The sequence below is a fragment of the Novosphingobium aquiterrae genome (assembly GCF_042434435.1).
Lineage (GTDB): Bacteria > Pseudomonadota > Alphaproteobacteria > Sphingomonadales > Sphingomonadaceae > Novosphingobium > Novosphingobium aquiterrae.
Map to the genome: position 1 here is coordinate 1 of NZ_JBHLTL010000001.1, position 55,427 is coordinate 55,427.

A 55,427-nucleotide genomic window follows, 5' to 3' on the forward strand; every position below is an offset into this window, starting at 1 on the left:
AACCGCGGCGGCGGCGACGGCGACGTCGACAACGTGGCCACCGCCGACAGCGACCAGACCGGTCCCGACACCGACGATGCCACCGCACCGCTGGTCTACAACCCGCGCATCGATCTTGAGAAATACGTCCAGGTCGATGCCGGTGCGGGCTATGGTGCGTGGGAAGATGCCGACGTGCCAAGCGGCCCGGAAACCAGCGTGGACACTGCGGTCAATTTCAAGGTGGTGCTGACCAATACCGGCAACATCACCCTGACCGCGATCCACATCAATGACCTTCTGCATGACTATGCCAGCAACACTAACTCGGCAATCAACTACACCACCGCCAACGCTTGGGTCGATCTCGACGGCGATAACTTCCGCGATGCCAATGAATCGTGGTCGACGCTTGATGCCAACAATGACGGGACGCTGGACAATACGTCGCTGGCCGTCGGCGGATCGCTGTCGATCTACTACTCGCTGGCTTTCGCCGAGGGTCAGCACACCAACACGGCGACAGTCACTACCACGCAGGGCGCGACCGACACCGATGCGGCCAACTATTACGGCCTCCACGTCGATACCGGTCCGGGGGTGCGCACCCCGGGCTTCTGGAACCGCTGGACAACGCTGTGGGACGGCACGGCGGTGGGCGATCCCAAGCAGATGGGCACCCCCGGCTTCCCGGCGCAGGACGTGCTCTACAAGGTCGACAGCAACGGCGACGGCGTGATCAACGGTCAGGACAAGGCCGGGCTGCTGATCGGTGACTGGGACAAGGACGGGATCCGCGATGCCGGCGAAGACGTGATCTTCATCAGCCTGGCGGATGCCCGCAGCCTGGTCGGTGCGGCGAACAAGACCGTGGGCAGCGACGGGGTGCAGATCATCGGACGCGACCTGATCGCAACCTGGCTCAACTACCTTGAAGGCAATGCCATCGACAAGGCCGGAACCGCCGACAACAGCCACAATCCGCAGCACTTCATCCAGGATGCGGTAAACTATCTGCAGGCCTTTGCCGGGATCAATGGGCCCAACGAGAGCAACAGCGGGGCCAGCGATACCTTCGACGTGTTCGACCTGGCGACGCACAAGGAAACCCGGACCAACAGCACCTATTGGCAGACCGCACATCCCGAGCTGGGCTATGACCACAGCGGTGCGGCGATGCATACGGCGCTGGATACCTATAACAATACCGGCACGATCGACGGCATCTGGTATGCTGGCAGCGCCGACAGCGCGGCATTCCTGGCAGCCTTGGTCCAGGTCCAGGGACCGTAATGCAAAGGCACGGTTAAAGTCGTTGACTGTACGGGTACGAGGCAGGAAGAAGCCTTCCGCCATTTGGGGAATTTGAACTTGCTCTCGTACTCGGACGTTGAAGTTCCCAAGGGCCGGATCGCTCCATGGCTGTCCGGCCCACTGCGCAAGAACCGCGCGATCTATACCCGCGTCGCCCTGGCAGCGGTGATGATCAACGTCTTCTCGCTGATCACCTCGCTGTTCACGATGACGGTCTATGACCGGGTGGTGCCGAACAATGCGACGGATTCGCTGATTGGGCTGACGCTGGGCCTGGCGCTGATCCTGTGCTTCGACTTTGCGCTCAAGCTGCTCCGTGCCTACTTCGTCGATGTTGCGGGGGCGCGGATCGATCGCGACATCGGCAAGTCGATTTTCCAGCAGATCCTCGACATGCGGCTCGATCTCGGCCGCAGCTCGACCGGCGGTCTTGCCGGGCTGGTCCGCGAGATCGAGACGCTGCGCGATTTTTTCGCCTCGGCCACGCTGACCGCGCTGGTCGATCTTCCGTTCATCTTCATAACCCTGGCGGTGATTGCGATGATCGGCGGCAATATCGTCTGGGTCCCGCTGCTGCTCATCCCCGTGGTGATCATCACGGCCTTGGTGGCTCAGCCTGTGATGCAAAAGCTTTCCGCCGAAACGCTCGGCGAAGCGCTGGGTAAGCAGGCCGTGCTGGTCGAAACGATCGGCAGCCTGGAGACGGTCAAGTCAGCCAATGCCGGCGACATGCTGGCCGAACGCTGGGACAAGGCGGTAATGGGCCACGCCGGAGTTTCGCTGCGCCAGCGGCTGGTCTCGACCATTTCGATCAATATGGCCGGAACCATGCAGACCGTGGCCTATACCGGGGTGGTGATCTTCGGGGTCTATGCGATCCAGGCACGGACGCTGACCATGGGCGGGCTGATTGCCTGTTCTATCCTGTCGAGCCGTGCGGTTGCCCCGCTGGCGACGATCGCCCAACTGCTGACCCGGATCAATTCAGCGCGTACCGCCTATCGCCAGATCGACAAGATGATGGCGCAGCCGCCCGAGGGTCCTGCCGGCGAAGGCATCCGGCTGCAGAACCTGGCCGGCGCGATCGAGTTTCGCGACGTCGATTTCCGCTATCCGGGCGCGCCCGAACTGGCGCTGACCAAGGTTTCGTTCCGGATCAACCCGGGCGAACACGTCGCCCTGATCGGGCCGATCGGATCGGGCAAGTCAACCATAGCGCGGCTCATCATCGGGCTCTATCCGCCCGCCAGCGGACTGGTGTTGATCGACAACACCGACATCCGCCAGTTCACCCCGCCCTCTCTGCGGGCCAAGGTCGGGGCATTGTTCCAGGACAACGTGCTGCTGACCGGGACAATACGCGACAACATCATGCTTGGCCGCGACGATGTCGACGATGCCGAGATGCTGCGCGCCGCGCAGGTCAGCGGAGCGCACGATTTCATTTCGCAGATCCCCAACGGCTATGATTTGCGCTTGCACGACCGCGGCGAAGGCCTGTCCGGCGGGCAGCGCCAGGCGATCGCCATGGCCCGTGCACTGGTCGGCAAGCCGCCGATCCTGGTGCTGGACGAGCCGACATCATCGGTCGACACCGAGACCGAGGCGCGGCTGATGCAGCGCCTGAAGGGCGAATTTGCCGGACGGACGCTGATCCTGATCACCCATCGGCCCTCGCTGCTCAGCCTGGCCGACCGGGTTATCGTCATGGCCCGGGGCCGGGTCGCGATGGACGGACCAACCGCCGACGTACTGCGTCAGGTCTCGCGCCCGCGCACCGTCAATGCGCCCCAGATTGCAAAGGGCTGAGCCATGGCCAACATGCTCGATTATCTCAAAGGCGACGAAGCCGACCTCGACGAGCAGGAGTTCAAGGCCCGCAAATCGGCCAATGTGCTGCTCTACATCATCGGCGGTTTCTTCATCATCTTCCTGCTCTGGGCGACCTTCACCAAGCTTGACCGTACGGTCCATTCGATGGGGCGGGTGGTACCGAGTTCGAAACTGCAGGTGGTGTCGAACCTGGAAGGCGGCGTGATCGACGAAATCCTGATCAAGCCCGGCCAGACGGTGAAGCGCGGTGACGTGCTGGTGCGCCTGTCACCGACGCTGAGCAGTGCCCAGTTCGGCAGCTCTTCCGCCTCAGTCGACGCGCTGCGGGCACGCATTGCCCGGCTAAGCGCCGAAGTGCGCGGCGGGACGCCCGACTACAACGGCGTCGCCAGCAGCCAGGTCTCGGTCGAGCGATCGCTTCATTCGGCGCGCGCCGCGGAACTGCAGGGCATGATGGCCGCAGGCCAGGCCCGCGCGGTTCAGGCCGAGCGCGCCGTGGCCGAAGCCGAAGCCATGCTGGCAGCCAAACGCTCCAATCTCGACGCTGCGAGCAACGAGCTCAAGATGATGGAGCCGCTCGCCGCACAAGGGATCGTGAGCAGGCTGGATCTGATCAAGGCCCAGAACGCTGTCACTGTCGCCCGCAACGATGTCGCTGCAGCCGATGCCGGGGTGGCCCGGGCACGCTCCGCCGTGGCCGAGGCGCGCTCCGCCGCTGCCCAGGCCCGCAGCGACTGGATGGGCCGGGCCGGGCTGGAACTGTCGCAAGCCCAGGCCGAACTCTCGGCGCAGCAGCAAACCCTCCCTGCCCTGTCCGACAAGGTCGATCGCACCACGATCCGCGCGCCGATGACCGGACGGGTCAACCGCGTGCTGGTCTCGACCGTCGGTGGCAGTGTCGCGCCGGGATCGCCGGTTGCCGAAATCGTCCCGACTGGCGACACCTTGTTCATCGAAGCGATGGTGCGCCCGGCGGACATTGCCAACGTCCGCATCGGGCAGACCGCCAGCGTCGAAATCACCGCCTACAATTCGGCGATTTTCGGCAAGCTGGACGGCAAGGTCATGTCGATTTCGCCCGATGCCCTGGTCAACGACAAGACCGGCGAAAGCTTTTATACGGTCGAAGTCGAAACGACCGGGCCGCTGCTTGACGGCGAAGGCAAGAAATTGCCGATCGGCCCTGGCATGATTGCCAACGTAAATCTGCTCGGCGAAAAGCGTTCGGTGCTGTCCTACATCTTCTCGCCGATCACCCGTCTGGCCGAGAACGCTTTCCGCGAATAGGCAGAGCACGGCCTATTGCGCGCAAGCCACGGATTCAGGCTGGTATCTCGCGACAATGGCGCTAGTTTCGCGATCCGAGCATGGAGACAGCCGCCTGGCCTGATCCCTGCGGGTCGCTTTTGGAGGGACTGAAGATGGCAACCGACTGGGCTGCAGACGTCAAGAAATACGCGCCGAACGCCGACGAAGGCGTGATTGCGGCCATTGTCCGTTACTGCGGGATCGCGCTGCGCAATCGCGATTCCGCACTGGTCTCGTTCAGCGACCCGACCGAACTGGCCCGGGTACGGACCAATTACCTGCAGAAGAAGCTGGGCCTGACCCAGGCCGATAGCGTGCTCGACGCCGCGATCGCCAAGGTTGGCAATGCGATGAAGGCGGATCGCACGAAGAACCGCGTGACGGTCTATTACCTGCTCGCCGCCGAATTCGGCAAGCTGGGGCTCTTTGCTCCCAAGGGCAAGGTTGCCGCGGCGGCCGCACCGGCGGCCAAACCGGCGGCAAAGGCACCTGCGGCCAAGGCGACTGCCCCTGTGAAGGCTGCAACGACGCCCAAGGCCGCCGCGCCGGCCAAGGTGCCTGCTGCGAAGAAGGCGCCGGGTAAGGCTGCCGCTCCGGTCGCCAAGCCCGCCAAGGCCCCGGTGGCCAAGGCTGCTGCCCCGGCTGCCAAGCCCGCCAGGGTCGCTGCTGCGCCCTCAGCCACGGCAAAGCCTGCCACCAAGACCGCGAAGGCCGCCGGCTCCGTTGCCGCTGGCGCCGCCGGCGTCGCTGCCCTGGCGAGCGTGAATGGAGCCAAATCGGCCAAGCCTGCTGCCAAGAAACCTACTGCCAAGGCCACGACGACCAAGACTGCGGCCACCAAGGCATCGGTCAAGCCGGTCGTGGCTGCGGCTCCGGTCGTAGCACCGGCACCTGCCCCTGCACCGGCCCCGGCACCTGCGCCAGCTCCTGTCGCCAAGGCTGCAGAAATTCCGGCAGCCAGCACCGCTGCGGCCAGCACGCCGCCAACGCGTCCCGCAGCTGCCGTGCAAGGCGCTGCTGGCGAAGCCGGCCGCGATGAAGGCGGCATGGGCTGGCTGTGGTGGTTGCTCGGTGCTGCCCTGCTTGCCTTCTTCGCCTGGTGGCTGTTCGGGCGCGGCCCGGCGGAAGATACCGCAGCGACAGCCACGCCGAGCGAAGCCGTGACCAGCACGGACACGGCCGTCCCTGCCGACGCGGCAGCGGGCGCGGCGGTAACCACCGATCTCGCCGCTGCTCCAGCGGAAGGCACCGTGACCATCCCGGCTGGCGCGGGGGTTACCTCTGAAACCCGTGACAGCAAGCCGGTGGTCAAGGTTTACTTTGACAGCGGCAAGACCGCCGTTGCTCCGGCGTTCGCCGACGCTGCAGGTGGACTGAAGGCCTGGCTCGAAGCCCATCCAGGCACCAGCCTGCAGGTTTCGGGCTATAACGACCCGTCTGGCAACGCCGCGCAGAATGCCGAACTTTCCAAGCAGCGCGCCCAGGCCGTTGCGACGGATCTGGTCAAGGCCGGCATTCCGGATGGTTCGGTTGCATTGGTAAAGCCCGAAGCAACCACCGACACTAGCGTCGCCAAGGACGCGGCGCGCCGAGTTGAAGTGACGGTCAAATAGTCAGCAGCCTGACGCAGAGACAGAAAGGGGCGGCATCCACCAGGATGCCGCCCCTTTTGCTTGCCTGATTAACGCTCAGCGCAGCGAAACGACCCAAGGCTCAGCGCAGCGAAACAACGTTATCGCTGCTGCGCGGGTCCTTGCGGTTGCCAAGGTATTGGCTGGCCATCGGCTCGTCGCTGACGGTCACCGCCGCAGCCTGGCCGAAACCGTTGAACGCGGTCTTCATCGCCGCGCCATAGGCGCCCAGCATGCCGATCTCGATATAGTCACCGGCCTTGATGTCCGCCGGCAGCAGGAACGGGCCTTCCATGTAGTCGGCGTCGTCGCAGGTCGGGCCATAAAAGGCGAAGCCGGTCTTGGCCTCAGCGCGATCCTCGCTGAGGCACTGCACCGGGAAGCGCCAGCCGACATGCGCGGCATCGTAAAGCGCGCCATAGGCGCCGTCGTTGATGTACAGCTCATCACCACGGGTCTTCTCGACCTTGACGATCAGCGAGTTGTATTCGGCGCACAGAGCGCGGCCGGGCTCGCACCACAGTTCCGACGAGTACGAAACTGGCAGCGATTCCGCAGCGCGGTGAATCGCGGCAAAGAAGTCCTCAAGCGGCGGCGGCTCCATCCCCGGATAGATCGACGGGAAGCCCCCGCCGACATCGACGATGTCGACCGTGACCGACGCATCGACCACGGCGGCGCGGACGCGTTCCAGCGCCTGGACATAGGCAAACGGGGTCATCGCCTGCGACCCGACGTGGAAGCAGATCCCCAGCGCGTCGGCGACCTGGCGGGTCGCCTGGAGCAGCGGCGCGGCATCGGCCAGGTCAATCCCGAACTTGCTTGCCAGGCTCAGCTCCGAAAACTCGGACGAAACGCGCAGCCGCACGCACAGCGACAGGTCGTCGGCGCCGTTGGTGGCCTCGACAATCTTCGCCAGCTCGTCATGGCTGTCGAGGCTGAAAGTGCGCACGCCGTGCTGGTTATAGGCTTCGGCAATCGCGGCGCGGCCCTTCACCGGGTGCATGAAGCACAGAACCGCTTCGGGCAGCACGCTGCGAACCAGCCGCACTTCGGCGATCGAGGCGACGTCGTAGTGCGTCACCCCGGCCTGCCACAGCACCTGCAGCAGGTCAGGCGACGGGTTGGCCTTCACCGCATAGAGCGACTTGCCCGGAAACGTCTCGGTGAAGAAACGGGCTGCGCGTGCCGCGGCGTGCGGACGGTTGAGGATAACGGGTTCGTCGGGCGAAAGGGCGCGAACTACAGCCGATGCATCGTTGAAATGGTGCAACTCAAGGGACCCCCAATAGGCCTTTCGGCCAGGTAACACGAAGACGAGGCTGCCTTGCGGTTATTGGAAGTCCCCTTGGGGCAGCGGAGGGCGGATATAGGGGTCCCATGATTAAGCGCAACTGAATTTTTGCGACCGTATTGCGACGGGACGGATTGTTGCGATTAACCGTGCAATATCAGATGCTCAGCCACGGCATTGTAGGCCGGAAGCGAGGTCGGATCGAACGCGGTATTGGCCGCGACCGGATGCGAGCCGAATCGGACGATGACCATCTCGGCGGCGGGATCGATGTAGATCGCCTGACCGTGGATCCCCCGCGCCGAATAGGCGCCATGGTTGCCGCCGACGAACCACCACTGGCTGCGATAGGATCCGCCCGGCAGCCAGGCATAGCCGGCGGGATCGAAAGCGGCGGTGCTGCCGCCTGCCGTGATCGAGGCGAGCGCCGCAGCGTGGATCGGCTGCCCGCCCCCGGGCAGCGCCCCGCCCAGCCGCATGACCTCGCCAAAACGGGCCATGTCGCGCAGCACCGGGTTGAGCCCACCGCCGGCAAAGGGCATGCCGCTGGTATCGGTAAGGAAATCGGCGTCCTGCTCCATCCCCAGCGGCTGCCAGATCCGCCGCGAAAGGACCTGGTCCAGCCGCTCGCCCTCGGTCCGCGCGACGATCCAGCCAAGCACCTCGGTGTTGCAGGTGCGATAGGTGAAGCGCTGGCCGTGTTCGCCCTCCTTGGCGATGGTCGGCAGGAACGCGAAGACGTCGTCCGCCCCGGCATAGCCCGATGGCCGCGGGGTCAGGCCCAGGGCATTGCTCATCGCGCCGATGCCGGATGCGGGATCGGTGTATTCCTCGCTGAAATCGAGCGCGGTGGTCATGTCCATGACCTGGCGGAGCGTGGCGTCGGCAAAGCCGCTGCGGGCCAATTCGGGCACAAGATCGCCAACGAGCGCTGCGGGATCGAGCCGGCCTTCGGCAATCAGCATCTCGGCCAGGGTGCCGACAAAGCTCTTGGTCACCGAAAAGGCGATATGCGGCGTGTCCTGGCGGGTGACGCCGAAATAGCGCTCATAGACGATGGTCCCGCGGTGCAGGACCAGCACGGCATCGGTGAAATTGACCGCGTGGACATCGCCCCAGGTCAGGCTGCGGCCGTCGTCGGGCCGCGTAAAGGCAACCGCGTCCAGATCGTCGCGCAGCGCCACCGGAAGCTGCCACACCGGCCCCTGCCCCCGCCCAACCCGCGCCGTCGGCAGGAATTCGCGCATGTGCGAGAAGGCGTGGCGATGAGTGGGAAAGCGCATGTGATCGGCCCGCGCCCAGGCCAGCCGCTTGTCCGGCGCGGGCGGCAGGCCCTGCATCCAGCCCATGCTGACGGGATCGCTGGTAACGGCGTCTAGGATCTTGTCGGGCACGGCGCTCTCCACAGGTGACTGGCGCCGACCATGCCCTAGGAAAGCCGGTCGCGAAAGTCCTCGTAGCCGAACTTGCGCACCTGCTCGAGGCTGTCGCTGGCGCTGTCCCACAGCCAGATCGAGGGCAGCGGCACGCCGTTGAAGGTGGTGGTCTTGACCATCGAATAATGCGCCTGGTCGAGGAAGGCGAAGCGCTGGCCGACCTGCGGCCCCTGGGCAAAGCGGTAGTCGCCGATAACGTCCCCGGCCAGACACGACGGCCCGCCCAGCCGTACGGCACCGCCGGCAGTCTCGTCGACCTCGGTGTCCAGCTGGGGCAATTCACCCAGCATCGCCGGACGATATGGCGCTTCGATGACGTCGGGCATATGGCAGGTCGCGGAAATGTCGGTGATCGCCACCGGCATTCCGTTCTCGCCAATATCGAGTACGGTGCCGACCAGGATCCCGGCATCGAGCGCCACGGCCTCGCCGGGTTCGAGGTAGATCTCGGCCCCGGTATCGTCCTTCATGTCGAGCAGGAACTGGACCAGATCGTCACGCTGATAGTCGGCCCGGGTGATGTGATGCCCGCCGCCCAGGTTGAGCCATTTGAACTGGCCGAAGTACGGCTCGAGATAGTCGAAAGCGACATCCCAGGTGCGCTGCAGCGGTTCGAAATCCTGCTCGCACAGGGTGTGCATATGGATCCCGTCGACCATGGCCATGTGCTCTTCGGTCAGCTGGTCGATTGGGAAGCCCAGCCGCGAATGCGGTGCGCAGGGATCATAACGCGGCACTTCACCTTCGGGGTGCAAGGGATTGATCCTGAGGCCAATATCGAAGCTTTCGCCGCGTGCCTTGGCGGCGTCGATGATCGCGCTACAGCGCAGGATCTGCTGCGGCGAATTGAAGATCACGTGGTCCGACAGGCGCAGGATTTCATCGAGGTCTTCAGGCTTGTAGGCCGCGCAATAGGTCGCGATCTCGCCATCGTAGAACTCGCTGGCCAGCCGCGCTTCCCACAGACCGGACGTACACACTCCGTCGAGGTACTCCCCGATGATCGGCGCGGTCGACCACATCGAAAAGGCCTTGAGCGCCGAGAGCAGCTTGATCCCCGCCCGGTCGCGGACATCGGCGAGGATCGACAGATTCTCCCGCAGCCGCGCGGCATCGACCACAAAGCTGGGGCTGTCGACGCGGCTGAGGTCGAAGCGGGCAAAAGCCCCCGGATCGCCGGCTCTGGTTTCCATTAGAAATCGACAGGCCCGGCCAGTTCCTTGACCTGCCACGGCAAGCCCTGCTCGTTTAGCATGTCCATGAACGGATCGGGGTCCATCTGCTCCATGTTGAACACGCCGTCACCCTGCCACGCCCCGGTCAGCATCATCGCCGCACCGATCATTGCGGGGACGCCGGTGGTGTAGCTGATCGCCTGGTTGCCGGTTTCGGCATAGGCCTCTTCGTGGTCGCAGATGTTGTAGATGTAGAAGGTCTTCTCGCCGCCGCCATCCAGCGCTTCGCCGGTGGCGATGTCGCCGATGTTGGTCTTGCCCTTGGTGGTGGCGCCCAGCGTTTCGGGCTTGGGCAGGACCGAGGCAAGGAACTGCAGCGGAACGATTTCGCGGCCCTGGTACATCACCGGTTCGATCCCGATCATGCCGACATTCTTCAGCACCGTCAGGTGGTTGATATAGGCATCGCCAAAGGTCATCCAGAACCGGGCGCGTTCCAGTTCGGGGATGAACCTGGCGAGGCTTTCCAGTTCCTCGTGGTACATCATGTACATGTTCTTGGCGCCGACCGCCTCGAACTCGAATTCGACCTTCTTCGAAAGCGCCGGGGTTTCGACGAACTGGCCGTTCTCCCAGTGCCGCGCCGCCGCGGTCACTTCGCGGATGTTGATTTCCGGGTTGAAATTGGTGGCGAAGGCCTGGCCGTGATCGCCGCCGTTGCAATCGAGGATATCGAGCTGGCGGATGGTCTTGAGCTTGTGCTTCTTGAGCCACATCGCAAAGACGCTGGTCACCCCCGGATCGAAACCCGATCCGAGCAGCGCCATCAGCCCGGCGTCCTTGAAACGGTCGTGGTAATCCCACTGCCACGAATATTCGAACTTGGCCTGATCCTTGGGTTCGTAGTTGGCAGTGTCGAGGTAATCGACCCCGGCGGCGAGGCACGCGTCCATGATCGGCAGGTCCTGGTAGGGCAGCGCCAGGTTGACCACCAGCCTGGGCTCGATCTGCTGGATCAGCCGGGTCAGCGCGGGCACTTCCTCGGCGTCGATCTCATAGGTCTGCACGGTCTGGCCGGTGCGTTCCTTGACCGAAGCGGCGATCGCATCGCATTTCGCGCGGGTCCGGCTGGCGAGGTGAATCTCGCTGAAAATCCCGGCATTCATCGCCATCTTGTGGACGCACACCGAACTGACGCCGCCTGCGCCGATCACCAGAACCTTGCTCATGCCGCGAATCTCCTTGCCGTCATTGGCCGCGCATATAGGATTGTTTCATGACCGCACAACAAACACGCAGCCCGACTCCGGAGGGGGTGGCGCGCGCCGCCGGCAAGATAGCCGAACTGCTGCCGAAAACACCCCTGCTCGAAGCCGAGATCAATGGCGTCCAAGTGTGGCTCAAGGCGGAGAGCCTCCAGCCGATCGGATCGTTCAAGATCCGCGGCGCCTGGCACCGGCTGAGCGACTTATCGGCCGAGGAACGCGCGCGCGGCGTCGTCGGCGTGTCAAGCGGCAACCATGCCCAGGGCGTGGCCTGGGCGGCGCAGCGGCTGGGGATCGATGCGACCATCGTCATGCCCGCCGATGCCCCGCAGGTGAAGATCGCCGCGACCCAGGGCTATGGCGCGCGCACCGTGCTTTACGACCGGCCCGGCGGCGAAGACCGCGACGCGGTGGCGCAGCGCCTGATCGACCAGAGCGGGGCAACGCTGGTCCATGCCTTTGCCGACGCCTGGGTGATCGAGGGCCAGGGCAGCATGGGGCTGGAAATCGCTGCGCAGTTGGCTGCGCGCGGGCAAACGGGACCGACCCGGATCGTTTGCCCCTGCGGCGGCGGCGGGATGACCGCGGGGCTGGCGCTGGCCTGCCCCGATGCAGAGATCGTTCCGGTCGAACCGGAAGGCTGGGACGACGTAAAGCGCAGCCTGGCCGCCGGAGCAATCGTCCCCGTCGCCAAGGATGCGCCGCCCACCGCCTGCGACGCCCTGCAGACCCCGGCGACGCGGCCGATCAACTTTGCCGTGCTGCAACGGCGGGTCACGGCAGGCCTTGATGTTTCCCCCGCCGAAGTCCGCGCGGCGCAGCGCTGGGCCTTCGGCACCCTGCACCTGGTGATCGAACCCGGCGGCGCGGCGGCGCTGGCTGCAGCTCTGGCCGGCAAAGTCACGCTGGACGGGGGCACGGTGATCGTCCTGTCGGGCGGAAACACCGATGCCGCGGCCTTTGCCAGGGTCATCGCTGGCAGCGACTAGTTGCAATTGACAAGCGAGTCAGCCCCGCGCACCTTCGCCGCCATCGGCTAGAACCGAGGGGGAGAAACAATGCAGGCTCAAATTCTGGCGCCTGGCGCCGCGCTGGTACTGTGGTCGATCGTCATGCTGATGTGGACCGCCGGAACCCGGCTTCCCGCGATGTCCAAGCTGGGAACCGATCTCAAGACCGCCCCGCCCGGCGGCCGCGGTGCGAACCTTGAAGGGGTTCTGCCTGATTCCGTGCAGTGGAAATCGCACAACTACGCCCACCTGATGGAGCAGCCGACGATCTTCTATCCGACGCTGGTGATCCTGGCGCTGATGGGGACGACCGCGATGGATGTTACGCTGGCCTGGGCCTATGTCGCGCTGCGCGTGGTTCATTCGATCGGGCAGGCAACGGTCAACACGATCCCGGTGCGCTTCACGCTGTTCCTGCTGTCGACCGCGTGCCTGCTGGTGCTGGCGCTGCACGCCGCCAAGCTTACCATGTTCGCTGCCTGAGGGGGAAAGACGATGATTGGAATGGAAATACTCAAGCCGCTGGCGGTGCTTGCCGGCTGGACGATGATCATGTGGATCTGGATGTACGCCACCCGCATCCCCGCGATCAACAAGCTGCCCAAGCCGACCGAACCCGGCGCCGACCAGGGCTGGACCGGGTCGATGCTGGAAGGGCTGCTGCCGCGCGAAGTGCAATGGAAGGCGCACAATTACAACCACCTCCACGAAGCGCCGACGGTGTTCTATGCCGTGGCGCTGGCACTGGCGATGATCGGTGGCGGTGACGGCCTGAATGCCAAGATCGCCTGGGCCTATGTCGCGCTGCGCATTGCCCACTCGATTTTCCAGGCGACGGTCAACAAGGTCGCGCCGCGCTTCATCCTGTTCGCACTGTCGTCGTTGTGCCTGATGGCGCTGACGCTGCACCTGATCATCGCGCTGTTCCACGCCTGATCCCTGACTAGATACCCGGCCGGAGGCGATCCGGCCGGGCCGTCTAGAACAGTTTGCGGAAGCTGAGCGAGACCACGCGGCCGCGCGGATCGAGGTAATCGGGCTGATAGCTCAGCGGCACTACGCCGTTCGCATCCGTGACCTTTTGCCGCGCATCGAACACGTTATCGATCCCCAGGCTGAGCCGCGCGCCCTTGAAGAACGGTACGGCCTTGGTCAGCTTGGGCATCCGCCCGAGATCGGCGAAAAGGTTGACGTTGACCTTGGCCAGCGCGCCGAAGCGCAGGTCGCTGGTCCCCGGCGCACCGCTGGCACGGACCGCGGTCGGCGCCGCCCAGGTGCCCTGGATGAAGGTGCCGAAGCCCTTGTAGAACGCGCCGCCGTTGAACTCCAGGCTGTGGCGCGGGGTACCGCCGCCGCTCAGCGCGTCACCATCGAGCAGGTTGAGCGCCGGCACACCGGGCGCAATCAGTACGGTGCTGTCGAACTGGATCGTATGATAGAGCCCCAGGTTCCAGCGGCCCTGCCCGCCGAACATCGCGCCCATCATGCCGCCGCCGCCTGGACCGCGCCCACCGCCACCAGCACCGGGGGGACGACCACCACCGCCGCGCCCGCCTCCGCCGCCACCGAACATGCCGCCCATCATCCCGCCGCCTTCGCTGGGCTTGCCGATCGGGCCGCCAAGGTTGAGGCCCCAGCGCAGGCGCGAGCCCTTCTGCTCGGCAAGGGTGACCGGGCGCTGATCGACCGACAGGATATTGCCCGCCCCGTCGCGCACCACGCGCCCCGGAAAGGCTGCTTCAATCGCCGGGGTCAGCAGCGGGAAGCTGGCCGACACTTCGGTCGAATTGTTGCGGAAGTATTCGACGAGCAGGCTGGAGTTGTTCAGCCCTGGGATCTGCCAGTTGGCCGACAGCTTCAGGTCGCGCTGGCGCTCCTTGACCAGATCGGGATTGCCGCCGCCGATAACCGTGGCCAGCACCGTCTGCCCGGTGGTGAAGTCATAGACCGGGACGTTGAAGGTCTGGGTCTGCGGCAGGCCCAACTGCGACAGGCTGGGAGCAACCTCGTTGACGATGTAGCTGGCCTGCAGCCCCAGCCGGTCGGTCGGCTTCCAGGTCAGCCCGGCGCTCCAGTCGACCACCCCGCCAAAGTCCGACACGTGGTCATAGCCCGCGCTGACATTCAGGCTGATGTCGCCCAGTGCCGCCAGCACGTCGTCGCGGCGGCTGGTCAGCGGCAGCGACAGGTTGAACCCGCCGAAGAGCGTCCCGCGGGTCAGATCTGCGCTGGCCGTGCTGCGGGTATCGCTGCTCTGGATGTTGCCCCAGTTGTAGCCGGTGCGAAAGGTTGCCGTGGCCTCGCCCGCGGGCAGGCGGAACGGCCGGCCGGTCAGCGTCGCCAGGCTGGTCAGGCGCTTGGTATCGCTGGTTGCGGTGTCATAGCCCGTGCCGGAAGAGCGGTCGATCAGCGTCTCGTTCTTGCCAAAAGTGGCATCGGCGGTAGCGCTGAACTGCCATTGCCCGAAATTGGTGTTGAGCCCGGCGCCGCCCGAAACTTCGGTGGTATGGTTCACCCGCTCAAGCGGCGCGAGCAGGGAGTCGAGCCCCGATCCCGAACGACTGTCAGCGCGGGTGACATTGCCGTTGAGGCTGAGCTGGCCGCCCTTGCCGTCCTTGCCCAGCCCTTTCGACCAGCTGATATTGCCGCCGAAATTGCGCGAATCCGCGATCAGGGTACGAAACGGCGCGGGATCGGGACTGCCCGGCGCGGCGGCGGTGGTCTGGATGATATTGCGCTCGGCCTCGGTCAGCGGACTGGTATCGTCGGTGTTGACCGTCACACTGAGCCGGGTCGGCCCCTGGATCTTGAGCAGGGTACCCTCCAGCGACCAGGTCGAAGTCCCGCCCGCGGTCGGCGCGGAAAGCTTGGTTTCGACCGAGCGGCTACGAAAATCGTCCTTGAGGATGAAATTGATCACCCGCGCATCGGGGGGATAGCCATAACGCAGCGCGACTTCCTCGGGCAGCACTTCCATCCGCCGGATCGCCTCGGGCGGGAAATTGCGCATCTCGCGGAAATTGCTGATCCGCTGGCCGTTGACCAGGATCACCGGCTGGCCGCCGCGGCCGCGCCCCGAACCGGTCTGCGCGCTGACCCGGCCAAGCAGTTCGGTGATCGATCCGGCACCGAGTGCGGCGATTTCCTGTTCGTCATAGACCGCGACCGGCGGCTGATCGGTTTCGACCTGCCCGCGCAGGCGGGTGGCGACGACCACGATCTGGTTGGCGTCGCTCTCCGCACCGGCCTCACCCGGCGCCACCACAGCGACGCCGTCGGCGGGCTCTGCCGCAGGGGCGGGATCGCTGGCAGCGGCGGCCGCAGGGGCGGCAGTCTGGTCCTGCGCAAGCGCCGGAGCGGAAACAAGCGCACCGGCCAGTGCGAAGATGGAACTGCTGGTCTTGATCATGGCTTGCCCTGTGGAAAGTCCGGGATGAACTGTCTGTGACCCATCGACAAAGCGCCAATGGCAATGGTCAACCGACGTGGCGAGCGATCCCAAATGGCGCACTTGCTGCACTGCGGCAAGGCGAGCCCGGGTAACAAATTGTCGCCGGCCGGATACATTGCACGCAAACGCACGAGACGGGCAAAGGCTTCCCTTTTGCGCCGCTCGTCGCTATGGCGCGCCGCAATGTCGAAAACTCACTACGGAAACTGAGCGCGGATGGCGAAGGAAGAACTGCTCGAAATGCGGGGCACGGTGGTCGAACTGCTGCCCAACGCCATGTTCCGCGTCCGCCTGGAAAACGATCACGAGATCCTGGGCCATACCGCCGGCAAGATGCGCAAGAACCGCATCCGCGTGCTGGTCGGCGACGAAGTGCTGGTCGAGCTGACCCCCTATGATCTGACCAAGGGGCGGATCACCTATCGCTTCATGCCTGGCCGCGGCGGCCCCGGCCAGTTTGGTTAAGCCCGGCGCGTGACCGCGCCCAGGCTCGTTCTCGCCTCGTCCTCGCCGCGCCGGCGCGATCTGCTGGCCCGCATCGGCGTAATGCCCGATCGCATCGCCAGCCCCGACATCGATGAGAGTCCGCTCAAAGGCGAAAGCCCGCGCGCCTATGCCGAGCGGCTGGCCGAGGCCAAGGCCCGCGCGGTGCCCTGCGCAGCGGACGAAGTGGTCCTGGCTGGTGATACCACGGTCGCGCTGGGCCGGCGCATCCTGCCCCCGGCCGATGACGAGACGGTACAGCGCAGACTGCTGTCGCTGCTGTCCGGACGGCGGCATCGCTGCATTTCAGCGATCTGCACGATCGACGGCACCGGCAAGGTGCGCAAGCGCACGGTGGAAACCGTCGTCGCGTTCAAGCGTCTGTCCGAAGACGAAATCGACGCTTACGTCGCCAGCGGCGAAGGCCTGGGCAAGGCCGGCGGCTATGCCATCCAGGGGCGCGCGGAGGCGCTGATCCGCTTCGTATCGGGCAGTCATTCGGGAGTGATCGGCCTGCCGCTGTTCGAAACCCGCGCCTTGCTCAAAGCGGCGGGAATTCCCCTTGGCTGAGTGGCTGGTCGAGCAGGGCATCGGCGAAGAGCGCGCGGTGCTGGTCGAACGCGGCGCAGCGCTGGCCGCGCGGCTGCGCTGGCCCGGCGGGCTCGAGGCTGGCCTGGTCGAAGAGGCCCGGCTGATCCATCGCACCGCCAATTCGAAGCGCGGCACCGCGCGCTTTGCCAGCGGCGAGGAAGCGCTGGTCGACAGCCTGCCGCACGAAGCGAGCGAGGGTGCAACGCTGCGGCTGATCGTCACCCGCAGCGCGATGGCCGAACGCGGCCGCCTGAAGCGCGCCCAGGCCCGCCCGGCCAAAGAGGCGCTCCGCGCGGCCCCCACGCTGGTCGAGGATCTGGGCGCACGGATTGTCCGCCGCTTCCCCGCCGGTCTGTGGGAGGAGCTGTTCGCCGATGCGTGGGCCGGTGAAGCAACCTTTCCCGGCGGCACGCTAACCATCACGCCGACCCCGGCGATGACCCTGGTCGATATCGACGGCACCCTGCCCCCGCGCGATCTGGCGCTGGCCGCAATCGAACCGCTGGCCCATATGCTGGCGCGGCTCGATCTGGCCGGATCGATCGGCATCGATTTCCCGACTCTATCGGACAAGGACGACCGCAAGAAGATCGACGGCGGGCTTGAGCGGGCATTGGGCGACTGGCCGCATGAGCGCACCTCGATCAACGGTTTCGGCTTCGTCCAGCTGGTTGCCCGCCTGACCCGTCCCTCGCTGCTCCACCTGTTGGCGCGCGACCGGGCCGGTGCGGCGGCGCGGCTGTTGTTGCGCGCGGCCGAGGGGGTTGATACGCCGGGGACGCTGCTCCTTACCTGTCCTCCGGCGGTTGAAGCCGCACTGAAGGCTGAATGGCTGGCCGAACTGGCCCGGCGCACCGGCCGCGAGGTGCGCATTGCGACCGATCCCGGGCTTGCGCTGGCTGGCGGTTTCGCGCAGGCGGTGCCGCTATGACCCTGACCAACCGCAAATGCCCCGTCTGCGGCAAGCCGCGCAGTGCCGAACACAGCCCGTTCTGTTCCACCCGGTGCAAGGACCGCGACCTCGTCCGCTGGCTCGACGATGGCTACGCCCTGCCCGGCCCGCCAGCGATCGACGAAGACGCCGATAAGGCGTGATCGAGGCATAACCCCTCTTGCCAAGCGCAAAGCGGTTCGCCATAGGCGCGCTTCCAATCGCTTTGGCGATGCCCGGATAGCTCAGTTGGTAGAGCAGCGGATTGAAAATCCGCGTGTCGGTGGTTCGAATCCGCCTCCGGGCACCACTCCCCCAGATCTCAGGATTTCAGCGCCGCATAGGCCGCCAGCGCACGTTCGCGCGCGGCGCGGTGATCGATGCGCTTCGCCGGATAGCCCCTCACCGGGCGCTGCGGATCGTGGATCTCTGCATCGGAAAGCCCGGCCAATTCAGGCACCCACTGCCGAATATAACCCGCAGCGTCGAACTTGTCCGATTGGCTGAGCGGGGCCATGATCCGCACGAACATGTTGCTGTCGACCCCGGTCCCCGCGGTCCACTGCCAGTTGACCGCATTGCTGGCGTAATCGGCATCGACCAGCGTATCCCAGAACCACTGTTCGCCGCGGCGCCAGTCGATCAGCAGGTGCTTGACCAGGAAACTGGCGGCGATCATCCGCACCCGGTTGTGCATCCACCCTGTGGCCCACAACTGGCGCATCCCGGCATCGACGATCGGATAGCCGGTGCGACCGTGCTGCCACGCGGCTAGGTCGTCCTCCGCCTCGGCGCCGTCGCGCCACTTCAGCGAGTCGAAGGCGTCGCGCGCGTTCCTGCTGCCGTAGTCCGGGAACTGGACGATCACGTTGGCGGCATAGTCGCGCCAGCCGATCTCACCCAGGAACGTCTCGACCGATCCGCCAGCCCCGGCCACCGCGTGCCACGCCTGGGTCGGTGAAATCTCCCCGAAATGCAGATGCGGCGACAGCATCGAGGTACCAGGCACCGACGGCAGATTGCGTCGCTGTTCATAACGCGCGGCGCGGTCGGCAAAGGCATCGAGGCGCTGGTGTGCGCCCGTCTCGCCCGGGGTCCAATCGCCGCGCATGCCGCCAGCCCAGTCCGGCTTGGTCGGGAGCAAACCCCAGCTGTCGAGATGGTCGCTTTCGGGCCAGTGCGCCGGCGCGGCGATCTGATCCGGCGCGGGCAGCGGCGGCAGGGGCGGCATATGCGCCTGCAGCGCGCGCCAGAACGGGGTGTAGATCTTGAACGGCGTGCCCGACCCGGTGCGCAGCGATCCGGGTGGCACCAGATAGTTGCCGTGGTGCAGGTGCAGCCGCAGCCGGGAATTGACCCCGCGTTCGGCATTGCGCCACCACGGTTCGTAATGGTGCAGAGCGTACACCTCTTTCGCGCCGACCTCTTGTGCAAGCGCCACCAGAACCTTGGCACTCGATCCGCGCCGCAGGATCAGTCGCGACCCGCGCGCTGCCAGATCACGGGCCAGGCGTTCAAGCGAGTGATGCAGCCACCAGCGCGATGCCCCGCCCATCCGGCGATGCCGCGGCGTTTCGTCGTCAAGCACGTAGACCGGGATCACCGGCGCGCCGCTGGCGCAGGCGGCGAACAGCGCGGCCTGATCGGTCAGCCGCAAATCGCGGCGCAGCCAGACAAGCACGGGGGACGGGGATGCGGCGGACATGACTTTGACCCTAGCCGGGTGATTAGGGCTTGCAACCATGCCCCTTTTGCCACGTTGTGCGGCAATGAATGACGTTTTTGCGGTAGCCCCTGCAGCTTCACCCGCCCGCCAGCAGATCACCCCGCGCCACGCCTGGACTGCCGGCGTGCTATGCTGGCTGCTGTTTGCCGCGGTGGCCTGGGCGGTGCTGCGCGGACACCTGACCGGTTTCGACGAAGCGGGCCTGCGCTATTGGCGCAAGGCCGGGGACCTGGGCTGGGCCGGCGGGACCATGTCGCTTGAAGCTGTGCGCGACGTGACCGCTCTGGGCGGGGTGACCCTGCGCGTCGTGTTCAGCATTTCCGCGCTGGTCGCGCTGCTGTTTCTGCGGATGCGGCGCGAGGCCGTACTGCTGGTGCTGACCCTGGTTTCGGGCCTGCTGGTCGAACTGATGCTCAAGGCGCTGGTCGGCCGGGCACGCCCGACGCTGGTGCCGCATCTCGATCTGGCCGGCGGGATGAGCTTTCCCAGCGGGCACAGCTTCAACGCCGCGCTGGGCTTTATCGCCGTGGCGCTCGCCTTTGCGCCGCTCAGCAACCGCCGCGCGGTGCGCTGGACCCTGATTGGCGCCGCCGTGGCGATTTCGTGGGCGGTCGCCTTTTCGCGCGTAATGCTGGGCGTCCACTACCCGACGGACGTCGTCGCCGGCTGGCTTGGCGGCGCTGGCTGGGCCTTCCTGGCCGAAGCTGCCTTGTACCGCCCTGCCAAGGTCGTAGCCGAAGCCGCGAGCTGAAAAGGAACTAAAGCTCCGGCCCGTCTTCGCTAACCGTCCAGGTCTGGCCCTTGGCGAGCAGCTTCTTGAGGTCGGTGTTCTTGCCTTCGCGCGCCTGGGCGTCCTGGCCCAGCACCGCGTCTTCGTAGGTCGGGCGCGGATCGTCGTAGAGCACGCCCAGTGCCATGGGGAACGGACCGAACGGCATTTCGACCAGCATGTGCGCGACCGAGCGGTTGGTGACGTCATGGACGATCACGCCGGCAGCCTGCCAGTCGCCACCCTCAACCTCGACCACTTTGAGGGTCAGCTTTTCGCCATCGAGGGCAATGCCCTTGACCCCGCCGGTCTTCTCGCTGCCGAACAGCATCGGTTCGCCATTCTTGAGCCAGAGCTGGCGATCCTCCGCCCCCTTGGGTGCGGCGAAATCCTCGAACACGTCCTTGTTGTAGACGATACAGTTCTGGAAAATCTCGATAAAGGCGGCACCGCGGTGGGCGTGGGCGGCTTTCAGCACGTCGGGCAGATGCTTCGACACGTCGAAGCCGCGGCCGATGAACCGCGCCCCTGAACCGAGCGCAAAAGCGGCCGGGCTGGCCGGACGATCGACTGAGCCGAGCGGGGTGGTCGGGCTGGTCGTGCCCTGGCGGCTGGTCGGCGAGTACTGGCCCTTGGTCAGCCCGTAGATCTCGTTGTTGAACAGCATGATCTGGCAGTTCAGGTTGCGCCTGATCAGGTGCATCGTGTGGTTGCCGCCGATGCTCATCCCGTCGCCGTCGCCAGTCACCAGCCAGATGTCGAGTTCCGGATTGGCCAGCTTGATCCCGGTGGCAAAGGCCGGGGCGCGGCCGTGGATGGTGTGGAAGCCATAGCTGGCCATGTAATAGGGAAAACGGCTGGAACAGCCGATCCCGCTGACGAACACCGTCTTGGCCGGATCCGCGCCGATTTCGGGCATGGTCCGCTGCACCGCCTTCAGGATCGCATAGTCCCCGCAGCCCGGGCACCAGCGGACTTCCTGGTCCGATTCCCAGTCCTTGAGCGTGGTGGTGATGGTGGCAATCGCGTTCATGGGTTGGCGCTTTCGATGCTGGGCAGCTGCTTGGCGTTCGGTCCGACTTCGTCACCGCCGGCATTGCCGGGGGCGCCGTCGAAGTAGGTCGCGATCGCAGCCTCGATTTCGGCAATGGCGAAGGGCTGGCCCGACACCTTGCTGAGCGGCTGGGCATCGACCAAGTACTGGTCGCGCAGCACGGTCTTGAACTGGCCGGTGTTCATTTCGGGCACGAGGATACGCTCGTAAGACTTTAGCAAATCACCGAGATTTTCCGGTAGTGGCCAGATGTGGCGGACATGGACGTGGCTGACGTCCATGCCCTTGGCCCGCGCCCGGCGCACCGCCTGGTGGATCGGGCCGAAAGTGCTGCCCCAGCCGACCACGGCAAGCTTGCCGCCCGGCTGGCCAAGGCACACGTCCTGCGCGGGGATCGATTTGGCAACGCCATCGACCTTGGCCTTCCGCGCGTCGGTCATCGCCTGGTGCGCCTGGGGGCTGTAGTCGAGATTGCCGGTGCCGGGGTTCTTCTCGATCCCGCCGATGCGGTGCATCAGCCCGGGCGTGCCCGGCTTGATCCACGGCCGCGCGCCCTTGTCGTCGCGGGCATAGGGCAGCAGCATGCCGTCGGGGCCGTTGGGCTTATCGAGGAAGGTCGCCGGGAACGGCGTGAAGGTATCGGGATCGGGCACGGCCCACGGCTCGGCCGCATTGGCGATATAGCCGTCGGTCAGCAGGATCACCGGGGTCATGTACTGGGTGGCGATCCGGCAGGCCTCAATCGCGCATTCAAAGGCGTCGCCGGGGCTGCGCGCGGCGATCACCGGCATCGGCGTATCGCCGTTGCGGCCATAGACCGCCTGATACAGGTCGCTCTGCTCGGTCTTGGTCGGCAGGCCGGTCGACGGCCCGCCGCGCTGCGAATTGACGATCACCAGCGGCAGCTCGGTCATCACCGCCAGGCCCATCGCCTCACCCTTCAGAGCGATGCCCGGACCGGAGGACGAGGTTACGCCCAGGCTGCCCGCATAAGACGCGCCGATCGCTGCGGCGATCGCGGCGATCTCGTCCTCGGCCTGGAAGGTGGTGACGCCGAATTCCTTCAGCCCCGCAAGGTAATGCAGGATCGAGCTGGCCGGCGTAATCGGATAGCCGCCGAAGAACATCGGCAGCGCAGCGAGTTTGGCCCCGGCGACCAGGCCAAGCGCGACGGCTTCGGCCCCGGTTATCGTGCGGTAAAGCCCGGCAGGCGACGGCACCGGATCGATGTGCTGCTTGTGCAGCTGGCCGCCCAGCTCGGCAGTTTCGCCATAGGCATGGCCGGCATTGAGCGCGGCAATGTTGGCTTCGGCCAGCACCGGGTTCTTGCGGAACTTGGCGTTGAGCCAGTCGATCAGCGGCGCCCGGTCACGGTCGAACATCCACAGCGCCAGGCCCAGCGTCCACATGTTCTTGCAGCGCAGCGCTTCCTTGTTGCCCAGCCCGAACGGCTTGACCGATTCCAGCGTCAGCGCGCTGATATCGAAGGCCAGGACATTCCATTTGGCCAGGCTGCCGTCCTCGACCGGGTTGCTCTCGTACTTGGCCTTTTCCAGGTTACGCTTGGTGAACTCACCAGTGTCGGCGATGATCAGCCCGCCGGGCTTGAGCGCGCCGACATTGGTCTTGAGCGCTGCCGGGTTCATCGCCACCAGCACGTCTGGGGCATCACCGGCGGTGTCGATCTCGGTCGATCCAAAGTTGATCTGGAACGCCGAAACCCCGAACAACGTGCCCTGCGGCGCGCGGATTTCCGCCGGAAAATCGGGGAAGGTGGCAAAATCGTTGCCGGTCAGCGCGCTCGACAGCGTGAACTGCCCGCCGGTCAGCTGCATCCCGTCGCCGGAATCGCCCGCGAAACGGACGACGACGGTTTCAGGGTGGTTCTTGATCGATGCTTCGGGATCGGCGATTTGGGTGGCCATGCAAAGTCCTACTTCAGGCGAACGGGGCGCCTCTTGTCCCGGCGCCCTAGTCCCCTCCCATCACAGCGCGCAATCAAGAAAAACTGTCGAGCACGCAATTCGACAAGAGGCCTGACAAGGCGGCTAGTCAAGGGGCTTCTACCCTCTTAACCTGTCGATTAAACAGCTTTGGAAGAGGAAGCCGCCACCATGACCGACACCCCCAACTTTCGCGAAGACGTCCAGGGTTTCCTGGCCATGATCAACAGCCTGCCCGCGCCCGACGCGCTGGTGCCCGAGGAACAGCGCATGGGCTATGTCGCGATGAAGCAGTTGATCGAGGCCGATCCGCGCGACATGGCAGTGATCAAGGACCTCACCTGCCCAGGTCCGGCCGGCGACATTCCCGTGCGGTTTTACGACGTCCGTGCCGAACGCGGTCCATCACCCGCCATCGTCTTTTTCCACGGCGGCGGCTTCGTGATCGGCGATCTTGAAACGCACAATTCGCTGTGCACCGAACTGTCGGCCGAGCTCGACCTGCCGGTGCTGGCGGTGCATTACCGCCTTGCCCCGGAACACCCCTTCCCCGCCGCGCCGGACGACTGCGAAGCCGCGGCGCGTTGGCTGGCGGGCAGTCCGGCCGAATTGGGCCGCACAGTCACCGGACTGGTGACGATCGGCGGATCTGCCGGTGGCAACCTGGCGACCGTGGTGGCCCGCGCGCTGTGCGACAAGCCGGCGGCTGCGCCGATGCTGCTGCAGGTCCTGCTCTATCCCGCCACCGACGAATCGCAGGACGGGTCGATGGACACCTTTGCCGAAGGGCACCTGCTGACCAAGGGCGTGATGGAATGGTTCTATTCGCTCTATCAGCCCAAAAGCGGCGATCCGCGCGCCTTCCCGCTCCATGCCAGCGCCAAGGGCATGTGCCCGTCGATCGTCGCCACCGCGGGGCTCGATCCCTTGCAGGATCAGGGGCTGCGGATCGCTGACAAGCTGGTCGAAGCCGGAGTCGATACGGTCTACCTGCACTTTGCCGGGATGACGCACGACTTCTCGTCGACGCGCAAGGCCCTGCCCAGCGCCGCGGCTGCCACGGCCAAGGTGATCGCGGCGATGAAGTTGATGCTGATGAAGGTTTAGGGCTAAGGGGCAGCCGATGAACGATCGCTTTGCCCACCTACCCTATCGCCCCTGCGTCGGCGTCATGCTGGTCAATCACGCCGGCCATGCCTTCGTCGGCAAGCGTATCGATACCCGCGGCCAGCCCGACGAGGGCGGGACCTATTGGCAGATGCCGCAGGGCGGGATCGACGACGGCGAAGAGCTGCGTGCCGCGGCGCTGCGCGAGCTGTGGGAGGAGACCGGGGTCGAGGAACGCCACGTTACGCTGCTGGCCCAGACCCGCGAGGAGTTGCTCTATGACCTGCCCGACGACCTGATCGGCAAGCTGTGGGGCGGCAAATACCGCGGCCAGCGCCAGCACTGGATGCTGGCCCGCTTTGGCGGCGAAGACAGCGACATCCGCCTCGACGCGCATGACCCGGCCGAATTCGAGGCGTGGCAATGGATCAGCCCGGCCGAGCTGCCCGACCTGATCGTTCCATTCAAGAAGCGCGTCTATCGCGCTGTTCTGGAAGAGTTTCGCGACCTGATCTAATTGGAGGTCACGACCGGCTGGCTTTTGACCTGATCGGCGGTCACCACTTGCGGGGCCGGCCCCTTCTGGATCGCGGCGGCCAGTTCCGTGGTGGCGGGACAGGTGTTGCCGCAAATCTGCTGCAACCGCGACAGGTTGCGCCGTGCCTTTTCCACGGCGCCCTTTTCGACCAGCGCAGCCCCTTCGCCGGCAATGGCAAAGGTGTTGTTGGGATCGATCTTCAGCGCTTCGCGGTAATAGCGCAGCGCCTTGCCCTGCATGCCCTGCTTGCGGGTTGCCTCGGCCAGGTTGAGGTAGATCGCGACATGGCCCGGCTGGATTGCCAGAGCCGATTCAAACGCGTCGATTGCGCTGTCGGCCTGCCCGGCGGCAAGCGCTGCGCGGCCCTGGGCGACCAATGCCGCGGCCCGCGCATCAAGCGGCGCAGGCGGTGCACCCTGCCCGACACTGGCGGTGACCGCCAGAATCGCGGACAAGGCTAGGGCGGCAGGCATGTAGCGCATCAAATGCTCCTTGAGGCCGGGCATGGCTGATCCGGTTACCACGGCGCAGCTAAACGCGCGATGAAAAATCCGTCAGTGGTGTCCTGCAACGGGTCGAGCCGCAGGCCGTGGCCGCGCGGCGTCCCCGCTCCCAGATCAAGCGGAACGGCTTGCCAGGCGGAATGGCGCGCCAGAAATCCAGCGACCTGATCGGCGCCTTCGGCATCGAGCAGCGAACAGGTAACGAAGACCAAACGACCGCCCGGACGGACCAGAACGGCCGCCACGTCAAGCAGACGCGACTGAATTGCGGTCAGCCGGGCCAGCTCATGCGGGGTCAGCCGCCAGCGCGCTTCGGGATTGCGCCGCCAGGTGCCGGTGCCCGAGCACGGCGCATCGACCAGCACCGCATCCGCCTTGCCCGCCAGATCGACCAACGCATCCAGTTCGCGTCCTGGACCAAGCAGCCGCGTATCGATCGGCGGCACCCCGGCGCGCGCCGCACGCGGAGCCAGGCGCGACAGCCGGGCGCGGTCGGTATCGCAGGCGATCAACCGGCCCTTGCCGGCCATGTCCGCCGCCAGCGCCAGCGTCTTGCCTCCGGCCCCGGCGCAGAGGTCGATAACGGTTTCGCCCGGCGCTGCGTCGACCGCGGCGCAAGCGAGCTGCGAGCCGCCGTCCTGCACTTCGATCTGCCCGTCCTTGAACGCCTGCCACTGCTCGACCGGCGTCCCGTGAGCAAAGCGCAGCCCCTGCGGCGCGGCCAGCGGCTCGCCCGGCAGCGGCAATTCGAGCGCATCGCGCCGCGCCTTGAGCGTATTGACCCGCACGTCGAGCGGCGCGCGCGCCAGCAAGGCGGCTGCTGCGGCGCCGGCGATCCCGCTCTCGGCCAGGCGCTGGGTCAGCCATGCCGGCGCGATGCCACCCGCCGCCACTGGCTCGTCAGGGGCTATCGGCAAGGGCGCGTGGCGCGAGCCATCGAACAGCGCGGCCAGCGCCGCATCGTCCTGCGCCAGGTGAAGCATGGCCGCGCGGCCGCTGACCGGCACTTCGCCGCAGGCGCGGATCGCGCCATAGGCCAAATCGCGCACCGCGCGCCGATCGCCGCTGCCGGCAAAGCGGCGGGTGCGGAACCAGTCGGCAATAATCCGGTCGGCGCTTGGCCCGCCGCTGCGCGCTGCCGCAATCACCGCGTCGAGAATCTCGATCGCCGCCTGGACGCGGGCCTGGGGGGTCATGGTCGCCGCAGACGGATGCTGGCGTTTCTCGACTGCGCTCGAAACGAACGGACTTCAGGAAGAATCATTTTCTTTTCTTCCGTTCGTGTCGAGCGAAGTCGAGACGCGCGCGCGCAAACCCTAGCGCGTCGGATAGTTCGGTGCCTCGCGGGTGATGGTCACGTCGTGAACGTGGCTTTCCTTGAGCCCCGCCCCGGTGATGCGGACGAACTGGGCACGGGTGCGCAGGTCTTCGATTGTCGCGCTGCCGGTATAGCCCATCGCCGCCTTGATCCCGCCGACCAGCTGGTGGACCACGTCCTTGGCCGGGCCCTTGTAGGGCACCTGGCCCTCGATCCCTTCGGGAACCAGCTTCATCTGGTCCTTGATGTCCTGCTGGAAATAGCGGTCGGCACTGCCGCGCGCCATCGCGCCGACCGAGCCCATGCCGCGGTAGCTCTTGTAGGCGCGCCCCTGATAGAGGAACGTCTCGCCCGGCGCTTCCTCGGTCCCGGCCAGCATCGATCCGATCATGATGGTCGATGCCCCGGCGGCCAGCGCCTTGGCCGCATCGCCGCTGGTGCGCAGACCGCCGTCGGCGATGATCGGCACCCCGGCGTCGCGCGCGGCGCGGGCCGATTCCATGATCGCGGTAAGCTGCGGCACGCCGACCCCGGCAACCACCCGGGTGGTGCAGATCGAGCCCGGCCCGATCCCGACCTTGACCGCATCGGCCCCGGCATCGATCAGCGCCTTGGTCGCCTCATAGGTGGCGACGTTGCCGGCGATGATCTGGACCGAATTGCTGAGCTTCTTGACCCGTTCGACCGCGCGGGCGACGTCCTTGTTGTGGCCGTGGGCGGTGTCGATGATCACCACGTCGCATTCCGCCGCGATCAGCGCCTCGGTCCGCTCGAATCCCTTGTCGCCGACCGTGGTCGCCGCGGCGACGCGCAGCCGCCCGGTCGAATCCTTGGTCGCCTCGGGGTAATTGACCGCCTTTTCCATGTCCTTGACCGTGATCAGCCCGACGCAGTGGAAGGCATCGTCGACCACCAGCAGCTTTTCGATCCGGCGTTGGTGAAGCAGCTTGCGCGCGTCGTCCTGGCTGACCCCGGCGCGCACCGTCGCCAGGTTGTCATGGGTCATCAGTTCGCGCACCGGCTGTTTGGCATTGGCGGCAAAGCGAACGTCGCGATTGGTCAGGATGCCGACCAGCTTGCCGCCGGCTTCGACCACGGGGATGCCCGAAATGCGGTTGGCGGTCATCAGCGCCTGGGCCTCACCCAGGGTGGCATCGGGCGCGATGGTGATCGGGTTGACCACCATCCCGCTTTCGAAGCGCTTGACGGTACGCACTGCTGCAACCTGCTCCTCAACCGTCAGATTGCGGTGGAGTACGCCGATCCCGCCCATCTGGGCCATGACGATCGCCATGTCGGCCTCGGTCACGGTGTCCATCGCCGATGAGATCACCGGAATATTGAGCGAAATCTCGCGGCTCAACCGCGTGCGGGTATCGGCCATCGAAGGCACGATGTCGGATTCGCCCGGCCGCAGCAGAACGTCATCGAAGGTAAGGCCGAGAGGGATTTCCATGTGAGCCAGCGCTGTCCTGTATCGGGCGATTCGTGGCGGCCCACGTAAACACAGCGCGCCCTTTGGGCAAGCGCAGTGGTGCCCAGGCTACTTTGCCGCGGACGGAACCCGCTTGGGATCGGCGAACCAGCGCGCCAATGCGACGTGGAAATTCACGTCGTCCGCTGCCCCGCCCAGCTCGATCTCGGGCTTCACCACGTCGGTCGGGCGGTGATAATCGCCTTCCATGAAGCGCTCGATCCGCGCCGGATCACTCCATGAACTCGACACCATGACCGCCGGGACATCGTGCTTCATCATGGCCCAGCCATCCTGGCGCTTGACGTAGATATTGATCGCATCGCCCGACGCGATTTTGCGCTTCTGCTGCTTGGCCACCGCGGCGATTTGCGGATCGAGCGGAGTCATCCCCTTTCCGACCACGCCGAACGGCTGCCCGGCCGGGGCCAGGGCAACGCTGTCGATATTGAAAGCCGCAACGATCTGCTTGAGCGGCAGCGGCGGATTCTCGGCAAAGGCCAGTGCGCCTAGCAGGCCCAGTTCCTCGCCCGTGGTGGCCAGGAAGTAGACGTCGCGGTCCATCTGCGGGCCGCGCGACAGGCGCCGGGCAATCTCGGTCATCACCGCCACGCCGCTGGCATTGTCGATCGCGCCGTTGCAGATCTGGTGTTCGGCCGGGGGCGGGACGCAGCGCCCAAAGTGATCCCAATGGGCCATGATCAGCACCGCCCCGGCATCAGGACGTTTGCCTGGCAGGCGGCCAATCATGTTGTGGGTGTTGATCCGGGTTTCGCGGGTAGTGGCTTCCAGCGTCACCGCCAGATCGACCGGGCGCGGCACGAAGTCGGCCGCGGCCGCGGTCTTCTGCAAAGTGGCCAGCGTCTGTCCGCTGCCATTCAGCGCGCGGTCGAGCGCAGGGGCGGTGATAAAAGCTTCCAGATCGCCGCCCGGTTCTTCCCCGGCGATGACATAGCCCAGGCGGCGGCGGTGGCCGATCACGCTGTCGATGGTGCGATCGCCGTCGAGCACGGTCAACACGGCCGAAGCGCCACCGGCCAGCAACGCGTTCTGCCGCTCCGATCCGTCGCGGCTGCCATCCAAAATCATGGCAATGCGTCCCGCCAGCTCGGCACGCGGCGGCACCGCGGTACCCTGCCCGACGAACAACACCGGGGCGTTTTCCAGCAGGCTGCGCTTGCCCGAGGTGAGCACCAGTACCGCTTCGGCCGGAACCAGCACGCGCCGCCCCTTGCGCGTGAAGAGCGCGGCCGACCGGTCCGGCTCGCGGCCGATCAGGGTGACCGGCGCAAACCACGCGTGGCCGGGATCGTTCGTCCCCGATTCCAGCCCGATGTCGAACCACTGCTTACCCAGATAGCGCAGCGTCTTGGATTCGCCCTCGGTCCCCGGCTCGCGCCCTTCATAGGCATCGCTGGCCAATTCGGTGATGTGGGCGCGAAGCTGCGCGATCAGGGCCTGCTGCTCTTTCTCGGCGCGGCTTGCCGCCATCGCCGGGGTACAGGCCAGCGCCGCCGCCAGCAGCAGCGCGGTCGCTCGCTTCATCGCAGTCCAGCAACGGTTCATCGCAGCAAATCTACACCAGCCATGGTCGCCGACAAGTCCATTGATCGGCGCATGGTTCCTTCTTCTACGCGGGTGGCACGAAAGGCACACCAATCCTGACTCCCCCATGAAGAAGAAGTGGTTATAAGCACAATGAAATGCGCCGACGGACACTTCGCCGGCCGACACGGAGACACGCCCATGCGCCTGGACGATTTCGACCCCAATGCAGTCAACGTCGAAGATCAGCGCGGCGGCGGCGGTTTGCCGATCGGGCGCGGCGGACAGGTCGGCTGCGGAACGATCGTCATCGCGCTGATCGCCTACTTCGTCTTCGGGGTCGATCCGACCCAGATGATCGGTGCGGTACAGGACAGCGGATCTGCGACAACCCAGGTCGGTGCGCCGGCAGGGGGAACCACGGCTACTGAAAGCTGCTCAATCGACCAGGTCAGCCGCGAAACCTGCAATGCGCTGTCTTCGCTCAACAAGACCTGGGCGCCGGTCTTCGCGCGTGAAAACATCAAGTTCGCCCAGCCGAAGCTGTCGTTCTATTCGCAGCAGGGCCGATCGGGCTGCGGCACCGCACAAAGCGCGATGGGGCCGTTCTATTGCCCCAATGACCAGGGCATCTACATCGATACCGACTTCTATCGGCAGATGGACCAGCAGCTGGGCGCCAGCGGCGATTTCGCCCGCGCCTATGTCATTGCCCACGAATATGGCCACCATATCCAGAACCTGGTCGGCCTTGCCGAACAGGTCCAGTCGGCGCAGCAGCAGAACCCCGGCCGGGCGAACAATCTGCAGGTGCGGATGGAGCTGCAGGCCGATTGCTATGCCGGGGTCTGGGCCGCCAAGAACCGCGACAAGCTGGATGCCGGCGACATGGAGGAAGGCCTGCGCGCCGCCCACCAGATCGGCGACGACGTTCTGATGAAATCGGCCGGACGCCGCCCGGTCGAAGCGGCCTTCACCCATGGCAGCGCGGAACAGCGGATGACCTGGCTGCGCAAGGGCCTGGAAACCGGCGACGACAACGCCTGCGATACCTTCGCCGACATGCGCGGCTAGGGAACCTTCGCGCGCACCCTTCGTATCGCCAAAGACATATGGTCGCGTGAAGGGAACGCTGATGCTGCGCTATTCGCTTGTTGTACCGGTGCTAACCGCAGCGCTGATCGCCCAGCCCGCCACTGGCCGCGACCGGCAGGCGGTGCAGACCGACGCCCAGCGCCAGGTCGACGCGGTCGATGTTATCGCCACCCCCGCCAGCGATCTCAACCTGCGCAAGGACGAAATCCCGGCGGTGCTGGTTGCGGCGCAGCAGGCTCCCTATGGCAAGACCGGGCTGCGCACCTGCGCCCAGATCGGCACTGCCGTCACCGCGCTCGACGATGCGCTCGGCGACGATTTCGACATGCCGCCGGGCGACGCCGAAAAGATCTCGGCCGGCCGCATCGCCCAGTCTGCGGTCGGCTCGCTGATCCCTTTCCGCGGCATCATTCGCGAAATTTCCGGCGCGAATGCGCATGAGCGGCGTTTGACCCTGGCGGTCCAGGCCGGACTTGCCCGCCGCGCCTTCCTGAAAGGCTATGGCGAGGCGCGCGGCTGCCCCTACCCGGCCCGCGTCGCCACGCAAAAGGACGTCGCCCGGATGGTGCTGGCCGCCAAGACCCGGGCGTTAGCCGCTGCCGACAAGGCCAAGAGCGGTAAGGACAAACCCGCTGATCAGCCCGGGTTCGTCTCACAGCCGGTGGTGCAAAAGGTCGACTGACGCGGCGCGATCGGTTAGCGCGCGGGCATGCGCCTGACCGATTGCCACAACATCGACGACTTCCGCCTGCTGGCCAGGCAGCGCCTGCCCTGGCCGGTGTTCGATTACATTGACGGCGCCGCCGATGACGAACTGACCAAGGCGCGCAACACCGCGGCCTATCACGACGTCGACCTGGTTCCCGACGTGCTGGCCGGGGTCGAGACCATCGACACCGGCTGCACAATCATGGGCCGCCGCAGCGCCTTGCCGCTGATCCTTTCGCCCACTGCACTGCAGCGGGTGTTCCACTGGCAGGGTGAGCGTGCTGTGGCCCGCGCGGCGGAAGAATTCGGGCTGTGGTGCGGCATTTCCAGTCTGGCCACGGTCAGCATCGAGGAGATCGGCGCGCTGATTTCCAGCCCCAAGATGTTCCAGCTCTATGTCCACAAGGACAAGGGGCTCAACGCCTCGATGATCCAGCGTTGCAAGGACGCAAAGTTCGATGCGATCGCGTTGACGGTCGACACCATTGTCGGCGGCAAGCGTGAGCGCTGCCTGCGCAGCGGCTTTTCCTCGCCGCCAAAGTTCACCGCCAGTTCGGCGCTGTCTTATGCGATCAAGCCGCGCTGGGCGCTGGACTATGTTTTCCGCGAGAAATTCGCCCTGCCCAATCTCGACACTCACGTGCGCCAGGGCACCGCGGAATCGGTTTCGATCCAGCGCTATTTTTCCGAAATGCTCGACCAGTCGATGGACTGGAAGATGGTTGAGCAGATCCGCGCTGATTGGGGCGGGACTTTCTGCCTCAAGGGCGTGATGAGTGTGGCCGACGCGCGCCGCGCCGCCGAAATGGGGATCGACGCGATCATGCTGTCGAACCACGGCGGGCGTCAGCTCGATGGCAGCCGCGCCCCGTTCGACCAATTGCCCGAGATCGTCGAGGCGGTCGGCGGGCGGATCGAAATCATCTGCGACGGCGGGGTACGCCGCGGCACTCATGTGCTGAAGGCGCTGTGCAGCGGCGCCACCGCTGCGTCGGGCGGGCGGCTCTACCTCTATGCCCTCGCCGCTGCTGGGCAGGACGGGGTCGAGCGGGCGCTGACGATCCTGAAGGAAGAGATCGAGCGGGCAATGAAGCTGATGGGGGTCAGCCGCATCGACCAGCTTGGCCCGGAACGGCTGCGCCACCGATAACGAAACGGCGGGAGCATTTACGCTCCCGCCGTTCGCGGCGGCCCAGGGGACTGGTGACGGGCCGCTCAACCCTGCTTGGCGTTGCGCTCCAGTTCCTCGTCGAGCTGCTTGAGCACCTTGGCGCGGATGTCGGCGGGAATGCCCTTGTCGTTGGCAACCTCGTCGCGGGCCTTGCGGATCGCGTCGGCGGCGGTGGTCTTGGCGAATTCCCTGGCGCAGATCTTGATCTTGATGCGGTGGCGCTGGCCGTCGGCGTCGCTGCTTTCATCGACTTCGGTGGGTTCGCCGCCCTTGCAGTTCTTCCCTTCGATGGTTTCGGTATCGAAGGTCATGTGCTTCGCCATGCCTTCAGGCCCCATCCGGCGGATCACGATGCGATGTTCGCCGGGGCCGCCGGGGCCGCCGGGCGCGTCGGGCATGTCCGGCATTCCGGCCATCGCCTCGTCGACCTTCTTGTCGATTTCGTCGTCGCTCAGGTCCTTGTCGGTCTTGAACACCACGGTCTTGCCGTCCTTGGTGACGACCCGGGTCTTGAGTTTCCCGTCATCCTTGGAACCGCTGTCCTTCTCGACGATGACGATCTTCTTCTCCATCTTCAACGGCGCGCCCGGCGCTTCCGGTGCGGCAGGCGGCGCTGGCGCATCCTGGGCGGCGTAGGTGATCGATGCGGTCAGCGGCAGGGCAAGCACCCCGGCGGCGATCAGCAGGCGGCCGGCCAGGCGGCGGGTGGTACTCGGTTCGGTCATGGTCAGGCTCCTCAGACGATAGACGATGCTTTTTTCGGTCAGGACAGCGCAGGCCATCGGACTGGCCAGCGCCAGATCGGGGCCGCGGGCAAAATCGGCGATCAGGCGGGCGTAGGCAGCGCGGGCCGCACTATCGCGCCCGGCCAGCACGCGCGCATCGCAGGCTGCCTCCTGGTCGCGGCGCAAGGCGCGCCATCCGGCCCAGGCCAGCGGGTTGAACCAGTGCAGCGCCAGCAGCGGCTGCATGGCGAAGTTGACCGCGATATCGCGCCCGGCGTGATGCTCAAGCTCGTGTGCCAGCGCCAGCTCATAGGCGACCGGGTCGCTCGCCTCGGCAAACCCGCGCGGCAGGGCGACGATCTGGTCGATCACGCCGAAGGCCGCGGGAACCGCAATGGCATCGCTTTCGATCACCCGCACGGCGCCGCGCCGCTCGATCAGCTGGGCCCCGCGCAAGGCCCGATGGCGCAGCAGAAAGTAGCCGCCCAGCCGCAATGCCAGGAACAGCATCGCACCGCCAAGCCACAGGACCGTCAGCGCAAGCCACGGGTCGAACGACGGCGCGGCCGCCGTGGTTGTGGTGACGACCTCGCCGGCTATGAATACCGGCTCGGCAACTGGTGCAGCCGGAACGGTGACGGTCAGCGTCGGCAGCAGCATCCGCAACAAGGGCAGCAGCCACAGCGCATAGGCCATGCCAGGGCCGAAATGTCGCGCCACGGGACGGCGCAGGACGAGCACCAGCGCGATCAGCGCGCCGGTGGTGACAAGCGTGTCGACCAGCCAGCTCACTTGCGCAGCCCCTGCAGCAGCGCCTCGATCTCGGCGATGTCGGCCGGGGTCAGCGATTCGCTTTCGGCCAGGTGCGCGAACAGCGGCGCGGCGCGGCCGCCGAACAGCCGATCGACCAGCCGCCGCGATTCGCCGCCGACATAGTCGGCGCGGGCCAGTGCCGGGGTATAGAGAAAGCGCTTGCCGTCGGGCTCGGTCAGCACTGCCTGCTTGGCCACCAGCCGCGACAACAGCGTCTTGACCGTTGCCAGGCTCCATCCGCGCGCCGGGGCAACGGCATCGGCGACCTCGTTTGCGGTCAGCGGCGAAGCGGCCCACAGCGCTTCCATGACGGCGTGCTCAGCCTCGCTGATGCGCTCGCCCGACGGAACCTCTTCGGCCATGTCCAACCTCTCGTTTACACCTGTAATCGACTACAGGCGTAAACGTGAATGGTGGATGAATGGGAACCGACGTTTCAGGCCTTGGGTTTGTCGCCTTCGACCTTCTTGGCGTCATCCTTTTTGGTGAAATCGACCGGCTTGAATTCGTTCATCTGGTCGATCTTCAGTTCCTTGGCCTTGGCCAGCAGCGCGGCCTTGTCGCCGCCCGCGGTGATTGCCGCCATCAGCTTGGTGAAGGGATTGTCGGTGGCACCGTGCGGGGCATAGGCCAGCGGTGCCAGTATGAACTTGGCCAGCTTGATGTCGCCAGCACGCAAGGCCGACATCACTGCGCGGGCCCGCAGCGACTCATCCGACGGAACCAGATAGACCGCGCGGTTGATCCCGGTGTCGGCGCCGGCCGGCGGGACCTGTCCGACGACCACAAAGCTGTCGTAGTAGCTCTGGAACGGCTGGGCGAAATCGGGTGCCAGCTTGTTCGCGGCCAGGAACCAGCGGCGTCCTTCCTTCAGCAATGCCGGGTCGTTGTTCTTGGCCAGCGCCCGCTGCACCGCGACCCGGCCCTTGTAGACCATGGCCATCACATTCTTGGGATCGGCGGCCAGCGCCCGGTCCGCAGCTGCGTCGGCAGCGTCGTAGTCCTTGGCATCGTACTCCATTTCGGCCATCGCCCGCTGCACGAAGGGATCGTTCGCAAACGTCGTCGCGATCGGACGCGCCCGCAGCGCCAGCGGACGAGCGGTCTTGTCGTTGACCCCGACCGCCGACTGCAGCCGGAACGGAAGCATTGCACCCTCGCTGGGCGAGAGGTTGCGCACCGCGACATCCAGCGGGGTCTTGATCTTGTCGACCGGGATCAGCGAACTAGGGAATTTCGATGCCCTTATGTAGCGTTCGATTTCCTTGTCGAGCTGATCCAGATCACCGAACACCTGCTTGCCGGCCTTCAGCGGGTCGTCCCCCGCGTTGATCGCGTCGATGTACTTGAAAAACTGCCCAGGACGCTTGCCGCTGATCAACAGATAATGGCACAAAGCCCAGCCACGACTATAGAGTTCGATTCCGTCGTCGCCCTTGGGCCTGACCATCCCATTGCCCAACAGCTGCGCCACCGACCAGCGTGATGCCGCACCGATATCGAACAGGCGGTTTGTGTTGGGGCCGCCGACGATCGCATTGCCCTTGTCGTCGAACCTGACCGACATGAACAGCTCAGCCAGCCCCTCGGTAGCCCAGGCCGGGAAGTACTTGCCGCTATTCGAGAGCAGCATGTGGTGGGTATATTCGTGGAACATGATGCGTTCGGGCGTAAATGTGCCCACCGCGAAATTGGGCATGTTTGGCAACCGCTCAGGGATCACACCAAGCGCGCCTTGCGCAGTAGCATTGTAAAACCCCCCAACACCCTGGCGGCCATAGAGCTTTTCGACATCGCCCATCGTCGCGACGTAATAGATCGTCGCCATGTCGTCGGTCTGCACATTGAACAGACCGCGCAGCACTGCGTCGAACTTCTCCAGCTCAAGCGTGCGCGCCTTCAGATCGTCGGGCTTCATATCGCCATAGACGGTGAAGTGCTTGGACTTGGCCTCGATCCATTCGGCCTGGGCCGGGGCAGCAAGCCCGGCAAGCGAAACAGCCGCGAGCGACGCGGAAAGCAATTTACGGAAAGACATGTGCGGACCCCGAATAAACATACAGACCAGCATCCTAGACCAGGTCCTCGGCGATTGGAAAGTGCTGCCGGTCGATGCGGATATGTCGCTGGTACCGGGTCTTGCCGCGTTGCTAAGCCGGCAGTCCGCCCGTCTGGCGCAGCGCCTCGCCCAGAGCGAGTCCGGCGGCCATGGCCAGGTTCATCGAGCGCACTTCGGCCCGGATCGGCAGCCGCAGCCGGGCCTGGCAGACATCGGCGACGGCGGCAGGCACCCCGGCGCTCTCCTTGCCGAACAGCAGCACGTCATCCGGCCTGAACGCGAAATCATAGGGCGACTGGCTGGCCTTGGTGGTGAACAGCACCAGCCGCCGCGGGCCAAGCGTTTCGCGGAAGGCGGCGAACCCGACGTGGCGGACAATCGCGACGTGATCGATGTAATCCATCGCCGCCCGCCGCACGCGCTTGTCGTCCCAGACGAATCCCAGCGGCTCGATCAGATCCACCGCCACGCCAAGACACGCGCCCAGCCGCAACACGGCACCGACGTTTCCGGCGATCTCGGGTTCGTAGAGGGCGAGGCGGAGAGCCATCGACCGGACTGGATAGCCTAGTAAACCCGCTTCTTCGGCTTGATGTACTCCACGTCGTCGGTCAGCGTGAACTCGTGGACCGGGCGATAGTCGAGCTTGACTGCGCCGCCCTTGCCGCCCCAGCCGTCGAACCAGGCGGCGGTGTGCTTCATCCAGTTCTTGTCGTCGCGATCGGGGAAGTCCTCGTGCGCATGGGCGCCGCGGCTTTCCTTGCGGGCGTGGGCGCCGTGCAAGGTGACGCTGGCCTGGCTGATCAGGTTGTCGAGCTCGAGCGTTTCGACCAGATCCGAATTCCAGATCAGGCCGCGGTCGGAAACGTGGATGTCCTGCATCTTCTGGTAGGTCGCGGCTAGCTTGGCCTTGCCTTCGGCCATCAGCTCGTCGGTGCGGAACACCGCGGCGTGCTGGCTCATCGCGCGCTGCATTTCGGTGCGGATTTCCGCGGTCGGCGCGCCGCCCTTGGCATGGCGGAAGTGATCGAGCCGGCCCAGCGCGAGATCGGCGCTGTCCTTGGGCAGTTCGCCCTGCGCCGCGCCCGGCTTGACGATGTCGCGCAGGCGGTGCCCGGTCGCGCGGCCGAAGACGACGAGGTCGATCAGGCTGTTCGAACCGAGGCGGTTGGCGCCGTGGACCGAGACGCAGGCCGCCTCACCCACCGCGAACAGGCCGGGGACGACCGTTTCGGGATTGCCGTCGGCGCCGATGGTCACAACTTCGCCGTGGTAGTTACAGGGGATGCCGCCCATGTTGTAGTGCACCGTCGGCACCACCGGCAGCGGCTGGCGGGTCAGGTCGACCCCGGCGAAGATCTTGCCGCTTTCGGTGATCCCGGGCAGCCGCTCGGCCAGCACGTTTGGATCGATATGGTCGAGGTGAAGGAAGATGTGGTCCTTGTGCGGACCGACGCCGCGGCCTTCGCGGATTTCCAGCGCCATCGAGCGGCTGACGACGTCGCGGCTGGCAAGGTCCTTGGCCGAGGGGGCATAGCGTTCCATGAAGCGCTCGCCCTCGGAATTGGTCAGGTACCCGCCCTCGCCCCGCGCGCCTTCGGTGATCAGCACGCCGGCACCATAGATGCCGGTCGGGTGGAACTGGACGAACTCCATGTCCTGCAGCGGCAGGCCCGCGCGCAGCACCATCCCGCCGCCATCGCCGGTGCAGGTGTGGGCCGAGGTCGCGGTGTAATAGCTGCGGCCGTAACCGCCAGTCGCCAGCACCACCGCCTGGCTGCGGAAGCGGTGGATCGAGCCATCGTCCATGCACAGCGCGATCACGCCGACGCATTTCCCGCCGTCCATGATCAGGTCGATCGCGAAGTATTCGATGAAGAAGTCGGCGGCGTACTTCAGGCTCTGCTGGTAAAGCGCGTGGAGCATGGCGTGGCCGGTGCGATCGGCCGCGGCGCAGGTGCGCTGTACCGGGGGGCCTTCGCCCATGTTCTGCATGTGCCCGCCGAAAGGGCGCTGATAGATCGTGCCGTCGGGGTTGCGCGAAAAGGGCACCCCGGCGTGCTCCAGCTCGTAGACCGCCTGGGGCGCTTCACGGACCATGTATTCGATCGCGTCCTGATCGCCCAGCCAGTCCGACCCCTTGACGGTGTCGTACATGTGCCAGGTCCAGTGATCGGGCGTGTTGTTGCACAGCGATGCGGCGATCCCGCCCTGCGCGGCCACGGTGTGGCTGCGGGTCGGGAACACCTTGGTAATGCAGGCGGTGCGCAGGCCCGCCTCTGCACTGCCCATCGTGGCGCGCAGGCCGGAGCCGCCGGCACCGACGACGACGGTGTCATAGGTGTGATCGATGATCTTGTAAGCGGGGGCGGTCATCTCAGGCTCCGAGCGCAAGGCGGACGACGCACAGCAGGCCGAAAGCGGCCCCGGCGAAGGCGGAAAGGTTGAGCAGTGCCATGGCGGCGAACTTGTTGGCGTGTTCGTGGACATAGTCCTCGATCAGCACCTGCAGCCCCAGCCGGGCGTGCCAGAAGGTGCTGATCACGAACAGCCCCAGCGCCGTGGCCGGGACCGGCCGGGCGAAGAATTCGCGCATCGCGCCATAGGAGTGGTCGGGCATGGTCAGCAGCGTGATCAGCAGCCACAGCCCCAGCACCAGGTTGCCGATCGCGGTGAAGCGTTGCAGCAGCCAGTGGTGCGTGCCCGAATGCGCCGCACCCAGCCCGCGCACCCGGCCGATTTCGGTTCCGTTACCCATTGCCCCGTCCTCCTATCGCACCAGCACCAGGGTCCAGACGGCAACCGTCAGGACCACGGCAACGACCGGTGCGACGACCGACCAGAAGGCGTTGGTTTTCAGCTCGTACCCCGCGCCGATGTCGAGCACGAAGTGTCGCAGGCCCGACAGCATGTGGCTGAAGAAGGCAAAGGTCAGCCCGATCAGCACGACCTTGCCGTACCACGTGCCGGCATGGGCCAGGAACGCGGCATAGCTTTCCGGACCGCCGGCGAGCGAACCTAGCCAATAGAGCAGCACGCCCAGTCCAACGAAGGCCATGCCATCGCCGGTGACGCGGTGGAGGATCGACACGAACATCGCCGGTCCCCAGCGCCAGATCTGCAGATGCGGCGAAAGCGGTCGGTTGCTGGCAGCGGCCATCGGCCTGTTTCCCTTCACGAAGCCCTTGGTCCGGCGCAGGGCCGGTCAGGCATCCCCTTAATCAAAACGCCCGGCGGTGCAAGCGGGCGCGGCGGCAAGATGCACCTTTCGCCACCACCGGAATAGACATAACGCGATCATGGCCTATGGAGCGAAATCATGACCCAGCTTAAAGCCCCCCTGACGGCACTGGTCACCGGATCGTCGCGCGGGATCGGCGCGGCGATTGCAGCGCGGCTGCGGGGGCGCGGCGTGACGGTGGTCGGCCATGCCCGCAGTGCGATCGATGCCGATACGATCGCGGCCGACCTGACCGACCCCACCGCCGCCGCGCGGATCTGGGAGCAAGCGCTTGAGCGTTGCGACGGACAGATCGACCTGCTGGTCAACAATGCCGGGCTGTTCGAGGCCAATCCGCTGGGCCTGTCGGACATCGCTTGGCTCGACAATTGGGAAGACACCCTGCGCATCAACCTGACCGCCACGGCCGAACTGTCGCGCTATGCGGTACGGGCCTGGCTGGAAAGTGGGCGGACGGGCCGCATAGTCCACGTCGCCAGTCGCGCCGGCTATCGCGGCGATTCGCCCGATCACTGGCACTATGCCGCGGCCAAGGGCGGGATGATCGCGATGCACAAGACCATCGCCCGGCAATATGCGGCGCAGGGCGTGATGAGCTATGCGATCTGCCCCGGCTTTACCGATACCGCCATGGCCGGGGATTACCTTGCCAGCCGCGGCGGACCGGGCTTGCTCGCCGATATCCCGCTGGGCCGCGTCGCCACGCCCGACGAGATCGCCGCGATCGCGGAATTTTGCGCGCTTGACGCACCCGAAAGCATGACCGGAACGGTAATCGATGCCAATGGAGCCTCTTATGTCCGGTAGACTGTTCCTGCAACTTCCGGTGCTGTCCTTGCTTGGCGCCGCGCCCGGGCCTGCGACTGAACGGGCCGGGGCGACCAAGGACATCGTCGCCGCCTGCGGCACGCGCGATGGCTGGTCCGACCCAGCTCCACCAGCGCACATCCACGGGCGGTCATGGTACGTTGGCACCTGCGGCATTACCGTGGTGCTGGTCGAAACGTCCGCTGGCCTCGTCCTGATCGACACCGGCCCGGCCGATGCCGCGCCGCACGTGCTGGCCAACATCAAGGCGCTGGGCTTCAACCCGCGCCAGGTCAAATGGCTGCTGATGACGCATGAGCATTTCGACCATGTCGGCGGCATGGCGGCGATCAAGGCGGCGACCGGCGCGAAGCTGCTGACCCAGCCCGTCGTCGTCCCGGTCATGCGCAGCGGCAAGGCTGATCCGGCTGATCCGCAAGCGCTCCTGTTGAACAAGGAGCCGATGGCACCGGTCAAGGTCGATCGCACGCTGCGTGACGGCGACACACTTCAGGTCGGCGACACGCGCTTTGCGCTCCACGCCAATCCGACCCACTCGCCGGGATCGACCAGTTGGACCTGGAAAAGCTGCGAGGCGGGCAAATGCCTGACCATCGCCTATGCCGATTCGATCAGCACGATCTCCTCGGATGACTATCATTTTTCCGCTCATCCGGAGCGGGTCGAAGCCGCGCGGACCGGCCTGCGCAAGATCGAGGCCTTACCCTGCGACGTGCTGCTGACCCCGCATCCGGGCGGCAGTGACCTGCTCGAGCGCCTGTCGGGCAAGGAACCGCTGGTCAGTCCGCGCGCCTGCGTCAGCTATGCCGCGGATGGCAGCGAACGCCTGATGCAGCGTCTGACGAAGGAAGCGGCGGCACCCAAGTGACCAGCTGGAAGCTTACTCTGCTGGCCCAGCGCGGGGTGATCGAGGCGGCGCTGCTGGCACACGAGGACGCGCTCGACTGGGATCCGGAGATTGTCATTTCCGGCAGCGAGATTGCCGAGGACCAGCCCGAGGACTGGCAGCTCGAGGCATGGCTGCCGCGCAAGCCGAGCAACCAGGACAAGGATGCCGTCGCCGCGCTGTTTCCCGGCCAGCCGCCGCGGCTCAAGGCAGAGCGACTGCCCGACACCGACTGGCTGACCCACAGCCAGCAGGGGCTGGAGCCGATCCGCGCCGGACGGTTTTACGTCCACACGCCGGAGCATGCCGCGCTGGCCGAGCCGGGGGTGCGCGATTTCGTCATTCCCGCCAGCCAGGCCTTCGGCACCGGCCAGCACGCCACCACGGCCGGGTGTCTGGCCATGCTCGACCGGATGAAGCGCGACGGCGTGGTTGCGCGCAACCTGGCCGACATCGGCACAGGCACAGGCCTGCTCGCCTTTGCCGCGCTGCGCCTATGGGCCCGCGCGCTGGCAACGGCGAGCGACATCGACGCGGTCTGCCTTGACGTCGTTGCCGACAATGCCGCAGCGAATGGTGTGGCGATGGGCGCGCGACCGGGGGAACTGACCATGCTGGTCGCCGACGGAATGGAACACCCGCTGCTCAAGGCGCGCGGGCCCTATGACCTGATCATCGCCAATATCCTTGCCGGGCCGCTGATCGGACTGGCTCCCCACTTTGCCAGGTCGCTGGTGCCGGGCGGGCATTTGCTGCTCGCGGGTCTGCTCGAAAGCCAGGAAGCCCAGGTTCGTCGCGCCTGCCGCCGCGCCGGCCTGCGCCTCGCCCGGCGCATGGTCAATGGCGACTGGTCGATCCTCTGGCTGAGGAAGCGTACCGCCCGATGAAGCCGCGCCACCTTGCCCTGATGGTCCTGATCTGCCTGATCTGGGCGACCAACAATGTCATGAGCAAGCTGATCGTTGGCACCCTGCACGTGCCGCCGCTGTTCTTCACTGCGCTGCGCTTTGGCATTGTCGCCTTGGCCACGCTGCCCTGGCTGCTGCCGATGCCGCGCCCGGCCTGGCGGCTGCTGCTGATCGGTCTGTTCATGGGCGGCGGGAGTTTTGGGCTGATGTTCATCGCGCTGACCTGGGTTTCGCCCAGCGAGGCCGCAGTAGTGGTCCAGATCAGCGTTCCGATCACCGCGCTGCTGTCGATCGTCATGCTGGGCGAACGGATCCGCTGGCGCCGCGGCCTGGGCATCACGCTCGCGCTGATCGGGGTGTTGTTGGTGGTCTATCAGCCGGGCCTGCACATCTCGGCGGGGATGGCATTCCTCCTGGCTTCGGCGGTCTGCGGGTCATTCGGCGCGGTGATGATGAAGCAGATGGGCGATATCGCCCCGCTGCGGTTCCAGGCCTGGGTCGGGGTAACCGGGCTTGTCGTGCTCGCCCCCGCGTCGCTGCTGTTCGAACCCGGTGCCTTCGCCGCGACGCGCGACGCGGGCTGGGTCATTGTCGCCTGCGCGCTCTATGCCGCGCTGGTCACCTCGGTTTTCGCCCACACCGCCTATTATTTCCTGATCGGGCGCTATGAGGCCAACCTGGTCGCGCCGCTGACCCTGCTGACCCCGCTGATCACGATCGGCCTGGGGGTGTGGATCACCGGCGATCACATTGACGCCAAGATGATCGTCGGATCGGCGATCGCCCTGACCGGGGTGCTGATCATTGCCCTGCGCAGCCGCTCCGCCCCGCTGGTCCAGGCGCAGGAGCATACCTGACCTTAACCTCCTGCGCGCTATGACGGCTTCATGGGCATCCAGCGACCGAGATCCGGCAGCACCGGCAGCCGCCACTTCAACCGGCTACGGCTGGGCGTGCCGGCAACTCTCGTGCTCACCAGCGGCAACCGCCCTTGCCTGATCGACGACATTTCCTGCACCGGCACCCGCCTGCGCAGCGAGACTGCGCTGACCGCTGGAGAGACCGCAGTGCTCTCGTTTCACGAACTGCGCCTGTTCGCCACGGTGCGCTGGGCCCGCGAACGCGAATGCGGGCTGCATTTCGACCGCCCGCTCGACCTGGAAGACATGCAGGGCATGCTGTGGATCACCGAGAACCGCGCTCTGTATGACCGGATGTGCGCGGCTGGCCACGCGATGGACTGGGCCGACGGGATCAGGGACTAGCCCGCCGGCCCACTCACGACGCCTGTCGTTCTATGTCGCGCAGGCCGGTGCCGGGGCATCGATGCGTGGTCCGGTGCCTTCTGGACGTATCTGCACCGCCGTGATCGTCGCCGTGTTGCCATAAGGATTGGCTACCTTGTGGACGTGATTGGCCGGCTCGACGAAGGAATCGCCGGCGTGATAGACTGTCTTTGAACAGTCCGACCCATCGGACCATTCAACTTGCCCCGATGTGATCGTGACCAGGGTGAGGCCGGTATGGGTATGCCAGCCGCTGTGACCGCTGGGCTGGATCGTCAGGTTATCGACCCCGACGGTCGAGGTGTCCTTGGTCTTGAGCGTCACATCCCAATGCCCGGCCTTGTCGGCCTTGGCCAGGACTTCGTCCAGACTGCCGACCGCCTGCGGATTGCCGCTGAAACCCGAACCGGGCGTTGCCAGCGCAGGCACGCCGATCATCGCGACGGCTCCCGCCACCGCGGTTGCACCGAGCAGCGCGCCAAATGCCTTCTTGCGACCATCCGTTTTGAACAGCTTCGTCATAGTCAGACTCCTCCAGACGAGCACGCGCCGCCCGTGCCGAACGCACAAGTGGTCGGCAGCGTCGCTCAAGCTGTTTCGTGAGGCGTCGGATGAGCGATCAGCGACCCATTATGCTTTGGTCAGCCAATTCGACTCGATCACGGAACGCCGAGACGCTAATGGATCAGCTAACGTTTCGCAATATTATTTCAGCTGCGGCAAGCTAGACGCAAGATATTGATCACCAAGACTTATCCGGCGGCCTTGACGATTTGAGCCCAGGCCGCTTCGTCGATCACTTCGATCCCCAGCTCTTGTGCCTTCTTGAGTTTGCTGCCCGCGCCGGGTCCGACAACGACCAGATCGGTCTTGGCGCTGACCGTTCCCGCTGCCCGCGCGCCGAGGCGTTCGGCCTGGGCCTTGGCCTCGTCGCGGCTCATCGTCTCGAGCGCGCCGGTGAAGACCACAGTCTTGCCGGCGACCGCGCTGTCCTTCGTTTCAACGACGTAAGGCGGCGGGCTTACTTCGCTGAGAAGATCGTCCCACACCGCCACGTTGTGTGGCTCGTGGAAGAAATCGCCCAGCGCCTCGACCACGGCGGGGCCGATGCCGTCGATGCTGGTCAGCACGTCGCTTTCGCCCGCGACAACGGCGTCGCGCAGCGCCGGGAGCGTGACGAGCCGCTTCAGCAGGTCGCGCGCGGTCACGGCCCCGACATGGCGGATGCCCAGACCGAACAGCAGCCGCGCGGCATCGGGCGCGCGCTTGGCCTCGATTGCCGCCAACAGGTTGTCCACAGACTTGTCCTTCCACCCTTCCTGTTCAAGGATGGCGCTACGCCGCGCCTTGAGGCGGAAGATGTCGGCCGGGCTTTCCAGCCAGCCGAGCGCGAAGAACGCGTCGATGGTCTTTTCCCCCAGCCCCTCGATGTCGAGCGCGGCGCGGCTGACAAAGTGCTTGAGCCGTTCGGTGCGCTGCGCCGGGCAAATCAGCCCGCCGGTGCAGCGCACGTCGACCTCGCCCTCCTCGGCCACGGCTTCGGACTGGCATTCGGGGCAATGATCCGGGAATTGATAGGCTTCGCGCGGCGCATCGCGGGTCAGGTTCGCGACCACCTGCGGGATGACATCGCCGGCGCGCTGGATCACCACGCGGTCGCCGGGGCGCACGCCAAGCCGGGCGATCTCGTCGCGGTTGTGCAGCGTGACGTTGGAAACCACGACGCCGCCGACCGTCACCGGGGTTAACCGCCCGACCGGGGTCAACTTGCCAGTGCGGCCAACCTGGATATCGATCGCCTCCAACGTGGTTTCGGCGCGCTCTGCCGGAAACTTGTGCGCCAGCCCCCAGCGCGGCGCCTTGGCCACGAAACCCAGCCGCTCCTGCCAGTCGAGGCGGTCGACCTTGTAGACCACACCGTCAATGTCATAAGGCAGGTCGGCCCGGGCATGCTCGATGCTGCGATAATGCTGCAACATCGCCGCCGGCGTCTCGCAGCGCACCAGCAGCGGCGAAACTGGCACGCCCCAGGCGGCCATGCGCTGCATCATTGCGTACTGCGTGTCTTCCGGGATCGCCGATGCTGCGCCCCAGCCGTGGGCGAGAAAGCGCAGTGGCCGCGCGGCGGTGACGCTGGCGTCCTTTTGCCGCAGCGACCCCGCCGCAGCATTGCGCGGGTTGGCGAACACCTTGCCCCCGCTGGCCTCTTGCGCGGCATTGAGCGCCACGAAATCGGCCTTGGCCATATAGACCTCGCCGCGGATCTCGAAGACCTCGGGAATGTCGCCGGAAAGGCGCTGCGGGATGTCGGCGATGTGCGCGACATTGGCGGTCACATCCTCGCCCACCTGGCCGTCGCCGCGGGTCGCCGCGCGCACCAGAGTGCCGTGTTCGTAGCGCAGCGAACACGACAGCCCGTCGATCTTGTCCTCTGCGGTCATCGCCACTTCGGCATCGGCGGACAAATTGAGATAGCGCCGCACCCGCGCGACGAAGTCCTCCACCTCATCATCGGCGAAAGCGTTGTCGAGGCTCATCATCCGCACCGCGTGAGTCACCTTTGACAGCGGCGAAGCGGCGACTTCGTGGCCAACCTGGCGACTGGGCGAATCCGATCGGATCAGGTGGGGAAAGGCCGCTTCCAGTTCGGCATTGCGCCGCACCAGCGCATCATATTCCGCATCGGACACCTCCGGCGCGTCCTCGGCGTGGTACAGCCGGTTGTGATGCGCAATCTGCCGCGCCAGCCGCATCAGTTCGTTCGCGGCGTCGGCTTCACTGATCTCGATTCCCATGGGCTGGTCTTAAGCCCTCGCCAGCACCGTCGCCACCATTTCGCGGCGCACGCGAAAGCCCAGCGTTTCATAGAGGCCGATTGCTCGCGCATTGCCTGCCCAGGAATGGAGGAACGGGGTTGCGCCGCGCGCGGTCATGTCAGCCACGACCCGGCGGATCAGCTTGGCGGCAAGACCCTTGCCCTGGAACTCGGGCCAGGTGCACACCGCCGAGACTTCGTCGAAACCCGGTGCTGGTAGCATCCGTTGCCCGGCCATGGCCATCAGCCGCCCCTCGCGCTTCAGGCCGTAGAATGGGCCGTAGAGCCGGGTCTTGTCGCCCCACGGGCCAGGCTGAGTCGCCAGCGCCAAGGCGGTCATGTCGGCGCTGTCGGCTTCGCCCAGCAGCACGCAGTCCTCGTCGCCCAGCTGCAGCGGCGCGGGTCGATCTGCGACCATCTGGACCAGCGGGGCGGTCTGCCGAACCTGCGTTCCGGGCGGCGCGGGCCAGGCCTCCGGCTCGACCAGCCAGACCTCGCCCGCAGCGGCGATCGCGGCCAGCGCCGCCTGGGCCTCTGGCCCGGAATCGCGCGCCGCCGCGAACGGCCCATAACCCGGATCGAGCCGCACCGCCGCGCCCTGCACCGCGGCAAGGTGCGCTTGGCGCCCAGTCAGCGCACCCCAGATCGGCCGATCGAGCGGTTGCGCGCTCACACCCCCTCCAGCAGCCGATCGGCCTGGGCCCGCGCCTCGGGCGTGACTTCGGCGCCGGACAGCATCCGGGCGATTTCTTCCTGCCGCCCGCCGGCATCGAGCAGGTGGACCGAGGTGCGGGTGACGGTGCCCTCGCTCGACTTGGCGATGACGTAATGCTGCCCGCCGCGCGCCGCGACTTGCGGGCTGTGCGTAACCGCGAGCAATTGTCCGCCATCTGCCAGCCGCGCCAACCGTTCGCCGATCGCGCTGGCCACCGCGCCGCCGACCCCGCGGTCGATCTCGTCGAAGATGATTGTCGCCGCTCCGCCCTGCTCGGCCAAGGCGACCTTGAGCGCGAGGATGAAGCGCGACAGCTCGCCGCCGCTGGCGATCTTTGTAAGTGGGGCGAAATCGGCGCCGGGGTTGGTGCTGATCAGGAACTCGACCGCGTCGATGCCCGCTGGCCCCCAGCGCTCTTCTGGCAATTGGCGCACGCTGGTCTGGAACCGTGCCGCGTCAAGTTTGAGCGGAGCCAGTTCGGCCGCGACGGCCGTATCGAGCCGGATCGCCGCTGCGATACGCTGCGCCGAAAGCGCGGATGCTTTAGCGCGATAAGCGTCGCCAGCGGCCTGCGCCGCCGCTTCGAGCGCCGCCAGCCCTGCCTCACCGCTTTCGATCAGGTCGAGCGCGCTGCGCATCTCGCGCATCTTGTGGGGCAGATCGTCGACCTGGCACTGGTGCTTGCGCGCAGCGGCACGCAGTTCGAACAGGCGGGTTTCGATCCGGTCGAGCGCGGCGGGATCGTGGCTCAGCGCATCGGCGGCGCGGACCAGCTTGTCTTCGGCCTCGCTGCCCTCGATCACTGCGCGGTCGAGCGCGGCGAGCGCTTCGCTCAGCAGCGGGTGCTCGGCAGCGATCCGGTCGAGCCGCCGTGCAGCGCTGCGCAAGCTGGCCAGCGCCGAATCCGATCCGGCCCAGAGGTGTTGCAATTCGGCGAGGTCCCCCGACAGGCGCTCGCCCTTCTGCATCGTTGCGCGCGCTTCGGCGAGCTCCGCCTCTTCACCCTGCACCGGCTCCAGCGCGGTCAGTTCGGCCAGATGGGCGAGCAACAAGTCGCGGTCGGCCGAGGCCTGGCTGACCGCACTGCGCGCCATGTCCAACGCTTCTTGCGCCGCGCGCCAGGCGTGCCACGCGGTTTCGACCCCGGCGGCATCGGCCCCGGCAAAACGGTCGAGCAACAGGCGGTGACCGCGCGGGTTGACCAGGCCGCGATCGTCGTGCTGGCCATGCAATTCGACCAGGTGTGCCGCCAGTTCGCGCAGCAGCGCCGCGCCGACCGGCTGATCGTTGATGAACGCCTTCGACCCCCCGTCCGCCTTGAGCCGGCGCTTGACCAGCAGCGGCTCGCCCGGTTCGACATCGACCTCGGCCTCGGCCAGGACGGCACGGATCGGCGGCGGCAGGCGGTCGAATTCAAAGCTGGCGGTGACGCTGGCCTGATCTTCCCCGGCGCGGACCAGGGCGCTGTCGGCGCGATTGCCCAGCACAAGACCCAGGGCGTCGAGCAGGATCGACTTGCCCGCCCCGGTCTCCCCCGTGAGCACGCCCAGCCCCGCGGAAAAATCGAGGTCGAGCGCTTCGATCAGGACGATGTTGCGGATGGCGAGGCGGGTCAGCATGTTCGCGGGCTGTTCTAGCGAAGCCGCAGCGCCGAGTCACGCCCAAGCGCTATGGGCGGGACACCGTTGCCGATGCCCCGCCCCAAGCCAGGCCCCCGAATGGAAGGGGCCGCTGAAACAGCGATCTAGAACTGCACCTTGAGAGTGCCGCCGAACGTGCGCGGATCGCCCGGCGTGCCGACAATCAGCCCGGTGCTGCCCGGAGCGACCTGGAGCAGTTCGAAATACTTGACGTCGAAGGCGTTGCGGACCCAGCCGAACAGGTCGATCCCGCCCTTGGTGCGAAAGCCGAGGCGGAAATTGGACAAGGCGTAACCGGCGATATCGGTCGCTGCCGAGGGCGACGGGTTGGACGAGAAGTGCGTCCGGGCATTGCCGTCGAAGCCGAAGTAGACTTGGCCCTCCTTGGCGAACAAGGTCGCCGGCAGGTTGTATTCGGCGCCGTAGGATGCGCTCCACTTCGACACGCCGGGGAGCGGCGAGCCCGAGATGTCACAGCTTGCCGGGCTGTTGCCGCCGGGCGTGCCGGCGGGCGAAGCCGGGCTTGCGGTACCGCCGCCCGACAGCCCCGGCGGGCACGGCGCGCCAGAAAACTTGCGGTAGGTCGCATCGGTGTAGGCGCCGTTGACATAGAGATGGAAGCGCTCGCTGGGTCGCAGCGAGAGATCGGCCTCGAACCCCTGGGTGCGGACCTTTTCGGCATTGGCCAGATAGCCGCGCGTCGTGCTGACCTGGCCGGAATTGACCAGCGCCTGGAAGTTGCTGATGTCGGTGCGGAAGGCAGACAGGTTGAGCGTCACCGCATCGTCAAGGAAGCGCGACTTGATCCCGGCTTCGAAATGGTTGACCGATTCGGGCTTGATCGTCGCGACCGCCAGGATCGGCTCGCCAGTGACGGCATTGTTGGGCACGCCATTGAGATTGATCCCGAACGATTTGAACGTCTTGGCATAGGTGGCATAGACCAGCACGGCCGGCGTCACCTTGTAGCTGACGTTAATGTCGTAGGAGAAGTTCCAGTCGCTGTCGGCCACGTCGAACTTCTGCGGGGTCAGCTGGTCACGCCGCGCGGCAGTGCGGATGTCGGTGATCGGCAGGCCGGTATTGGGATCGGTGAACAGCACCGGATTGCCCGATCCGTCGAACACCAGCCGCTGATAGCCGCCGACCTTCTTGTCGTAATTGACCCGCACCCCGGGCTGCACGGTCAGGGCATCGGTAACCTTCCAGGCGAACTGGCCGAACAGCGCCGCGCTGGTGTTGTTGAGGTAGATGGTGTTGAAGGCGGTCAGCCCGTTCAATACGCTGGGATCGCAGGCCAGCTGGTTGCTGGCGCTGGGGCCGCAACCGGGCAAGCCCGGAGGGGCCGCCGCTATCGAACCGGGGTTGAGCAGCCAGCGACTGGCGGCACTACCCAGCTGTTCGGTGCCCTGGGTCCGCACGGTCTGGTAATAGCCGAACGCGCCCAGCACGAAGTCATAGTGCGTGCCCGAATAGTTGTAGCGCAGTTCCTGGGTATACTGGTTCTGCTGCGAGGGGTTCTGCGACTTGGTGGTGATCGGCAGGCCGGTGAAATCGCGGTCGTTGGCCGGCTTCCAGTCCCAGAAGCGCCAAGCGGTGACCGAGGTCAGCGTGCCCTCGCCGCGGTCCCACTTGAGCCGCAGCGCCGCGCCGCCGATCTTGTTGCCGGCGTTGAGATCGGCATCGACGTCGGTCAGCCGGTCGAAGGCGTTGCGGCTGGCGACGGTGTAGCCGAGCGACTGGGCCAGTGCGTCGTACTGGCGGTTGGCGGCGCGCTGGGTAGTGGTGACCCGGGCAAAGACCGTGCCGCAGCATTCGGGATCCTGGATCGAATAGTCGCCCGACAGCGTGATATCGAGATCGTCATTGGGCCGATACAGCAGCTGCGCGCGCAGTCCCAGGTTGTCCTGCTCGTTGATCCAGTTGCCGCTCTTGACGTTGTAGATCGTGCCCCTGCGGCTCGTGCTCGATAGTGCCAAGCGCACCGCGACCTTGTCTGACAGCGGCCCGGAAATCGCCGCCTTGGCCTGCTTGAACTGCAGGTTGCCCACGCTCACTTCGGCCCGGCCTTCGAAATCGAAGGTCGGCTGGCGACTGGTGATGTTGATCGCCCCCGCCGTGGTGTTCTTGCCATAGAGCGTGCCCTGCGGCCCGCGCAGCACTTCGATCTGGGCAACGTCGAGGAAGTCGAAGGTCGAGGAGGCAGCGCGGCTGTAATAGACGTCGTCGACATAGATCCCGACGCCCTGTTCGAAGCCGTCGTTGGTCAGCCCGAACGGCGCGCCGATGCCCCGGATCGACAAGGTGGTGTTGCGCGGATTGGACGACGAGAACTGCACCGTCGGGGTCAGCTGCTGCAGCCGCCCGACATTGAAAGTGCCGGTATTGTCGATGTGTTCGCCCCCGACGACCGAGATCGCCAGCGGCACCGCCTGCGCCGATTCCTGGCGGCGGCGCGCGGTGACGATGATCTCGGGCTCGTCGGTCGCGCCGGTGCCGACCGAACTGGGGGCGTCCTGAGCAGCATCGACGACAGCCGGTGCGGCGGTCGTGCCGGCCAATGCCGGGCTGGCGGCAAGAATGGTCGAGGCAAGCAAGGTGGTACGGACGAACGTAAGCATTGGCCAAATCCTAGGTAGGGAATTGGATTGCATCCGGCGATCCGGTCTGCCCCCCATCAAGTTGAAACTGCACAAAAAAGTACCGGGGCCGGTCATGCGCGGCCGGCCCCGGGGTAAAGGAGGGTCAGGCGAAGCGCTGGCGCTCGGTCACATCGAGCTGGACCACCTTGCCGTCGTGAACGGTAAGCTGGACCACCCCGTAACGCAGCCGCGAAACCGCCTCGGCCACCGCCTGGAGAGGGGCGTCGGTGGGCTGGGGCAGCTGGGTCTGAACGCGCGGGGAACTCTGCAACAGATCGCCAGGCATCGCTGATCTCCTTCGCCGCCAAGTTATCTCTACCATAAAGATAGACAAGAGCAGATTCGCTTGTCGGCGACGAAGCGCGGCTTTTGCGCGCCGGGTCGAAATTCACCGATCAGTGGCTTGTCCGGGGCCTGTAACGCCGCTGTCATACCGCCACACAACCGCAATATCCGCGGTCCACATGCAGCCCGGACGAACCGCATGTGGAGGGCAAGACATGGCGAATCGCTCGAAGACTTCTGCCGCGCCGATGGCGCTCCCGGCATGGCTCGACCTGCCCGAACCGCGCGGCTTCCGGCCCAAGCGCAAATGCCGCACGATCTGGATCAGCGACATCCACCTGGGCACCCGCGGTTGCAACGCCGACCTGCTGCTCGACTTCCTTCGCGCGCACGAGTGCGAGACGCTGTATCTGGTCGGCGACATCGTCGACGGGTGGCGGCTGAAGAAGGGCTGGTACTGGCCCGACGCGCACAGCGAAGTGGTTCGGCGCGTGCTCAAGATGGCACACCGCGGCACCCGCGTGGTGCTGATCGCCGGAAACCATGACGAAATGCTGCGGCCCTATGCCGGGCTCAGCTTCGGCGGGGTCGAGATTGCGCTTGAGGCAGTGCACGTCACAGCGGACAAGCGCCGATTGCTGATCACCCACGGCGACGCCTTCGACGTGGTGGTGCTCTATCACCGCTGGCTCGCCTTCCTTGGCGACCAGGCCTACGAGCTGTTGCTGCGCGGGAATGTCCTGCTCAATGCGGTGCGGCGGCGCCTGAAGCTGCCGTACTGGTCGCTGTCGTCCTATCTGAAGAAGCGCGTGAAGAACGCCGTCGCCTTTATCGGTGAATTCGAAGAGGCCGTGGCCCACGCCGCGCGCGAACGCCACGTCGACGGCGTGGTCTGCGGCCATATCCACTGCGCCGAGATCCGCCAGATCGGCGGCGTTACCTATTACAACGACGGCGACTGGGTCGAAAGCTGCACCGCATTGGTCGAGGATTTCGATGGCACCATCGCGATCGTCGACTGGCTGGCGCAGCAGCGCAAACCGCAACCCGAAGAAGCCCGGCCAGCCTTGCCGCTACCGCAGGCCGATGAACGCACCGAATATCTCCCGACGAAGGAAATGGCATGAGAATCGCCCTTTGCACCGATGCGTGGCACCCCCAGGTCAACGGCGTCGTCCGCTCGCTTTCGACCACGGTGGGTGGCCTGGTCGCGCGCGGCCATGACGTCGAACTGGTTGTCCCCGAACAGTTCCGTACCGTCGCCATGCCGGGCTACAGCGAAATTCGCCTGGCCGTGCTGCCGCGGTTCGGCACGCGCCGCACGTTGACCGATTTCCAGCCCGACGTGGTTCACATCGCCACCGAAGGGCCGATCGGCTGGGCCGCGCGGGCCTGGTGCCTGGCGCGCGGGGTGCCGTTCACCACCGCGTTCCACACTCGCTTCCCCGACTATGCGGCGGTGCGCACCGGCCTGGATGCCGAACGGTTCTGGCCGATCATGCGCCGCTTCCACGCGCCGGCGCGCGCCGTGCTGGTTTCTACCCCTGCCCTGCAGCGGGAACTGGCGGAGCGCGGCTTGCCGCAGAGCCACCTGTGGAGCCGCGGAATCGACCGCACCGTCTTTCACCCCGGCCATGCCCCGCTGCCCGAACTGGCAGCACTGCAAGGGCCGATCCAGCTCTACGTCGGCCGCGTCGCCGCCGAAAAGAACCTGCCCGCCTTCCTCTCGGCGGACACGCCCGGTCACAAGGTGGTGGTTGGTGACGGTCCCGACCTGAACCGGCTGAAGGCGCAGTTCCCCGCCGCCCGCTTCCTTGGCGCGCTGAGCGGGATCGACCTTGCCCGCGCCTATTGCAGCGCCGACGTCTTCGCCTTCCCCAGCCGCACCGATACCTTCGGGCTGGTGCTGATCGAAGCGCTGGCCTGCGGCGTCCCGGTCGCGGCCTATCCGGTACCGGGTCCACTCGACATCGTCGGCCCCGACGGACGCGGCGCCGACGGCAACCACCCGGCCACGGTTGGCGCGCTGGACGAGGATCTGGGCCTGGCCATCCGCAAGGCTCTGCGCTGCGACCCGCTCGGCGCGGCAGTGATGGGAGCGAGCTACAGTTGGGACCGCGCGACCGACCAGTTCGTCGCCGCGCTGACCGCCGCGACCAAGCGCGCGCCTATGCCGGCGATTCCTCGAAAGGCGGTTCCAGCGTAATCGGATCGGCCAGGGTCATCCGGTCGAGCATCGCTGCCATCTCGTCGCGCAGGGTCAGCATCAGCCCGCGCAGGCGGCATTCGGCCTCGGGCAGGCAGTTGTTGCAGGTCTCGTGGGCGTTGCGTGCGGCGCAGGGAACCAGCGCCAGGCTGCCCCGCGTCAGCCGGATGATATCGCCATAGCGAATGTCGACCGGGGCCAGCGCCAGTTCGTACCCGCCATCGCGCCCACGGTGCGACACGACCAGCCCCTCGCGAACCATTTCCGAGAGGATAACGGTCAGGAACTTGCGCGGGATGTTCTGCGCCTCGGCAATCGCATCCAGCCGCACGGGTCCTTGCCGCCAGGTGTCGGCCAGGTGCTGCAGGGCGCGGATCGTATAGCGGGTTTTCTGCGAGAGCATGGGAGACGCCATAACAGCGCCTGGCTGAACGGAATGTCAACCGCGGAGGTAGAACGCCCCTACCGCGCAAATTGCCGCGAAGTCGCAACGTCATCGAGCAATGCCTCGATCCGCGGCATCAGCCGGCCCCGCGCCAACCAGTAATCATCGTTCATGCCCGGAATGTCGCTCCAGTCGCGCAGGTCTTGGATGCGGCTCCGGTCGAACGCCGACGGCAGGGCCTGGAAGGTCACCACCACGTCGGCAGCGGCAAGATCGGCCATGGTTAGCCGCAGCAGCGGTTCGCGGCGCGGATCGATCCCGTCCTGGGCCAGCGCGGCGGCAAGCTTGGGCGAAACGTCATCGGACGGATTGATCCCGCGTGACATGGTACGGACTCGCTGCCCGCGCTGCGCTGCGATGCGGCGCAGGTGTTCGCGCGCGATCGGGCTCTTGACCGTGCCATGCTCGCACACGAACAGCACCAGCGGTGCGCGGGTACGGCGCGGCGCCGTAACACAACCAGCCAGAGCGGCGAGGCCACCAATGGCAACCGCCCGTCGCGTTAGGGAAAAAAGTGTATTGGACACAGAGCGCCTCCTGCCAGGAAAGGCGCGACTGTTGGGCCTTGCGGCCTGACCGGGGAGTCGCCTGGACCCGGTACGATCGTGTCAGCCTTGCGCGATCAGCTCGCCGTCGTCCCCGCGGCGTGCTTGTTCATCAGATCGAAGGCCTTCTTGTACCATTCATTGCCGGGATAGTTCGCGCCCAGCACGGCGGCGTTTTTCTGCGCTTCCTCGGGGATGCCCATCGCCAGGTTGGTTTCGACGAGGCGGTACAGCGCCTCGGGCGTGTGGCTGGTGGTCTGGTAGCTGTCGATCACATTGCGGAAGCGCTGCGAGGCGGCGAGCCACTTGCCCGAGCGTTCATAGAACCGCCCGATGTCCATTTCCTTGCCCGCGAGGTGATCGTTGACCAGGTCAAGCTTGAGCCGCGCATCGTCGGCATAGCGGGTGCTTGGATAGCGACGGATCAGCTCGGTCAGGGCATCCTTGGCCTGTAGCGTATCCTTCTGGTCGCGCGCCACGTCGCTGATCTGCTCGTAGTAGGACAGCGCGATCAGGTAATAGGCATAGGGCGCATCGCGGTTGCCGGGGTGGATCGACAGGAACCGCTGCGCGTTCTGGATCGCCTTGGTGTAATCGCCCCCGGCGTAATAGGAAAACGCGCTCATCAGCTGGGCGCGGCGGGCCCATGGCGAATAGGGGTGCTGGCGCTCCACCTCGTCGAACAGCGCGGCGGCGGTCTTGGTATCGCCGCGGTCGAGCTTGTCCTTGGCGGCAG

52 protein-coding genes and 1 tRNA gene (1 of these 53 running past the window's edge) are annotated in these 55,427 nt (G+C 66.0%); 25 read left to right on the plus strand and 28 right to left on the minus strand.

The genetic code is table 11. The features are described from left to right. The 4 genes from ACFFF7_RS00005 to ACFFF7_RS00020 all read left to right on the plus strand — a co-directional run. Positions 1-1,272: hypothetical protein (locus ACFFF7_RS00005; RefSeq protein WP_379479313.1), on the plus strand; the 1,272-nt coding region annotated here is incomplete at its 5' end. Positions 1,273-1,350: 78 nt separating this feature from the next. Beyond that, positions 1,351-3,102, plus strand: coding sequence for a type I secretion system permease/ATPase (locus ACFFF7_RS00010; RefSeq protein ID WP_379479314.1), 1,752 nt, complete (start codon positions 1,351-1,353; stop codon positions 3,100-3,102). A 3-nt stretch (positions 3,103-3,105) separates the two neighbouring features. Further along, positions 3,106-4,413: an HlyD family type I secretion periplasmic adaptor subunit gene (locus ACFFF7_RS00015; protein ID WP_379479315.1), complete on the plus strand. Its 1,308-nt coding sequence runs from the start codon at positions 3,106-3,108 to the stop codon at positions 4,411-4,413. 134 nt (positions 4,414-4,547) lie between these two features. Further along, positions 4,548-6,047 carry a DUF2853 family protein gene (locus ACFFF7_RS00020; RefSeq protein ID WP_379479316.1) on the plus strand — a complete coding sequence of 500 codons (1,500 nt, stop codon included), beginning with the start codon at positions 4,548-4,550 and terminating at the stop codon, positions 6,045-6,047. Positions 6,048-6,147: 100 nt separating this feature from the next. On the opposite strand, the gene ACFFF7_RS00025 is transcribed toward ACFFF7_RS00020, so the two are convergent. The 4 genes from ACFFF7_RS00025 to ACFFF7_RS00040 form a co-directional block, all read right to left on the minus strand. Then, a complete protein-coding gene (locus tag ACFFF7_RS00025; RefSeq protein WP_379479317.1) occupies positions 6,148-7,338 on the minus strand; it encodes a type III PLP-dependent enzyme in 1,191 nt (396 codons plus the stop codon). A 164-nt stretch (positions 7,339-7,502) separates the two neighbouring features. Further along, on the minus strand, positions 7,503-8,753 hold the full coding sequence (locus ACFFF7_RS00030; protein WP_379479318.1) for a serine hydrolase domain-containing protein: 1,251 nt from the start codon (positions 8,751-8,753) through the stop codon (positions 7,503-7,505). Positions 8,754-8,788: 35 nt separating this feature from the next. Continuing rightward, positions 8,789-9,988 carry a carboxynorspermidine decarboxylase gene (locus ACFFF7_RS00035; protein WP_379479319.1) on the minus strand — a complete coding sequence of 400 codons (1,200 nt, stop codon included), beginning with the start codon at positions 9,986-9,988 and terminating at the stop codon, positions 8,789-8,791. Then, complete coding sequence (locus ACFFF7_RS00040) at positions 9,988-11,199, minus strand: saccharopine dehydrogenase family protein (RefSeq protein WP_379479320.1); 1,212 nt, start codon at positions 11,197-11,199, stop codon at positions 9,988-9,990. The genes ACFFF7_RS00035 and ACFFF7_RS00040 overlap by 1 nt, the downstream gene beginning before the upstream one ends. A gap of 47 nt (positions 11,200-11,246) precedes the next feature. Between ACFFF7_RS00040 and ACFFF7_RS00045 the strand changes: the two genes are divergently transcribed. The 3 genes from ACFFF7_RS00045 to ACFFF7_RS00055 all read left to right on the plus strand — a co-directional run bounded on the left by ACFFF7_RS00045 (position 11,247) and on the right by ACFFF7_RS00055 (position 13,181). After that, positions 11,247-12,224 carry a threonine ammonia-lyase gene (locus ACFFF7_RS00045; protein ID WP_379479321.1) on the plus strand — a complete coding sequence of 326 codons (978 nt, stop codon included), beginning with the start codon at positions 11,247-11,249 and terminating at the stop codon, positions 12,222-12,224. Positions 12,225-12,293: 69 nt separating this feature from the next. Beyond that, complete coding sequence (locus tag ACFFF7_RS00050) at positions 12,294-12,728, plus strand: MAPEG family protein (protein WP_379479322.1); 435 nt, start codon at positions 12,294-12,296, stop codon at positions 12,726-12,728. 12 nt (positions 12,729-12,740) lie between these two features. After that, positions 12,741-13,181, plus strand: a complete 441-nt coding sequence (locus tag ACFFF7_RS00055; protein WP_379479323.1) for an MAPEG family protein — start codon at positions 12,741-12,743, stop codon at positions 13,179-13,181. Positions 13,182-13,224: 43 nt separating this feature from the next. On the opposite strand, the gene ACFFF7_RS00060 is transcribed toward ACFFF7_RS00055, so the two are convergent. Further along, a complete protein-coding gene (locus ACFFF7_RS00060; RefSeq protein ID WP_379479324.1) occupies positions 13,225-15,654 on the minus strand; it encodes a TonB-dependent receptor plug domain-containing protein in 2,430 nt (809 codons plus the stop codon). Positions 15,655-15,912: 258 nt separating this feature from the next. On the opposite strand from ACFFF7_RS00060, the gene infA reads away from it, so the two are divergent. The 5 genes from infA to ACFFF7_RS00085 all read left to right on the plus strand — a co-directional run bounded on the left by infA (position 15,913) and on the right by ACFFF7_RS00085 (position 18,011). Then, positions 15,913-16,161: a translation initiation factor IF-1 gene (infA, locus tag ACFFF7_RS00065; RefSeq protein WP_147090742.1), complete on the plus strand. Its 249-nt coding sequence runs from the start codon at positions 15,913-15,915 to the stop codon at positions 16,159-16,161. Positions 16,162-16,170: 9 nt separating this feature from the next. Next, positions 16,171-16,749: a Maf family protein gene (locus tag ACFFF7_RS00070; RefSeq protein WP_379479325.1), complete on the plus strand. Its 579-nt coding sequence runs from the start codon at positions 16,171-16,173 to the stop codon at positions 16,747-16,749. Continuing rightward, positions 16,742-17,701 carry a ribonuclease gene (locus ACFFF7_RS00075; protein WP_379479326.1) on the plus strand — a complete coding sequence of 320 codons (960 nt, stop codon included), beginning with the start codon at positions 16,742-16,744 and terminating at the stop codon, positions 17,699-17,701. Before ACFFF7_RS00070 ends, ACFFF7_RS00075 begins: the two co-directional genes overlap by 8 nt. Further along, positions 17,698-17,865, plus strand: a complete 168-nt coding sequence (gene yacG / locus ACFFF7_RS00080; RefSeq protein WP_379479327.1) for a DNA gyrase inhibitor YacG — start codon at positions 17,698-17,700, stop codon at positions 17,863-17,865. The genes ACFFF7_RS00075 and yacG overlap by 4 nt, the downstream gene beginning before the upstream one ends. Before the next feature lie 70 nt (positions 17,866-17,935). Then, positions 17,936-18,011, plus strand: a tRNA-Phe gene (locus ACFFF7_RS00085). Positions 18,012-18,023: 12 nt separating this feature from the next. Here ACFFF7_RS00085 and ACFFF7_RS00090 read toward each other — a convergent pair. After that, entirely contained in the window at positions 18,024-19,406 is a 1,383-nt protein-coding gene (locus ACFFF7_RS00090) for a cryptochrome/photolyase family protein (RefSeq protein WP_379479328.1), read from the minus strand. Between the two features lie 64 nt (positions 19,407-19,470). Here ACFFF7_RS00090 and ACFFF7_RS00095 point away from each other — a divergent pair, with 64 nt between their 5' ends. Next, positions 19,471-20,178, plus strand: coding sequence for a phosphatase PAP2 family protein (locus ACFFF7_RS00095; RefSeq protein ID WP_379479329.1), 708 nt, complete (start codon positions 19,471-19,473; stop codon positions 20,176-20,178). A gap of 7 nt (positions 20,179-20,185) precedes the next feature. On the opposite strand, the gene ACFFF7_RS00100 is transcribed toward ACFFF7_RS00095, so the two are convergent. Together ACFFF7_RS00100 and ACFFF7_RS00105 are read right to left on the minus strand one after the other, a co-directional pair. Then, on the minus strand, positions 20,186-21,229 hold the full coding sequence (locus tag ACFFF7_RS00100) for a 2-oxoacid:ferredoxin oxidoreductase subunit beta (RefSeq protein WP_379479330.1): 1,044 nt from the start codon (positions 21,227-21,229) through the stop codon (positions 20,186-20,188). Next, complete coding sequence (locus ACFFF7_RS00105; RefSeq protein WP_379479331.1) at positions 21,226-23,175, minus strand: 2-oxoacid:acceptor oxidoreductase subunit alpha; 1,950 nt, start codon at positions 23,173-23,175, stop codon at positions 21,226-21,228. The genes ACFFF7_RS00100 and ACFFF7_RS00105 overlap by 4 nt, the downstream gene beginning before the upstream one ends. 189 nt (positions 23,176-23,364) lie before the next feature. Between ACFFF7_RS00105 and ACFFF7_RS00110 the strand changes: the two genes are divergently transcribed. Both ACFFF7_RS00110 and ACFFF7_RS00115 read left to right on the plus strand, forming a co-directional pair. Beyond that, entirely contained in the window at positions 23,365-24,300 is a 936-nt protein-coding gene (locus ACFFF7_RS00110; RefSeq protein ID WP_379479332.1) for an alpha/beta hydrolase, read from the plus strand. 16 nt (positions 24,301-24,316) lie between these two features. Further along, positions 24,317-24,817, plus strand: a complete 501-nt coding sequence (locus ACFFF7_RS00115; RefSeq protein WP_379479333.1) for an RNA pyrophosphohydrolase — start codon at positions 24,317-24,319, stop codon at positions 24,815-24,817. On the opposite strand, the gene ACFFF7_RS00120 is transcribed toward ACFFF7_RS00115, so the two are convergent. The 4 genes from ACFFF7_RS00120 to ACFFF7_RS00135 all read right to left on the minus strand — a co-directional run bounded on the left by ACFFF7_RS00120 (position 24,814) and on the right by ACFFF7_RS00135 (position 29,678). Then, positions 24,814-25,320: a tetratricopeptide repeat protein gene (locus ACFFF7_RS00120; RefSeq protein ID WP_379479334.1), complete on the minus strand. Its 507-nt coding sequence runs from the start codon at positions 25,318-25,320 to the stop codon at positions 24,814-24,816. The two genes, ACFFF7_RS00115 and ACFFF7_RS00120, sit on opposite strands and share 4 nt — an antisense overlap. Positions 25,321-25,355: 35 nt before the next feature. Beyond that, positions 25,356-26,537, minus strand: coding sequence for an RsmB/NOP family class I SAM-dependent RNA methyltransferase (locus ACFFF7_RS00125; protein ID WP_379479335.1), 1,182 nt, complete (start codon positions 26,535-26,537; stop codon positions 25,356-25,358). Positions 26,538-26,657: 120 nt separating this feature from the next. After that, positions 26,658-28,115 (minus strand): IMP dehydrogenase, encoded by a 1,458-nt coding sequence (gene guaB, locus ACFFF7_RS00130; RefSeq protein ID WP_379479336.1) that lies wholly within the window; start codon positions 28,113-28,115, stop codon positions 26,658-26,660. An 87-nt stretch (positions 28,116-28,202) separates the two neighbouring features. Next, the gene (locus ACFFF7_RS00135; protein ID WP_379479337.1) at positions 28,203-29,678 is read right to left on the minus strand and encodes a M28 family peptidase; all 1,476 of its coding nucleotides are present in this window, start codon (positions 29,676-29,678) and stop codon (positions 28,203-28,205) included. 201 nt (positions 29,679-29,879) lie between these two features. On the opposite strand from ACFFF7_RS00135, the gene ypfJ reads away from it, so the two are divergent. The 3 genes from ypfJ (at position 29,880) to ACFFF7_RS00150 (ending at position 32,631) form a co-directional block, all read left to right on the plus strand. Continuing rightward, positions 29,880-30,752 (plus strand): KPN_02809 family neutral zinc metallopeptidase, encoded by an 873-nt coding sequence (gene ypfJ, locus ACFFF7_RS00140; protein ID WP_379479338.1) that lies wholly within the window; start codon positions 29,880-29,882, stop codon positions 30,750-30,752. Positions 30,753-30,813: 61 nt separating this feature from the next. Then, positions 30,814-31,455, plus strand: coding sequence for a hypothetical protein (locus tag ACFFF7_RS00145; RefSeq protein ID WP_379479339.1), 642 nt, complete (start codon positions 30,814-30,816; stop codon positions 31,453-31,455). Between the two features lie 27 nt (positions 31,456-31,482). After that, the gene (locus ACFFF7_RS00150; RefSeq protein ID WP_379479340.1) at positions 31,483-32,631 is read left to right on the plus strand and encodes an alpha-hydroxy acid oxidase; all 1,149 of its coding nucleotides are present in this window, start codon (positions 31,483-31,485) and stop codon (positions 32,629-32,631) included. 65 nt (positions 32,632-32,696) lie between these two features. Here ACFFF7_RS00150 and ACFFF7_RS00155 read toward each other — a convergent pair whose 3' ends face one another. From ACFFF7_RS00155 to sdhC, 7 genes are all read right to left on the minus strand, one after another. Then, positions 32,697-34,169, minus strand: coding sequence for a M56 family metallopeptidase (locus tag ACFFF7_RS00155; protein ID WP_379479341.1), 1,473 nt, complete (start codon positions 34,167-34,169; stop codon positions 32,697-32,699). Then, the gene (locus tag ACFFF7_RS00160; protein WP_379479342.1) at positions 34,166-34,552 is read right to left on the minus strand and encodes a BlaI/MecI/CopY family transcriptional regulator; all 387 of its coding nucleotides are present in this window, start codon (positions 34,550-34,552) and stop codon (positions 34,166-34,168) included. Before ACFFF7_RS00160 ends, ACFFF7_RS00155 begins: the two co-directional genes overlap by 4 nt. Positions 34,553-34,626: 74 nt before the next feature. Continuing rightward, entirely contained in the window at positions 34,627-36,228 is a 1,602-nt protein-coding gene (locus ACFFF7_RS00165) for a hypothetical protein (protein WP_379479343.1), read from the minus strand. A gap of 112 nt (positions 36,229-36,340) precedes the next feature. Continuing rightward, positions 36,341-36,799 carry a tRNA (cytidine(34)-2'-O)-methyltransferase gene (locus ACFFF7_RS00170; RefSeq protein WP_379479344.1) on the minus strand — a complete coding sequence of 153 codons (459 nt, stop codon included), beginning with the start codon at positions 36,797-36,799 and terminating at the stop codon, positions 36,341-36,343. 17 nt (positions 36,800-36,816) lie between these two features. Further along, positions 36,817-38,625 (minus strand): succinate dehydrogenase flavoprotein subunit, encoded by a 1,809-nt coding sequence (sdhA, locus tag ACFFF7_RS00175; protein WP_379479345.1) that lies wholly within the window; start codon positions 38,623-38,625, stop codon positions 36,817-36,819. Between the two features lies 1 nt (position 38,626). After that, the gene (gene sdhD, locus ACFFF7_RS00180) at positions 38,627-39,007 is read right to left on the minus strand and encodes a succinate dehydrogenase, hydrophobic membrane anchor protein (protein ID WP_379479346.1); all 381 of its coding nucleotides are present in this window, start codon (positions 39,005-39,007) and stop codon (positions 38,627-38,629) included. 12 nt (positions 39,008-39,019) lie between these two features. Then, complete coding sequence (gene sdhC / locus ACFFF7_RS00185; RefSeq protein WP_379479347.1) at positions 39,020-39,409, minus strand: succinate dehydrogenase, cytochrome b556 subunit; 390 nt, start codon at positions 39,407-39,409, stop codon at positions 39,020-39,022. Positions 39,410-39,568: 159 nt separating this feature from the next. Here sdhC and ACFFF7_RS00190 point away from each other — a divergent pair, with 159 nt between their 5' ends. Genes ACFFF7_RS00190 through ACFFF7_RS00210 form a run of 5 tightly spaced genes read left to right on the plus strand, consistent with a single transcriptional unit; the run spans position 39,569 to position 43,377 of the window. Continuing rightward, the gene (locus ACFFF7_RS00190; protein ID WP_379479348.1) at positions 39,569-40,297 is read left to right on the plus strand and encodes an SDR family NAD(P)-dependent oxidoreductase; all 729 of its coding nucleotides are present in this window, start codon (positions 39,569-39,571) and stop codon (positions 40,295-40,297) included. Beyond that, a complete protein-coding gene (gene bla, locus ACFFF7_RS00195; protein WP_379479349.1) occupies positions 40,287-41,186 on the plus strand; it encodes a subclass B3 metallo-beta-lactamase in 900 nt (299 codons plus the stop codon). The genes ACFFF7_RS00190 and bla overlap by 11 nt, the downstream gene beginning before the upstream one ends. Further along, the gene (locus ACFFF7_RS00200) at positions 41,183-42,091 is read left to right on the plus strand and encodes a 50S ribosomal protein L11 methyltransferase (protein ID WP_379479350.1); all 909 of its coding nucleotides are present in this window, start codon (positions 41,183-41,185) and stop codon (positions 42,089-42,091) included. The genes bla and ACFFF7_RS00200 overlap by 4 nt, the downstream gene beginning before the upstream one ends. Beyond that, on the plus strand, positions 42,088-42,969 hold the full coding sequence (locus ACFFF7_RS00205) for a DMT family transporter (protein WP_379479351.1): 882 nt from the start codon (positions 42,088-42,090) through the stop codon (positions 42,967-42,969). The genes ACFFF7_RS00200 and ACFFF7_RS00205 overlap by 4 nt, the downstream gene beginning before the upstream one ends. Positions 42,970-42,999: 30 nt before the next feature. Beyond that, positions 43,000-43,377 (plus strand): PilZ domain-containing protein, encoded by a 378-nt coding sequence (locus ACFFF7_RS00210; RefSeq protein ID WP_379479352.1) that lies wholly within the window; start codon positions 43,000-43,002, stop codon positions 43,375-43,377. Between the two features lie 30 nt (positions 43,378-43,407). Here ACFFF7_RS00210 and ACFFF7_RS00215 read toward each other — a convergent pair whose 3' ends face one another. The 6 genes from ACFFF7_RS00215 to ACFFF7_RS00240 all read right to left on the minus strand — a co-directional run bounded on the left by ACFFF7_RS00215 (position 43,408) and on the right by ACFFF7_RS00240 (position 51,496). After that, on the minus strand, positions 43,408-43,920 hold the full coding sequence (locus tag ACFFF7_RS00215; protein WP_379479353.1) for a cupin domain-containing protein: 513 nt from the start codon (positions 43,918-43,920) through the stop codon (positions 43,408-43,410). Between the two features lie 230 nt (positions 43,921-44,150). Continuing rightward, positions 44,151-46,193: an NAD-dependent DNA ligase LigA gene (gene ligA, locus ACFFF7_RS00220; protein WP_379479354.1), complete on the minus strand. Its 2,043-nt coding sequence runs from the start codon at positions 46,191-46,193 to the stop codon at positions 44,151-44,153. Between the two features lie 9 nt (positions 46,194-46,202). Beyond that, positions 46,203-46,886 (minus strand): GNAT family N-acetyltransferase, encoded by a 684-nt coding sequence (locus ACFFF7_RS00225; RefSeq protein ID WP_379479355.1) that lies wholly within the window; start codon positions 46,884-46,886, stop codon positions 46,203-46,205. Then, a complete protein-coding gene (recN, locus tag ACFFF7_RS00230) occupies positions 46,883-48,547 on the minus strand; it encodes a DNA repair protein RecN (protein ID WP_379479356.1) in 1,665 nt (554 codons plus the stop codon). The genes ACFFF7_RS00225 and recN overlap by 4 nt, the downstream gene beginning before the upstream one ends. Before the next feature lie 125 nt (positions 48,548-48,672). Continuing rightward, positions 48,673-51,189: a TonB-dependent receptor gene (locus ACFFF7_RS00235; RefSeq protein WP_379479357.1), complete on the minus strand. Its 2,517-nt coding sequence runs from the start codon at positions 51,187-51,189 to the stop codon at positions 48,673-48,675. Between the two features lie 124 nt (positions 51,190-51,313). After that, positions 51,314-51,496 (minus strand): YezD family protein, encoded by a 183-nt coding sequence (locus ACFFF7_RS00240; RefSeq protein ID WP_379479358.1) that lies wholly within the window; start codon positions 51,494-51,496, stop codon positions 51,314-51,316. Positions 51,497-51,710: 214 nt separating this feature from the next. Between ACFFF7_RS00240 and ACFFF7_RS00245 the strand changes: the two genes are divergently transcribed. Both ACFFF7_RS00245 and ACFFF7_RS00250 read left to right on the plus strand, forming a co-directional pair. Further along, positions 51,711-52,622 carry a UDP-2,3-diacylglucosamine diphosphatase gene (locus tag ACFFF7_RS00245; RefSeq protein ID WP_379479359.1) on the plus strand — a complete coding sequence of 304 codons (912 nt, stop codon included), beginning with the start codon at positions 51,711-51,713 and terminating at the stop codon, positions 52,620-52,622. Beyond that, positions 52,619-53,701 (plus strand): glycosyltransferase family 4 protein, encoded by a 1,083-nt coding sequence (locus ACFFF7_RS00250; protein ID WP_379479360.1) that lies wholly within the window; start codon positions 52,619-52,621, stop codon positions 53,699-53,701. The genes ACFFF7_RS00245 and ACFFF7_RS00250 overlap by 4 nt, the downstream gene beginning before the upstream one ends. On the opposite strand, the gene ACFFF7_RS00255 is transcribed toward ACFFF7_RS00250, so the two are convergent. The 3 genes from ACFFF7_RS00255 to ACFFF7_RS00265 form a co-directional block, all read right to left on the minus strand. Further along, entirely contained in the window at positions 53,664-54,104 is a 441-nt protein-coding gene (locus ACFFF7_RS00255; protein WP_379479361.1) for an RrF2 family transcriptional regulator, read from the minus strand. The genes ACFFF7_RS00250 and ACFFF7_RS00255 overlap by 38 nt on opposite strands. 59 nt (positions 54,105-54,163) lie before the next feature. Continuing rightward, entirely contained in the window at positions 54,164-54,673 is a 510-nt protein-coding gene (locus ACFFF7_RS00260) for an arsenate reductase/protein-tyrosine-phosphatase family protein (protein ID WP_379479362.1), read from the minus strand. Between the two features lie 95 nt (positions 54,674-54,768). Beyond that, positions 54,769-55,427, minus strand: partial view of an outer membrane protein assembly factor BamD gene (locus ACFFF7_RS00265; RefSeq protein ID WP_379479363.1) — the 3' portion only. Its footprint extends 151 nt past the window's final position; only the last 659 of its 810 coding nucleotides appear in the window; its start codon lies beyond the right edge, outside the window; its stop codon occupies positions 54,769-54,771.

Excerpts from the sequence above, each read along its gene's own strand:
- ACFFF7_RS00215 (WP_379479353.1), bottom strand. The coding sequence starts at position 43,920 with ATGACGAAGCTGTTCAAAACGGATGGTCGCAAGAAGGCATTTGGCGCG.
- ACFFF7_RS00170 (WP_379479344.1), bottom strand. The coding sequence starts at position 36,799 with ATGGCTCTCCGCCTCGCCCTCTACGAACCCGAGATCGCCGGAAACGTC.
- ACFFF7_RS00045 (WP_379479321.1), top strand. The coding sequence starts at position 11,247 with ATGACCGCACAACAAACACGCAGCCCGACTCCGGAGGGGGTGGCGCGC.
- sdhC (WP_379479347.1), bottom strand. The coding sequence starts at position 39,409 with ATGGCCGCTGCCAGCAACCGACCGCTTTCGCCGCATCTGCAGATCTGG.
- yacG (WP_379479327.1), top strand. The coding sequence starts at position 17,698 with ATGACCCTGACCAACCGCAAATGCCCCGTCTGCGGCAAGCCGCGCAGT.
- ypfJ (WP_379479338.1), top strand. The coding sequence starts at position 29,880 with ATGCGCCTGGACGATTTCGACCCCAATGCAGTCAACGTCGAAGATCAG.
- ACFFF7_RS00145 (WP_379479339.1), top strand. The coding sequence starts at position 30,814 with ATGCTGCGCTATTCGCTTGTTGTACCGGTGCTAACCGCAGCGCTGATC.
- ACFFF7_RS00240 (WP_379479358.1), bottom strand. The coding sequence starts at position 51,496 with ATGCCTGGCGATCTGTTGCAGAGTTCCCCGCGCGTTCAGACCCAGCTG.
- ACFFF7_RS00050 (WP_379479322.1), top strand. The coding sequence starts at position 12,294 with ATGCAGGCTCAAATTCTGGCGCCTGGCGCCGCGCTGGTACTGTGGTCG.
- ACFFF7_RS00035 (WP_379479319.1), bottom strand. The coding sequence starts at position 9,988 with ATGGAAACCAGAGCCGGCGATCCGGGGGCTTTTGCCCGCTTCGACCTC.
- ACFFF7_RS00120 (WP_379479334.1), bottom strand. The coding sequence starts at position 25,320 with ATGCGCTACATGCCTGCCGCCCTAGCCTTGTCCGCGATTCTGGCGGTC.
- bla (WP_379479349.1), top strand. The coding sequence starts at position 40,287 with ATGTCCGGTAGACTGTTCCTGCAACTTCCGGTGCTGTCCTTGCTTGGC.
- ligA (WP_379479354.1), bottom strand. The coding sequence starts at position 46,193 with ATGGGAATCGAGATCAGTGAAGCCGACGCCGCGAACGAACTGATGCGG.
- ACFFF7_RS00235 (WP_379479357.1), bottom strand. The coding sequence starts at position 51,189 with ATGCTTACGTTCGTCCGTACCACCTTGCTTGCCTCGACCATTCTTGCC.
- ACFFF7_RS00090 (WP_379479328.1), bottom strand. The coding sequence starts at position 19,406 with ATGTCCGCCGCATCCCCGTCCCCCGTGCTTGTCTGGCTGCGCCGCGAT.
- ACFFF7_RS00100 (WP_379479330.1), bottom strand. The coding sequence starts at position 21,229 with ATGAACGCGATTGCCACCATCACCACCACGCTCAAGGACTGGGAATCG.
- ACFFF7_RS00115 (WP_379479333.1), top strand. The coding sequence starts at position 24,317 with ATGAACGATCGCTTTGCCCACCTACCCTATCGCCCCTGCGTCGGCGTC.
- ACFFF7_RS00040 (WP_379479320.1), bottom strand. The coding sequence starts at position 11,199 with ATGAGCAAGGTTCTGGTGATCGGCGCAGGCGGCGTCAGTTCGGTGTGC.
- ACFFF7_RS00095 (WP_379479329.1), top strand. The coding sequence starts at position 19,471 with ATGAATGACGTTTTTGCGGTAGCCCCTGCAGCTTCACCCGCCCGCCAG.
- ACFFF7_RS00055 (WP_379479323.1), top strand. The coding sequence starts at position 12,741 with ATGATTGGAATGGAAATACTCAAGCCGCTGGCGGTGCTTGCCGGCTGG.
- sdhD (WP_379479346.1), bottom strand. The coding sequence starts at position 39,007 with ATGGGTAACGGAACCGAAATCGGCCGGGTGCGCGGGCTGGGTGCGGCG.
- ACFFF7_RS00150 (WP_379479340.1), top strand. The coding sequence starts at position 31,483 with ATGCGCCTGACCGATTGCCACAACATCGACGACTTCCGCCTGCTGGCC.
- infA (WP_147090742.1), top strand. The coding sequence starts at position 15,913 with ATGGCGAAGGAAGAACTGCTCGAAATGCGGGGCACGGTGGTCGAACTG.
- ACFFF7_RS00205 (WP_379479351.1), top strand. The coding sequence starts at position 42,088 with ATGAAGCCGCGCCACCTTGCCCTGATGGTCCTGATCTGCCTGATCTGG.
- ACFFF7_RS00210 (WP_379479352.1), top strand. The coding sequence starts at position 43,000 with ATGGGCATCCAGCGACCGAGATCCGGCAGCACCGGCAGCCGCCACTTC.
- ACFFF7_RS00015 (WP_379479315.1), top strand. The coding sequence starts at position 3,106 with ATGGCCAACATGCTCGATTATCTCAAAGGCGACGAAGCCGACCTCGAC.
- guaB (WP_379479336.1), bottom strand. The coding sequence starts at position 28,115 with ATGGAAATCCCTCTCGGCCTTACCTTCGATGACGTTCTGCTGCGGCCG.
- ACFFF7_RS00105 (WP_379479331.1), bottom strand. The coding sequence starts at position 23,175 with ATGGCCACCCAAATCGCCGATCCCGAAGCATCGATCAAGAACCACCCT.
- recN (WP_379479356.1), bottom strand. The coding sequence starts at position 48,547 with ATGCTGACCCGCCTCGCCATCCGCAACATCGTCCTGATCGAAGCGCTC.
- ACFFF7_RS00165 (WP_379479343.1), bottom strand. The coding sequence starts at position 36,228 with ATGTCTTTCCGTAAATTGCTTTCCGCGTCGCTCGCGGCTGTTTCGCTT.
- sdhA (WP_379479345.1), bottom strand. The coding sequence starts at position 38,625 with ATGACCGCCCCCGCTTACAAGATCATCGATCACACCTATGACACCGTC.
- ACFFF7_RS00255 (WP_379479361.1), bottom strand. The coding sequence starts at position 54,104 with ATGCTCTCGCAGAAAACCCGCTATACGATCCGCGCCCTGCAGCACCTG.
- ACFFF7_RS00020 (WP_379479316.1), top strand. The coding sequence starts at position 4,548 with ATGGCAACCGACTGGGCTGCAGACGTCAAGAAATACGCGCCGAACGCC.
- ACFFF7_RS00245 (WP_379479359.1), top strand. The coding sequence starts at position 51,711 with ATGGCGAATCGCTCGAAGACTTCTGCCGCGCCGATGGCGCTCCCGGCA.
- ACFFF7_RS00190 (WP_379479348.1), top strand. The coding sequence starts at position 39,569 with ATGACCCAGCTTAAAGCCCCCCTGACGGCACTGGTCACCGGATCGTCG.
- ACFFF7_RS00060 (WP_379479324.1), bottom strand. The coding sequence starts at position 15,654 with ATGATCAAGACCAGCAGTTCCATCTTCGCACTGGCCGGTGCGCTTGTT.
- ACFFF7_RS00110 (WP_379479332.1), top strand. The coding sequence starts at position 23,365 with ATGACCGACACCCCCAACTTTCGCGAAGACGTCCAGGGTTTCCTGGCC.
- ACFFF7_RS00160 (WP_379479342.1), bottom strand. The coding sequence starts at position 34,552 with ATGGCCGAAGAGGTTCCGTCGGGCGAGCGCATCAGCGAGGCTGAGCAC.
- ACFFF7_RS00250 (WP_379479360.1), top strand. The coding sequence starts at position 52,619 with ATGAGAATCGCCCTTTGCACCGATGCGTGGCACCCCCAGGTCAACGGC.
- ACFFF7_RS00125 (WP_379479335.1), bottom strand. The coding sequence starts at position 26,537 with ATGACCCCCCAGGCCCGCGTCCAGGCGGCGATCGAGATTCTCGACGCG.
- ACFFF7_RS00135 (WP_379479337.1), bottom strand. The coding sequence starts at position 29,678 with ATGAAGCGAGCGACCGCGCTGCTGCTGGCGGCGGCGCTGGCCTGTACC.